Source organism: Nocardiopsis sp. RV163, assembly GCF_001029525.1.
Classification (GTDB): domain Bacteria; phylum Actinomycetota; class Actinomycetes; order Streptosporangiales; family Streptosporangiaceae; genus Nocardiopsis; species Nocardiopsis dassonvillei.
This window is the reverse complement of record NZ_LEKI01000001.1, coordinates 1-57,671: the sequence shown is the minus strand read 5'-3', so window position 1 is coordinate 57,671 and position 57,671 is coordinate 1. Positions and strand designations below refer to the sequence as shown.

The 57,671-nt window shown below is 72.0% G+C and carries 45 protein-coding genes, 1 other RNA gene and 1 pseudogene (1 of these 47 running past the window's edge); 31 read left to right on the top strand and 16 right to left on the bottom strand.

The window, feature by feature from the left end:
• Positions 1-144: the 5' end (the start) of a MerR family transcriptional regulator gene (locus ABD54_RS00225; RefSeq protein WP_047867377.1), read on the bottom strand. The gene continues 267 nt to the left of window position 1, outside the view; 144 of the gene's 411 nt are visible here — the first part of the coding sequence; its start codon is at positions 142-144; the stop codon falls past the left edge of the window.
• Between the two features lie 128 nt (positions 145-272).
• Here ABD54_RS00225 and ahcY (ABD54_RS00220) point away from each other — a divergent pair, with 128 nt between their 5' ends.
• Both ahcY (ABD54_RS00220) and ahcY (ABD54_RS00215) read left to right on the top strand, forming a co-directional pair.
• Positions 273-1,709, top strand: coding sequence for an adenosylhomocysteinase (gene ahcY / locus ABD54_RS00220; protein ID WP_047867376.1), 1,437 nt, complete (start codon positions 273-275; stop codon positions 1,707-1,709).
• A gap of 292 nt (positions 1,710-2,001) precedes the next feature.
• Positions 2,002-3,264: an adenosylhomocysteinase gene (gene ahcY / locus ABD54_RS00215; protein WP_047867375.1), complete on the top strand. Its 1,263-nt coding sequence runs from the start codon at positions 2,002-2,004 to the stop codon at positions 3,262-3,264.
• Between the two features lie 13 nt (positions 3,265-3,277).
• On the opposite strand, the gene ABD54_RS00210 is transcribed toward ahcY (ABD54_RS00215), so the two are convergent.
• On the bottom strand, positions 3,278-4,135 hold the full coding sequence (locus tag ABD54_RS00210; RefSeq protein WP_047867374.1) for an RDD family protein: 858 nt from the start codon (positions 4,133-4,135) through the stop codon (positions 3,278-3,280).
• Between the two features lie 160 nt (positions 4,136-4,295).
• Between ABD54_RS00210 and ABD54_RS00205 the strand changes: the two genes are divergently transcribed.
• Positions 4,296-5,300: a stage II sporulation protein M gene (locus ABD54_RS00205; RefSeq protein ID WP_047867373.1), complete on the top strand. Its 1,005-nt coding sequence runs from the start codon at positions 4,296-4,298 to the stop codon at positions 5,298-5,300.
• Between the two features lie 148 nt (positions 5,301-5,448).
• A complete protein-coding gene (locus ABD54_RS00200) occupies positions 5,449-5,700 on the top strand; it encodes a DUF397 domain-containing protein (RefSeq protein WP_047867372.1) in 252 nt (83 codons plus the stop codon).
• Between the two features lie 14 nt (positions 5,701-5,714).
• On the opposite strand, the gene ABD54_RS00195 is transcribed toward ABD54_RS00200, so the two are convergent.
• From ABD54_RS00195 to ABD54_RS00170, 6 genes are all read right to left on the bottom strand, one after another.
• Positions 5,715-7,733, bottom strand: coding sequence for a tetratricopeptide repeat protein (locus tag ABD54_RS00195; protein WP_047867371.1), 2,019 nt, complete (start codon positions 7,731-7,733; stop codon positions 5,715-5,717).
• 64 nt (positions 7,734-7,797) lie between these two features.
• Complete coding sequence (locus ABD54_RS00190) at positions 7,798-9,102, bottom strand: DUF58 domain-containing protein (protein WP_047867370.1); 1,305 nt, start codon at positions 9,100-9,102, stop codon at positions 7,798-7,800.
• Positions 9,102-10,085 (bottom strand): MoxR family ATPase, encoded by a 984-nt coding sequence (locus ABD54_RS00185; protein WP_047867369.1) that lies wholly within the window; start codon positions 10,083-10,085, stop codon positions 9,102-9,104. Before ABD54_RS00185 ends, ABD54_RS00190 begins: the two co-directional genes overlap by 1 nt.
• Positions 10,086-10,143: 58 nt before the next feature.
• Positions 10,144-11,346 (bottom strand): DUF4350 domain-containing protein, encoded by a 1,203-nt coding sequence (locus tag ABD54_RS00180; protein ID WP_047867368.1) that lies wholly within the window; start codon positions 11,344-11,346, stop codon positions 10,144-10,146.
• Positions 11,343-11,966 carry a DUF4129 domain-containing protein gene (locus tag ABD54_RS00175; RefSeq protein ID WP_047867367.1) on the bottom strand — a complete coding sequence of 208 codons (624 nt, stop codon included), beginning with the start codon at positions 11,964-11,966 and terminating at the stop codon, positions 11,343-11,345. The genes ABD54_RS00180 and ABD54_RS00175 overlap by 4 nt, the downstream gene beginning before the upstream one ends.
• Positions 11,963-13,513, bottom strand: coding sequence for a glycerophosphoryl diester phosphodiesterase membrane domain-containing protein (locus tag ABD54_RS00170; protein WP_047867366.1), 1,551 nt, complete (start codon positions 13,511-13,513; stop codon positions 11,963-11,965). Before ABD54_RS00170 ends, ABD54_RS00175 begins: the two co-directional genes overlap by 4 nt.
• A 422-nt stretch (positions 13,514-13,935) precedes the next feature.
• On the opposite strand from ABD54_RS00170, the gene mtrA reads away from it, so the two are divergent.
• From mtrA to hpf, 6 genes are all read left to right on the top strand, one after another.
• Positions 13,936-14,613, top strand: a complete 678-nt coding sequence (mtrA, locus tag ABD54_RS00165; RefSeq protein ID WP_013154750.1) for an MtrAB system response regulator MtrA — start codon at positions 13,936-13,938, stop codon at positions 14,611-14,613.
• Positions 14,614-14,629: 16 nt separating this feature from the next.
• A complete protein-coding gene (mtrB, locus tag ABD54_RS00160) occupies positions 14,630-16,447 on the top strand; it encodes an MtrAB system histidine kinase MtrB (RefSeq protein WP_047867365.1) in 1,818 nt (605 codons plus the stop codon).
• Positions 16,444-18,318, top strand: coding sequence for an LpqB family beta-propeller domain-containing protein (locus tag ABD54_RS00155; protein ID WP_047867364.1), 1,875 nt, complete (start codon positions 16,444-16,446; stop codon positions 18,316-18,318). Before mtrB ends, ABD54_RS00155 begins: the two co-directional genes overlap by 4 nt.
• A gap of 84 nt (positions 18,319-18,402) precedes the next feature.
• The gene (locus ABD54_RS00150; protein ID WP_047867363.1) at positions 18,403-19,245 is read left to right on the top strand and encodes a maleylpyruvate isomerase family mycothiol-dependent enzyme; all 843 of its coding nucleotides are present in this window, start codon (positions 18,403-18,405) and stop codon (positions 19,243-19,245) included.
• 151 nt (positions 19,246-19,396) lie between these two features.
• Positions 19,397-20,167, top strand: coding sequence for a ComF family protein (locus ABD54_RS00145; RefSeq protein WP_047867362.1), 771 nt, complete (start codon positions 19,397-19,399; stop codon positions 20,165-20,167).
• Positions 20,168-20,916: 749 nt separating this feature from the next.
• The gene (hpf, locus tag ABD54_RS00140; RefSeq protein WP_047867361.1) at positions 20,917-21,594 is read left to right on the top strand and encodes a ribosome hibernation-promoting factor, HPF/YfiA family; all 678 of its coding nucleotides are present in this window, start codon (positions 20,917-20,919) and stop codon (positions 21,592-21,594) included.
• A gap of 314 nt (positions 21,595-21,908) precedes the next feature.
• Here the strand turns inward: hpf and ABD54_RS00135 are convergent, their stop codons facing one another.
• The gene (locus tag ABD54_RS00135) at positions 21,909-22,433 is read right to left on the bottom strand and encodes a hypothetical protein (protein WP_047867360.1); all 525 of its coding nucleotides are present in this window, start codon (positions 22,431-22,433) and stop codon (positions 21,909-21,911) included.
• Positions 22,434-22,887: 454 nt separating this feature from the next.
• On the opposite strand from ABD54_RS00135, the gene secA reads away from it, so the two are divergent.
• Entirely contained in the window at positions 22,888-25,731 is a 2,844-nt protein-coding gene (secA, locus tag ABD54_RS00130; protein WP_047867359.1) for a preprotein translocase subunit SecA, read from the top strand.
• 108 nt (positions 25,732-25,839) lie between these two features.
• Here secA and ABD54_RS00125 read toward each other — a convergent pair whose 3' ends face one another.
• Positions 25,840-26,292: an Lrp/AsnC family transcriptional regulator gene (locus ABD54_RS00125; protein WP_047867358.1), complete on the bottom strand. Its 453-nt coding sequence runs from the start codon at positions 26,290-26,292 to the stop codon at positions 25,840-25,842.
• 112 nt (positions 26,293-26,404) lie between these two features.
• On the opposite strand from ABD54_RS00125, the gene ABD54_RS00120 reads away from it, so the two are divergent.
• Positions 26,405-27,019, top strand: coding sequence for a LysE family translocator (locus tag ABD54_RS00120; RefSeq protein ID WP_235431911.1), 615 nt, complete (start codon positions 26,405-26,407; stop codon positions 27,017-27,019).
• 249 nt (positions 27,020-27,268) lie between these two features.
• Here ABD54_RS00120 and ABD54_RS00115 read toward each other — a convergent pair whose 3' ends face one another.
• Together ABD54_RS00115 and ABD54_RS00110 are read right to left on the bottom strand one after the other, a co-directional pair.
• Complete coding sequence (locus ABD54_RS00115; RefSeq protein WP_047867356.1) at positions 27,269-28,753, bottom strand: PTS transporter subunit EIIC; 1,485 nt, start codon at positions 28,751-28,753, stop codon at positions 27,269-27,271.
• A gap of 42 nt (positions 28,754-28,795) precedes the next feature.
• Positions 28,796-29,533, bottom strand: coding sequence for a GntR family transcriptional regulator (locus ABD54_RS00110; RefSeq protein WP_047867355.1), 738 nt, complete (start codon positions 29,531-29,533; stop codon positions 28,796-28,798).
• Positions 29,534-29,848: 315 nt separating this feature from the next.
• On the opposite strand from ABD54_RS00110, the gene ABD54_RS00105 reads away from it, so the two are divergent.
• The 15 genes and pseudogenes from ABD54_RS00105 (at position 29,849) to ABD54_RS00040 (ending at position 48,822) form a co-directional block, all read left to right on the top strand.
• Complete coding sequence (locus ABD54_RS00105; protein WP_235431910.1) at positions 29,849-30,889, top strand: SIS domain-containing protein; 1,041 nt, start codon at positions 29,849-29,851, stop codon at positions 30,887-30,889.
• 101 nt (positions 30,890-30,990) lie between these two features.
• Positions 30,991-31,236: pseudogene (locus ABD54_RS00100) on the top strand (glucose PTS transporter subunit EIIB); the annotation flags it as partial.
• 50 nt (positions 31,237-31,286) lie between these two features.
• Positions 31,287-31,775 carry a PTS glucose transporter subunit IIA gene (locus ABD54_RS00095; protein ID WP_047867353.1) on the top strand — a complete coding sequence of 163 codons (489 nt, stop codon included), beginning with the start codon at positions 31,287-31,289 and terminating at the stop codon, positions 31,773-31,775.
• A gap of 152 nt (positions 31,776-31,927) precedes the next feature.
• Entirely contained in the window at positions 31,928-33,604 is a 1,677-nt protein-coding gene (locus tag ABD54_RS00090; RefSeq protein WP_047867352.1) for a glycoside hydrolase family 3 protein, read from the top strand.
• 112 nt (positions 33,605-33,716) lie between these two features.
• The gene (locus ABD54_RS00085) at positions 33,717-34,391 is read left to right on the top strand and encodes an HAD family phosphatase (protein ID WP_047867351.1); all 675 of its coding nucleotides are present in this window, start codon (positions 33,717-33,719) and stop codon (positions 34,389-34,391) included.
• 55 nt (positions 34,392-34,446) lie between these two features.
• Entirely contained in the window at positions 34,447-34,914 is a 468-nt protein-coding gene (locus tag ABD54_RS00080) for a DUF6912 family protein (RefSeq protein WP_047867350.1), read from the top strand.
• 161 nt (positions 34,915-35,075) lie between these two features.
• On the top strand, positions 35,076-35,771 hold the full coding sequence (locus ABD54_RS00075; protein ID WP_047867349.1) for an HAD family hydrolase: 696 nt from the start codon (positions 35,076-35,078) through the stop codon (positions 35,769-35,771).
• 328 nt (positions 35,772-36,099) lie between these two features.
• Positions 36,100-40,968, top strand: coding sequence for an NAD-glutamate dehydrogenase (locus tag ABD54_RS00070; protein WP_047867348.1), 4,869 nt, complete (start codon positions 36,100-36,102; stop codon positions 40,966-40,968).
• 101 nt (positions 40,969-41,069) lie between these two features.
• Positions 41,070-42,188, top strand: a complete 1,119-nt coding sequence (prfB, locus tag ABD54_RS00065; RefSeq protein WP_047867347.1) for a peptide chain release factor 2 — start codon at positions 41,070-41,072, stop codon at positions 42,186-42,188.
• 479 nt (positions 42,189-42,667) lie between these two features.
• Positions 42,668-43,357 (top strand): cell division ATP-binding protein FtsE, encoded by a 690-nt coding sequence (gene ftsE / locus ABD54_RS00060; RefSeq protein WP_013154728.1) that lies wholly within the window; start codon positions 42,668-42,670, stop codon positions 43,355-43,357.
• Between the two features lie 57 nt (positions 43,358-43,414).
• Positions 43,415-44,326, top strand: coding sequence for a permease-like cell division protein FtsX (gene ftsX, locus ABD54_RS00055; protein ID WP_235431909.1), 912 nt, complete (start codon positions 43,415-43,417; stop codon positions 44,324-44,326).
• A 74-nt stretch (positions 44,327-44,400) separates the two neighbouring features.
• Positions 44,401-44,865: an SsrA-binding protein SmpB gene (gene smpB, locus ABD54_RS00050; protein ID WP_013154726.1), complete on the top strand. Its 465-nt coding sequence runs from the start codon at positions 44,401-44,403 to the stop codon at positions 44,863-44,865.
• A 23-nt stretch (positions 44,866-44,888) separates the two neighbouring features.
• Positions 44,889-46,907, top strand: coding sequence for a penicillin-binding transpeptidase domain-containing protein (locus ABD54_RS00045; protein ID WP_047867345.1), 2,019 nt, complete (start codon positions 44,889-44,891; stop codon positions 46,905-46,907).
• Between the two features lie 413 nt (positions 46,908-47,320).
• Positions 47,321-47,692, top strand: a transfer-messenger RNA (tmRNA) gene (gene ssrA, locus ABD54_RS26785).
• A 344-nt stretch (positions 47,693-48,036) separates the two neighbouring features.
• Positions 48,037-48,822: a class I SAM-dependent methyltransferase gene (locus tag ABD54_RS00040; RefSeq protein ID WP_047867344.1), complete on the top strand. Its 786-nt coding sequence runs from the start codon at positions 48,037-48,039 to the stop codon at positions 48,820-48,822.
• A gap of 50 nt (positions 48,823-48,872) precedes the next feature.
• Here ABD54_RS00040 and ABD54_RS00035 read toward each other — a convergent pair whose 3' ends face one another.
• The 3 genes from ABD54_RS00035 to nagA form a co-directional block, all read right to left on the bottom strand.
• Positions 48,873-49,841, bottom strand: coding sequence for an aldo/keto reductase (locus ABD54_RS00035; RefSeq protein WP_047867343.1), 969 nt, complete (start codon positions 49,839-49,841; stop codon positions 48,873-48,875).
• Positions 49,842-50,008: 167 nt separating this feature from the next.
• Complete coding sequence (locus ABD54_RS00030) at positions 50,009-50,320, bottom strand: hypothetical protein (protein WP_047867342.1); 312 nt, start codon at positions 50,318-50,320, stop codon at positions 50,009-50,011.
• Between the two features lie 104 nt (positions 50,321-50,424).
• Positions 50,425-51,558 (bottom strand): N-acetylglucosamine-6-phosphate deacetylase, encoded by a 1,134-nt coding sequence (gene nagA / locus ABD54_RS00025; RefSeq protein ID WP_047867341.1) that lies wholly within the window; start codon positions 51,556-51,558, stop codon positions 50,425-50,427.
• 578 nt (positions 51,559-52,136) lie between these two features.
• Between nagA and ABD54_RS00020 the strand changes: the two genes are divergently transcribed.
• Positions 52,137-52,652: an NADPH-dependent FMN reductase gene (locus ABD54_RS00020; protein ID WP_047867340.1), complete on the top strand. Its 516-nt coding sequence runs from the start codon at positions 52,137-52,139 to the stop codon at positions 52,650-52,652.
• 34 nt (positions 52,653-52,686) lie between these two features.
• Here ABD54_RS00020 and ABD54_RS00015 read toward each other — a convergent pair whose 3' ends face one another.
• Positions 52,687-53,580: a hypothetical protein gene (locus tag ABD54_RS00015; protein ID WP_047867339.1), complete on the bottom strand. Its 894-nt coding sequence runs from the start codon at positions 53,578-53,580 to the stop codon at positions 52,687-52,689.
• Positions 53,581-53,758: 178 nt separating this feature from the next.
• On the opposite strand from ABD54_RS00015, the gene ABD54_RS00010 reads away from it, so the two are divergent.
• From ABD54_RS00010 to ABD54_RS28455, 3 genes are read left to right on the top strand one after another with little or no spacing between them, the layout of a single operon-like run.
• Positions 53,759-55,579 (top strand): GDSL family lipase, encoded by a 1,821-nt coding sequence (locus tag ABD54_RS00010; RefSeq protein WP_053063486.1) that lies wholly within the window; start codon positions 53,759-53,761, stop codon positions 55,577-55,579.
• 38 nt (positions 55,580-55,617) lie between these two features.
• On the top strand, positions 55,618-57,453 hold the full coding sequence (locus tag ABD54_RS28460) for a hypothetical protein (RefSeq protein ID WP_235431908.1): 1,836 nt from the start codon (positions 55,618-55,620) through the stop codon (positions 57,451-57,453).
• Complete coding sequence (locus ABD54_RS28455; RefSeq protein ID WP_013154713.1) at positions 57,450-57,590, top strand: hypothetical protein; 141 nt, start codon at positions 57,450-57,452, stop codon at positions 57,588-57,590. The genes ABD54_RS28460 and ABD54_RS28455 overlap by 4 nt, the downstream gene beginning before the upstream one ends.
• Positions 57,591-57,671: the final 81 nt, after the last annotated feature.

Below are 57,671 nucleotides of genomic sequence, written 5' to 3'. Positions count from 1 at the left end.
CTGGGTGCGGGGCAGCAGGCCCAGGCCCTCGCGGTAGCGCAGCATCCGCGCGGTGGTGCCCACGCGCTCGGCGGCCGCGGAGATGGGCACGGGGCCGCGCGGCCGGAGGTCGGAGGCGGTCGGGTCGTCGTCGAGGGCGGCCATGCACGCGACCCTAACCGAACCTCCCCACCGAAGAGCGCGAATCTGACAGTGAAATGTCAATTTCGCACGGTAGTCCCGGTCGCGGCCCTAGAATCGAGTGCGCCACGACCATCACGAGTGAGGAACGCATGGCTTTCGACTTCAAGGTCGCCGATCTCTCCCTGGCCGCCTTCGGACGCGACGAGATCCGGCTCGCCGAGCACGAGATGCCCGGCCTCATGGCCACCCGCGCCGAGTACGGGGAGAGCAAACCCCTCCGGGGCGCGCGCATCATGGGCTCGCTGCACATGACCGTCCAGACCGCGGTCCTCATCGAGACCCTGGTCGCCCTGGGCGCCGAGGTGCGCTGGGTCAGCTGCAACATCTTCTCCACCCAGGACCACGCCGCCGCCGCGGTCGTCGTCGGCCCCGACGGCACCGCCGAGGACCCCAAGGGCGTCCCGGTCTTCGCCTGGAAGGGCGAGACCCTGGAGGAGTACTGGTGGTGCACCGAGCAGGCGCTGACCTGGCCGGGCGCCGAGGGCCCCAACATGATCCTGGACGACGGCGGCGACGCCACCATGCTCGTCCACAAGGGCGCCGAGTACGAGAAGGAGGGCGCGGTCCCCGACCCCGACAGCGCCGACAGCGAGGAGATGGGCGTCGTGCTGCGCCTGCTCAGCGCCAGCCTGGAGCGCGACGCCACCAAGTGGACCCAGATCGCCGAGCGGATCCAGGGCGTCACCGAGGAGACCACCACCGGTGTCCTGCGCCTGTACGAGATGCGCCGCGACGGCACCCTGGCCTTTCCCGCGATCAACGTCAACGACTCCGTCACCAAGAGCAAGTTCGACAACAAGTACGGCATCCGCCACTCGCTGCCGGACGGCATCATGCGCGCCACCGACGTGCTCATCGGCGGCAAGGTCGCCGTGGTGTGCGGTTACGGCGACGTCGGCAAGGGCGCGGCCGAGGCCCTGCGCGGCCAGGGCGCCCGCGTGATCGTCACCGAGATCGACCCCATCAACGCCCTCCAGGCGGCCATGGACGGCTACCAGGTCACGCGCCTGGAGGACGTCCTGGAGACCGGTGACATCTTCATCACCACCACCGGCAACTTCAACGTGATCATGGCCGACCAGATCACCCGTATGAAGCACCAGGCGATCGTCGGCAACGTCGGCCACTTCGACAACGAGATCGACATGGCTGGCCTGGCCAAGGTCCCCGGCGTCGTCAAGAAGGAGATCAAGCCGCAGGTCCACGAGTGGACCTTCCCCGACGGCAAGTCCGTCCTGGTGCTCTCCGAGGGCCGCCTGCTCAACCTGGGCAACGCCACCGGCCACCCCAGCTTCGTGATGTCCAACAGCTTCACCAACCAGGTCATCGCGCAGATCGAGCTGTTCACCAAGCCCGACGAGTACCCGACCGACGTCTACACGCTGCCCAAGATCCTCGACGAGAAGGTCGCCCGGCTGCACCTGGACGCGCTCGGCGTCAAGCTGACCCAGCTCACCAAGGAGCAGGCCGCCTACATCGGCGTGGACGTCTCGGGCCCCTTCAAGCCCGACCACTACCGCTACTAGGCAGCGTTTCCCCGGGGCTCCGCTCCGCTTCGCCCACCCGTCGCCCGCCACCACCCCCAACGGACGGCCTGCGGCCGGAGCCCCCTCCCCGTTCGGGCGCCTCGAACACGGGAACCTTCGGATTCTCCGGTGCGGCGGCTCGTGCCCACACCGTCGCCCGCCACCACCCCCGACGGACGCCTGCGGCGCAGTCGCGCTCGCAGTCCCGCCTACGAATCCTCCAGCACCCCGTGGGCGCCCGAACGCGGCCCCCGGGGCCGCGCCGACCGAGAGAGCAGGAGCCGGGCAGCACATGACACTCCCCTCCCACCAGGTGGCGGACCTCGGCCTCTCCGGGGCCGGGGTCCGCCGCGTGGACTGGGCCGAGCGCTCCATGCCGGTGCTGCGCAGCGTGCGGGAGCGCTTCGCCGCCGAACGACCCCTGGACGGCCTGCGCGTGGCGGCGTGCCTGCACGTGACCGCCGAGACCGCCAACCTGCTGCGGGCCCTGCGCGCGGGCGGCGCGAGCGTGTGGCTGGCGGCGTCCAACCCGCTGTCCACACAGGACGACACCGCCGCCGCCCTGGTCACCGAGTACGGGGTTTCGGTCCACGCCTGGGCCGGAATGGACCCGGCGGCCTATGACCGGAACCTGGTCACGGTCCTGGAGTCGAGGCCGCACCTGCTGCTCGACGACGGGTGCGACCTGGTCAACACGGCCCACCTGGCCCGCCCCGACCTCCTCGACGGCGTACTGGGCGGCTGCGAGCAGACCACCACCGGCGTGATCCGGCTGCGCCGGATGAGCGCTGAGGGAGAGCTGCGGCTGCCCATGGTCGCGGTCAACGACACCGCCACCAAGCGCATGTTCGACAACCGGTACGGCACCGGCCAGTCCACCATCGACGGCATCCTGCGGGCCACCAACGCGCTGCTGGCCGGGCGCACCGTCGTGGTGGCCGGGTTCGGCTACTGCGGGCGCGGCCTCGCCGAACGCGCCCGCGGCATGGGCGCCCGTGTGGTCGTCACCGAGGTCGACCCGGTCAAGGCCCTGGACGCGGTCATGCAGGGCTACACCGTCACCACCATGGAGGAGGCGGCCCCCGCCGGGGACGTGTTCGTCACCGTCACCGGCAACCGCGACGTGGTCCGCGCCGAGCACCTGGACCTGATGAGGGACGGCGCGATCCTGGCCAACTCAGGCCACTTCGACCTGGAGATCGACCTGAACGGCCTGGAGGGCCGGGCCGTGGAGGTCAACCGGGGCGTGCGCGAGCAGGCCGACGAGTACGTGCTGGCCGACGGGCGCCGCCTGCTCCTGCTGTCCGAGGGGCGCCTGGTCAACCTCGGCGCCGCCGAGGGGCACCCGGCCGCCGTGATGGACCTGTCCTTCGCCGTGCAGGCCCTGACCACGGCCTGGCTGGCCCGAAACGCTTCCGGCCTGGAACCGGGCGTGGTGGAGGTGCCCGCCGAGACCGACACCGAGGTGGCCCGGCTCGAACTGGCCGCGCTGGGGGTGCGCATCGACGCGCTCACCCCCGGGCAGGAGGCCTACCTGCGCTCCTGGCACGCCTGACGGACGGCCCGGTTCACCGGGAGGAGTGCGGGCCGTACCACTGCTGCTGGGGGCCGCCCTGCGGGTGCCCGGGCCGGGCGCGCTGGGCGGCGGCCTCGTGGCGGCGCCGGCGCTCGGCGAGCACCGCGGCCAGGAAGTAGGGCGGAGTGGTCCCCGGCGGCGGGGGCGGGCTGATCTGCGCGGCGACCGCGTCGGCCAGCCGGACGCCCATCTCGTGGCGGGTGTGCTCGGCCAGCTCCCCGTACCGGAGCACGTACTGGCGCGCCGCCGCCGCGGTCTCCGGGGACAGCCGCGACAGCTCGGTGCCGGACGCCCACGCCGCCAGGTGCGGGGGCATCGGGACGACCTCCTCGCGCGGCCTGCCGCCGCGCTCCTCCACCACCACCGTCCCGGCCACGAAGTCGCCCACGCGGCGGCCGTCGCGGTTGATCATGGACGTGATCAGCGCGACCACGCCGCTCGTCAGCCAGATCTCCACGAACGCGGCCAGCGCCCGTCCCAGCGCCTGGCGGAACCGCTCGGGTGAACCGTCGGTGCCGACCACGCGCAGGCCCAGGGCCATCTTGCCCAGGGAGCGCCCCCGGGAGACGGTCTCGAAGACGGCCGGGTAGCCGACCAGGATCAGGATGACGCTCGACAGCGACACGGCCGCGGTGATCGCGGGGTCCAGGTCCCTGCCGATCCAGGTGACCAGGACGCCCAGCGCGATCAGGGCGATGACCTGGACCAGGGCGTCGATGGCCAGAGCCGCGGCCCTGGTGGCGAAACCGGCCGGACGCAGGTCCAGCACCACGGCGTCACCCGTGACCAGAGGTGTCACGCCGTACACGTCGGCGCGGGCGTCGCCGTTGCCGGGATAGGACACCAGCACTCGCTCCCTCGGGGCTGTCTGAAACCGTCGTCCCGACATTACCCGGCACTTGGGGCGGCTGTTCGCAGCGGAGTCGGGAGCGCGTACCCGAGGCTCGGGTCCGGGGACCGCGAACCGGCGCCGGAACCGGGCCGCGCGCTAAGCGGATAGGGTTCCTTGCGTGGATATCGACGTGTTCGCCGCGGCACACGCCGCCGAGTGGGAACGGCTGGACCGACTGGTGCGCGGGCGCCGCTCGCTGGACGGTGAGGAGATCGACGAACTCGTCGAGCTCTACCAGCGGGTGTCCACCCACCTGTCGGTGGTGCGCTCCTCCGGGCAGGACCCGGCGCTGGTGGGCAGGCTTTCCGCGCTGGTGGCCCGGGCCCGCTCCGCGGTGACCGGCGCGCACGCCTCCGCCTGGCGCGACGTCGGCGGGTTCTTCACCCGCGTCTTCCCGGCGGTGCTGTACCGGCTGCGGTGGTGGTGGATCGGCACCAGCGCGGGCATGGTCGCGATCGCGGCGGTCACCGCCCTGTGGATCGTGTCCGAGCCCGACGTGCTGCACGCCCTGGGTACGCCGGACTTCATGGCCCAGTACGTCGACCACGACTTCGCGAACTACTACATGGAGAACCCCCGGGGCTCGTTCGCCGCCCAGGTGTGGACCAACAACGCGTGGGTCTCGGCGCAGGCCATCATCTACGGCGTGGCCCTGGGGCTGCCGACCCTGGCGGTGCTGCTGATGAACGCGGTGAACGTGGGCGTCGCCGCGGGGATCATGCTCGCCCACGGCCAGGGCGGCGTGTTCTTCGGTCTGCTGCTTCCGCACGGGCTGCTGGAGCTGACCGCCGTCTTCGTCGCGGGCGGGGTGGGCCTCAAGCTGGGGTGGACGATCATCGCGCCCGGCGACCGCACCCGCATGCGCGCCCTGGGCGAGGAGGGGCGCGCCGCCATCGCGGTGGCCCTGGGACTGGTGGCGGTGCTGTTCGTCTCCGGGATCATCGAGGGCGTGGTGACCGGCAACGCCGCGGCCGGGGTCATCCCGATCCCGGTGGCGCTGGGCGTCGGCGTGCTGGCGGAGGCGCTGTTCCTGGTCTACGTGTTCACGGTGGGAAAGAAGGCCTACCAGGAGGGCGAGACCGGAGACCTGGAGAACGCCCCCGCCGCCGTCCCGGTGGCCTGAGGGCCTGTCCCGGCGCGTGCGGCCCCCGCACCGGCAGTGGCCGCCTGCGGTCACTGGCCGGTGCTTGCGCGGGGGCGGGGTATCCGGTCTCTGGCCGCCTGCGGCCACGGGCTGGCCGGGTGGGCGGTGTCGTGCCATCATCCGGGCCATGGACACCGAATCCCCGCGCTGGTTCAAGAGCAGCCACAGCAGCTTCGCGCACGACTGTCTCGAGGCCGCCTTCACCGGTCCCGCGTGGTTCAAGAGCAGTCACAGCTCCTTCGAGGGCGGTGGATGCGTCGAGGTGGCGTTCACAGACCGCCCCGTGGTGCTGGTGCGGGACACCCGGAACCGTGAGCACGCGATGCTGGGCGTCGGCGCGCGGGAGTGGGCGAGACTACTCCGACTGGTCACGGCCTGACGGGTACGGCGGTGTCATCCCTCGTGGAGTTGCTGGAGGGACGCCTCCCTCTGCTCCAACGCCAGCAGAGTGCTGGGGTGGTCCTCGCCCAGCAGTGACGTTCGCGTTTCGACCACGCGGCCGAACATCTCGACCGCCGCTGCGTGGTCTCCGCGCGTGGCGGCGACCCGCGCCAGGTGGTAGTCGGCCGTGACCGTTTGCGGGTGCCGCTCGCCCAGTGTGCGTGCCCGGGTTCGACGGACCCGCCGAAAACCCTCCTCTGCGGTGTCCAGGTCGCCTCTGGTCATGCGGACGTAGGACAGGTTCTCCAACGCGTACAGGGCACTCTGACGCTCGTCCCTCCCCCCGTAGGCATCCCAGACGGCACGGAATTCCTCCTCGGCGGTGTCCAGGTCACCCCGGAGCCCGGTCATCAGGGCCAACTGGTGCCGTGTGCTCAGGGTTTCGTCGTGCGAGGGCCCGAGCACGGATTCGCGCTCGCGGTACACCGACCGGTAGACCTCCTCGGCCTCCTCGATGCGCCCCTGCTCACGCAGAGCATCGCCCAGCGCGTGTCTGGCCCGGAGGGTGGAGGGGTGGGAGGCTCCCGGCGCCTCCACCGCTTCCGCCACCACTGATTCGAGGACGCCGAGGGCCTCGTCGATGAAGCTGAGCAGCATCAGGCTGCGGGCTCCGGAGGTCATGCTGTCGATGACGGAGGGACCCACGTGGGACCGCGACCGGAGGAGGTCGGTGACGGCCGCGTGGGCGCGGAGTTCGAAGCCCAGATCCCGGTCGCGCTGCCAGGCGAGCAGCCGCTCCGCCTCGTTGACCAGCTCCAAGTCCTCCTCCCCGAACCCGGCGCGCACGGTCTCCGACACCAGCGGGTGCAGCCGCAGCGCGGTCTCCCCCTGGGAGGAGACGACCGAGACCAGACCGTGCACCACCAGCGCGTTCACCGCCCTGGCCAGGTCCGCGTCGGTCGGGGAGCCCAGCATCCCGCCGTCCAGCTCCGACAGCGGCAGCCTGCGCAGCGGAACCTCACTGGCGTCGGGACCCAGCACCGCCAACAGCTTCAACAGCGGCACCGCCCTGGGCTCGCGCTCCTCCACCAGCCGCAGGGACAGCTCCCACACCCCCGACAGCAGTCCGCGCTCGACGTCGCCACCGGTGACGAAGGGCGCCGCCAGCTCGTCCAGGGCGCCCACGCCCTCGTCGAGCCGCGCCAGCAGCGCGTGCGCGTCCGGGAACAGCACCCGGTGCGTGGCCAGGATCCGCCCGGCCAGCGACAGGGCCAGCGGCACCCCGCCCAACCGCCGGGCCAGCTCCTCCGCGCCCGCGAGCACGGCCGCACCGCCCGCCCCCGCGTGGTCGGCAAGCGCCTCGGACGCCGCCGACCCCTCCAGCTCCCCGATCCGGTGCACCCGCGCGGGCGCCCACTGCGCGGGGTCGCCCACCCGGCTGGTCACCAGCACGAACCCGCCCGGACTCGCCCGCATCCACCCCAACTGGTCACCGGGCCGGTTCTCCGGGTCCAGCTCCTCGGTCCGGTCTGCGTTGTCGATCACCAGCAGCCACGGCCGCGCCGCCGCGTCCAGGTGCCGCCACACCCACCGGGCCGCCTGGCGGCGAGACCCCTTCACCCGTTCGGCCTCCTGCCGGGAGCCGCCCGCCTCCACGGCGGCCTCGACCATGCTCGACGCCACGCTCCCGGGCCGGACCCAGAACACCGTCCACCCCTCGCGACGCGCCCGCTCGGCCAGCGCCGCCGCCACCGTGGTCTTGCCGAACCCGCCCGGCCCGGTCAGCACGTGCGGAACCGGCGCACCGGCCTCCATCTCCCCGCCGAGGACCTCCAGGAGCTCCTCACGTCCCCGTACGGCCGTCGCCGGGCGCGGCGGGTCCAGGGACACGTCGGCGAGCGGTGGCGCCGCGGGAGCGGGCGCGTGGAGGGTCACGCCGCCGTGGATGTCGCGCACCTGGATCAGTTGGCCGTGGACAGCGCCGGTGGAGGCGTTGCCATGGGAGTCGGGGGGAGGGACCATGCCCTCCATACTGCACGTCCGGGTGTCGCCCCGACGGGGCGGCACCCGGACGGTGAAAGCGGGAGGCCCGGGCCTACAGCCTGCCCTGCGCCTTGAGGTTGATGTAGGCGTCCGCCAACGCGGGCGCGATGTGCTCGGGGTCGGCGTCGACCACCTCCACGCCCATCCGGCGCAGCTCGGCGGTCACCCGACGCCGCTCGCCCAGCGTCCGCTCCGCGGCGGCCGCCCGGTACAGCGCGTCCGCGCTGCCCCGCTCGGCGGCCATCAGCTCCACCGCCGGATCGTTGACCGCGGCGACCAGCAGCAGGTGCCGGGAGGTGAGCACGGGCAGCCTCGGCAGCAGCCCCTCCTCCAGCGACGCCGCGTTCAGGTCGGTCAGCAGCACCACCAGCCGCCGGGCCCGCCCCTGAGTGCCCAGGACCGTCCCCACCAGGCCCGCCGGGTCGGACTCCACCAGCTCCGCCTCCAGCGGCGCCATGGCCTCCACGATCCGGCCCACCTGCTGGCCGCCCTTGCCCGACGAGCGCACCTGCGCGCGCGTGCGCCGGTCGTAGGCCAGGAAGTCCACCCGGTCGCCCGCCCTGCCCGCCAGCGCGGCCAGCAGCAGCGCGGCGTCCATGGCGTGGTCCAGGCGCGGGGTGTCGCCCACCCGCCCGGCCGACGTGCGCCCGGTGTCCAGCACGATGAGGATGCGCCGGTCCCTCTCGGGCCGCCACGTGCGCACCACCACCCCGTCGCCGCGGGCCGTGGCCCGCCAGTCGATCGAGCGCACGTCGTCGCCGGGCACGTAGTCGCGCAGGGAGTCGAACTCGCTGCCCTGCCCGCGCACCATCGCCGTGTGCTGCCCCTCCAGCTCGCGCAGCCGGGACAGCTTGCCCGGCAGGTGGCGCCTGCTGTGGAAGGGCGGCAGCGTGCGCACGGTCCACGGCGCGGGCAGCGTCCGCTGCCTGCCCGCCAGCCCCAGCGGCCCCAGACTGCGCACGGTCACGCCCGCGGCCCGGGCGTCGCCGCGCCGCGTCGTGGTCAGGACGGTCCTCACCCGGCGCCGCTCCCCGGCCGGTACCCGCAGCGGCCGGCTGCGCGGCGCGGCGTGCGAGCTCGGCGGCCAGGCGTCGCGCACCGACCCCCGCAGCGCCCGCCGCGTGGGGTTGGCGACGGTCACGTACACCGTCGCCGAGTCGCCCAGGCGCAGCGACGTGTCGCCCTCCCGGGACAGCAGCACCGCCTCGGGGCTCGCCGCCAGCACGACGTCCAGGGCGAGCAGCGCCGCCAGCACACCCAGGGCCGCGGCCGCGGCCGCCGCTCCGATCAGGCCGGACAGCGCCACCGCGACCGTGGCCGCCAGCGCCAGCAGCACCGCCCGGCCGGTGACCACCATCAGCGCGGCACCGGGACGGAGGAGAGCACACCGTCCAGGATTCCGTCGGTGGTCGCCCCCTCCAGCTCGGCCTCGGGGCGCAACGAGATCCGGTGCCGCAGCGTGCCCTTGGCCAGCGCCTTCACGTCGTCGGGGGTGACGTAATCGCGGCCCGACAGCCACGACCACGCCCTGCTTGTGCGCAGCAGCGCGGTGGCGCCGCGCGGGGACGCGCCCAGCTGGAGGGACGGCGACTGCCGGGTGGCCCGGCACAGGTCCACGATGTAGCCCAGGACCTCGGGCGCCACCCGCACGCGCTCCACGGCCAGCCGGGCCGCGCGCAGCTCCGCTGCGCCCGCCACCGCCGTGACCCCGGCCGCGGCCAGGTCGCCCGGGTCGAAACCGGCCGCGTGGCGGCCCAGCATCTCCACCTCGGCCGCCTGCTCGGGCAGCGGGACGGTCACCTTGAGCAGGAACCGGTCCAGTTGGGCCTCGGGCAGCGGGTAGGTGCCCTCGTACTCCACCGGGTTCTGGGTGGCTGCCACCATGAACGGGTCGGGCAGCGCGGACGGCCTGCCCTCCACGGTCACCTGGCGCTCCTCCATCGCCTCCAGCAGCGAAGCCTGGGTCTTGGGCGGGGTCCGGTTGATCTCGTCCGCGAGCAGCAGGTTGGTGAAGACCGGCCCCTCCATGAACTCGAACTTCGCGGTGTGCTGGTCGTAGACCAGCGAGCCCGTCACGTCGCCCGGCATCAGGTCCGGGGTGAACTGCACCCGCTTGTGGTCCAGGGACAGCGCCGCCGCGAGGGTGCGCACCAGCAGCGTCTTGGCGACGCCGGGCACGCCCTCCATCAGCACGTGGCCGCGGCACAGCAGCGCCACGACCATCGCGGTCACCGTCTCGTCCTGGCCCACGACCGCCTTGGCGACCTCGCGGCGCAGGGCGACCAGGGCCGCGCGCGCCTCGTCGGCTGATGGCAGTGCCTCGGGTGTGAAGGCGCTCACGTGCCGTCTACCTCTCTCGATACCTCAGTGGTCGGTCGCTGGTCCCCGCGGCTCGGGGTCACCGGAGCCTCCGGGCGCGCTCGTCGAGTTCGTCGGCGAGCCTGACCAGCGTGTCGTCGTCGCCCGCGTACGGGTCGGGGTGCCCGGGGTGGAGCAGGGACCGCAGGTGGGCGGGGTCGTCACCGGTCCGCGAGGCGACCGCCGCCACGACCGCGTCGGGCGCGGCGTCCGCGCCCAGGCCGAGCTTGGGCGCGACCCGGTCCAGGAACCCCGACCGCAGCGCGGCCGCGGCCCGGTCCCGGGCCCTGCGCGACTGGTACAGCCCCGCACGCCCCTCGGTGGTCTCCGAGGCGCGCACCACCACGGGCAGCGACTCGGGCACCAGGGCGCCCATCCGGCGCCCCCTCCAGAGGGCGAGCAGCGCCAGCGCGGCCACCAGCGGAACCAGGGACCAGCGCAGGCCCAGCGGCAGCAGCTCCCACAGCCCCGAGCCGCCCTCCTGCTGGGGCGGGTCGGGGCGCAGCCACACCACGTCCTCGGCGGCCAGGAGGTTCATCGCCAGTGCGGCGTTGCCCCCGGCGGAGAGCTCGGTGTTGGTCAGCGGCCCGCCGGTGCCCAGCACGGTCGTCGCGGAACCCTCCCGCTCCACCCGGACCAGGGCGTCGCCGCTCCCGCCGGGGTAGCAGCCCACGGCCCGCGCATCGGACCCGGCCGTGTACAGCTCACCGGCGAGGTAGGCCTCGCCCGCGGCCTCGGCGGCCGACAGCCCGCACTCGGGGGCGTAGGGGGTCTCCGGGTCGGGGAACCTCTCCGGTTCCTCCCGGCCGGTCATGGTCACCCCGGGGGCGAACGCCTCCAGGGACTGCGTGGACGGCCGCACCAGGACGGTGTCCACGTCGAGCGCGGCCAGGGTCTCCAGCTCCTCGGGGAGCAGGCGGTGGTCCAGGAAGACGGCGAGCACGGCGTCGCCCCCGGCGTCGGCCACGGCCTCCTCGGCGGCGGCGGAGGAGCGCACCACGTGCACGTCGCGGTCCTCCTCCAGCACGTTCACCAGCGCCCGGGTGCCGTCCGGGTCGATGGAACCGGGCTCCAGGTGGCCGGTGGGGAACTGCTCGCTGCCCAGCGACAGCAGTACCGAGACCGTGACGAGCGCGGCCACCACGGCTGCCGGGACCCGGACCGAGCGCCACACACGCAGGGCGCGCGGCTCCTCCCGGGACGGCGCGCGGCCGGGGGAGTGCGGGGGCGCGGTGGCCGTCATCGGCTCACCTCCCCGACGGGCCGGGCGGCCCTGAGCCGCGTGTCCAGCTCGCGCAGGAGGCGCGCGGACTCGGCGGTGGCCGGGCGGTCGCCGTAGGCCACTTCGTTGAAGATCCGCGCGCCCTCGCTCAGCCCCTCGGCTTCGGCGGTCAGCACGGCGGAGGCCTCCGCGGCCAGCTCGGTCGCGGTGCGCCCCGCGCGCGGGGTGATGATCGCCCGCTCCTCCAGGTCCACGCTGACGGCCCTCAGCCTCTCCGTGACGGCGGCGGCGAACTCACCCGCCTCCTCGTGCCGGTCGGCGGCGGCCCGGTGGTCGGCCGCGTCCAGCGGCGCGCCCTCGTGCACCGGCGCGCCCGCGCGACGGCCGCGGGTCGGGCGCAGCCAGAACACCAGCCAGACCAGCAGGACCGCGACGACCACCAGCAGCGGTCCGAGGACCGTCCAGCCGCCGAGGGCGTCCGGCGCCCGGGAGACCAGTTCCCCGAGCAGCTCGTCGAGCCAGGAGAGGAAGCGGTCCCACAGCGAGGGCTCCTGTTCCCCGTACAGGGGATCGCTCAGCTCCTCGACGGCGCGCCGCTGTCCCTCCTCGCGGGTCACCTCCCCGACGGCGGGCGCACTCACGTCCGCGGCTCCGGCAGGTAGATCTCCGGGCCCGCCTCGTAGCCCGCCTGGGCCACCTGGTGCAGCTTCAGGTCCAGGCCCTCGCTGCGCATCCGGGCGTCCACGTAGAGCAGGGTGGTCACGCCCACGGTGAAGGGCGTGGTGATCGCGGAGGCGATGACCGTCCCCACGTAGACGACCGCGCCCGAGGCGACCGCGGCCCAGGTCGCGCCGGGCGCGACGAAGACGAAGACGGCGGAGACGACGCCGAAGGGCGTGCTCAGCAGGCTGCTGACAAGGACCATCAGGAGGAAGGCCAGCAGAGCGATGCCGAAGGTCCGCCACCACCTGCCCTGCGTCAGCCGCCAGGAGCGGGCGAGGGCCGCGCCCACGCCGACGCGTTCGAGCACCACGACCGGCATGGCGAAGTAGATGCGGATGTAGATCCACGCCATCAGGGCGATGCCGCCGATGATGCCCAGCACCACCGAGGCGATGACGATGGCGATCCCCAGCCCCTGACTGCTGGAGACGGCCACGAAGACGCCCAGGAACAGGCCGACGAACCCCACCACGACGATGACCATGGAGAGCGCGAAGAAGATCAGCAGTTGCAGCAGCGCCAGCCCGACGACGGCCCCGATACGGTCCTTGACGGCGGCCCACGCCTCGGACGGGCTGAGCTTGCGGCCGAGGACCGCCATGCCGACCACGGCCGTTAGCAGGCCGGTGACCAGGATGATCCCGGCCTGGGTCAGCAGAGTCCCGGCGTAGTTGGCGACTACTGACCAGCCGCTGAACGGGAGCGGGTCGTTGGGGTCGAGCGACGCGGGGTCGGCCATCATCTGGTCGAGGAAGGCCCCGTAGTCGGACAGGTACGCGCCGGCGCCGACCGAGCTGACGATGCTCGCGACCGCCATGACCACCAGCGTGAGGCCGACGGTGGTCTTGGGGTTGTTGCGGATGAGGCTGAACGCCCCGTTGTAGATGTCCCCGAGCGTCATGGGCCGGAGCGCGACCACGCCCGGCTTCGGCGCGCGCGGCTGCCCGTAGGGGGGCTGTTGGCCGTATCCGGCCGGTGCTCCGTATCCGGGCTGTCCGTAACCGGGTTGCTGGCCGTACTGTCCGTAGCCCGGCTGCTGACCGTATCCGGACTGCTGCCACTGCGCCTGCTGGCCGTGGCCGTACTGGCCGTGACCCGGCGGGTGCCCGTAGGCGGGCTGCTGTCCGTAACCGCCGCCGTGGGACGGCTGCCGGCCGGAGGAGTGCTGCCCGTACTGTCCGTAGCCGGGCTGCTGCCCCGAGGGCTCCTGCCCGTAGTGCTGCTGCCCGTACCCGGGAGCCTGTTCGGGAGGGGCGAAGCCCGGCTGCCCCTGGGGCGCCTGACCGGCGGGCCCGGAGCCCGGCCCTGCACCGGAGGGCGCGGAGGAGGCGGAGGAATGACCCTCCTGGCCGGGGGCGGCCCATCCGCCGGGCGCGGGCGGGGGAGCGGCCTCGGGAGCCCCGCCGCCGCCCGGTCCGCCCGGGGGGTTGCCCGACGTGTCCCGGTGGTCGTCCTCCTGGGTCATCTGCCCCGCCCTCCATGGGGTTCGGTCACGCTGCGCGAGCACGCTTCCGCGGTTTTCGGCCTCTGGTCAACCAACCTACCCGCCGGTTCCACCGGTGCCCGCGTTGTTCGGGCGTATGCAGGCGCAACCGACCCACTTCATTCCTTTTGTATGCTTTCTGTTACCAACCGGCCGAGTCGCGAAGGTTCGCGTGCCAGGTCACCAGGGTCGACGCGCCGCAGGCCGAAACGGTTCCCACGGACCGAAAAACACCGACCACTCTTCCGATCCCGCCCGAAGATGGCAAGGTGGGGGGAGGACGAAGCAGTTCCCCGCGTCTGGGGGCGCACCGAACGTTCATGCCGCTTGAGTGTTTTCAGAGAGAGGAGTAGGCGCCGCCGTACCCGCCCGCGCGGGTCCGACGCCCGGCGCCGGACGCACCGATGAAGGGACGTGTACTGGTTGTCGACGACGACCTCGCCCTCGCTGAGATGCTGGGCATCGTTCTGCGCGGAGAGGGGTTCGAGCCCTCGTTCGTGCACGACGGGGACAAGGCCCTGGAGGCCTTCCGTGAGACCAAGCCCGACCTGGTCCTCCTCGACCTGATGCTCCCCGGCGCCGACGGGATCGACGTCTGCCGTCAGATCCGCGCCGAGTCCGGCGTGCCCATCGTGATGCTCACCGCCAAGAGCGACACCATCGACATCGTCCTCGGGCTGGAGTCGGGCGCCGACGACTACATCGTCAAGCCCTTCAAGCCCAAGGAGCTCGTCGCCCGCGTCCGCGTGCGCCTGCGCCGCACCGAGGAGCCCGCGCCCGAGGTGCTCCAGATCGGGGACATCACCATCGACGTCGCCGGGCACGCCGTGCGCCGCGACGGGGAGCAGATCAGCCTCACCCCGCTGGAGTTCGACCTCCTGGTCGCCCTGGCCCGCAAACCGCGCCAGGTCTTCACCCGCGAGGTGCTCCTGGAGCAGGTCTGGGGCTACCGGCACGCCGCCGACACCCGCCTGGTCAACGTCCACGTCCAGCGCCTGCGCGCCAAGATCGAGAAGGACCCGGAGCACCCCGAGGTCGTCGTGACCGTCCGCGGCGTCGGCTACAAGGCCGGAACCGCCTGATCCTCCCGAGCCGCACATGACCGCAGCCACACCAGAGGAGGAGCGGGGGACCGCCTCCGACACGCAGATCCCGCCCTCCGGGCCGCCCGCGGCCCGAGGTCGCTGGCGCGACGGCGGCACCGGGCTCACCCGCTCCTACGCGCTCGCCCAGCGCGCCGCCCGCGCCCTGGTGCGCGGCGTCCACAGCAACTGGCGCCGCTCGCTGCACCTGCGGGTCATCTCCACCACCCTGGTGCTCTCCCTGGTGGTCATGGTGGGCCTGGGATACGTACTCGTCTCCCAGGTGCGCGGCGGCCTGCTCGACGCCAAGATCTCCACGGCCGTCACCGACCACCGCGCCGGGCTCAACTACGCGTCGGCCGAACTCCAGGAGAACGAGTCGGGCGACCGCAACCGGCTCATGTACAACCTGGCCAACGAGCTCACCAGCCGCAGCGGCGACACCGGGCTGTACAGCGTGGTCATCCTGCCCTCGGTGGGCGGCGAGGTCGGCTGGGCCACCGGCGAGGGCAGCGTCCCGCAGCGGCTCATCAACCAGGTCCACGAGTCCGAGGTGGACGAGCAGCAGTACCACACGTACACGCGCATCACCACCGACCGGGGGGAGGAGCCCGCGCTGGTGGTCGGCGCGCAGCTCACGCGCGCCTACGAGCTGTACTACATCTTCCCGCTCCAGCACGAGCAGCAGATCCTCGACCTGGTCCAGGGCACGGTCGGTCTGGTGGGCGTGCTGCTGGTCATCCTCCTGGGCCTGATCGCCTTCGTCATCACCCGGCAGGTGGTCAGCCCGGTCCGCTCGGCCGCCCAGTCCGCCGAACGCCTCTCCTCGGGCGACCTCACCGAACGCATGGCCGTGCACGGCGAGGACGACCTCGCCCGGCTGGCCCTGTCCTTCAACGACATGGCTGGCAACCTCCAGGAGAAGATCCAGGAGCTGGAGGAGCTGTCCAAGCTCCAGCGCCAGTTCGTCTCCGACGTCTCCCACGAGCTGCGCACCCCCCTGACCACCATCAAGATGGCCGGGGACGTGCTCTTCGACGAGCGCGAGGAGCTCGACCCCACCATGCGCCGCTCGGTCGAGCTCCTGCAGAGCCAGGTGGAGCGGTTCGAGGAACTCCTCTCCGACCTGCTGGAGATCAGCCGCCACGACGCCGGGGCCGCCACCCTCGGCACCGAGTCGCTCGACATCCGCGACGCCGTCATGAAGGCCGTCGGCGACGCCGAGCAGATCGCCGAGCGGCGCGGCATCAAGGTCGTGCTGCGCCTGCCCACCGAGCCCTGCACCGCCGAGTACGACGGCCGCCGCATCAACCGCATCCTGCGCAACCTGGTGGTCAACGCGATCGAGCACAGCGAGGGCCGCGACGTGGTGGTCACCGCCGCCTGCGACCGCGACTCGGTCGCCGTGGCCGTGCGCGACTACGGGGTGGGCCTCAAGGAGGGGGAGGAGCACCTGTGCTTCGACCGCTTCTGGCGCGCCGACCCGGCCCGGGTGCGCACCACCGGCGGCACCGGCCTCGGACTCTCCATCGCCAAGGAGGACGCCACCCTGCACGGCGGCTGGCTCCAGGCGTGGGGGCAGCCCGGCCAGGGCTCCCAGTTCCGGCTGTCCCTGCCGCGCCGCTCCGGCAGCGAGCTGCGCGGCTCCCCACTGCCGCTGGTGCCGCCGGAGTTCGCGCTGGGCCGCACCTACACCGCCTTCGCCGACAAGGCCGAGAACGGCAACGGCGCCGTACGCGCGGAGAAGGTGCCGGCCAGGAACGGCGCGGACACCACGGAGGAGGGCGCGGCCGCCGTACGCGCCGAGCAGCGCGAGGACGAGGAGAAGCTGTGAGGACACCGCACCGGTTCGGCCGCGCCGCGCGCGCCTGCCTGGCCGCGGCCGTGGCGGCCGTGTCCATGGCGGCCTGCGCGACCGTCCCCACCACCGGCCCTGTGGTGGCCAGCGACGGCAACGAGTCCGAGGGCGACCCCTACAGCGGCTACGTGCGCCTGCTGCCCGCCGGACCCCAGGAGGGCGTGGCGCCGGAGGGCCTGGTCAGCGACTTCCTCAAGGACATGGGCAGCTTCGAGCAGGACTACGAGGCCGCCCGCAGCTACATGCTGTCGAGCACGGACCAGTCGTGGAGCCCGGACGGGACGGTCAAGGTCTTCCCCGGCCACGACACCGTCGACCTCGACACCACGATCAGCGGAGACGGGCTCACCGCCACTGTGCGGATGCGCAGCTCGCTGGTGGCCACGATCGACGAGGACGGCAGGTACGTCTCCGGCGACTCCGGCCGCCTGCTCGACGAGGCCTTCGTCCTGGCCCGGGAGGACGGGGACCCCGAGGGCGAGTGGCGCATCCAGAGCCTGCCGGACGAGCTCGTCCTCAGCCAGCTCGACCTGGAGCGCACCCACCGCCCGTTCAACCTGTACTACTTCAACCCCGACGAGAACGCCCTGGTCCCGGACCCGGTCTACCTGCCCGTCAGCAACGACGAGCTCACCGAGCGCCTGCTGCGCAGGCTCGTCCGCGGCCCAAGCGCCTGGCTGGACCCCTCCGTGCACTCCTCCTTCTCCGAGGACTCCGATCCCGAGGTGGAGGTGGACGAGGACCGGGTCGCCGTCAGCGTGACCGCCCCCGGCCAGGCCGACGAGTTCGGCATGGGCGCCCAGATCGCCTGGACCCTGCGCCAGTTGCCGGAGATCCAGGAGTTCACGCTGCGGGTGAACGGCAACGAGGTGGACTTCCCCGGGGCCGAGGGCGAGAGCGCCGACCGGCCGCGCCCGGGCAGCACCTACTGGTCGGAGGTCAGTCCCGGCGCGACCTCGCCCGGCGTCCACGTCTACTACTCCCACGAGGGCCAGCTGTGGGCGGCCTCGGACTGGGACACCGACACCTTCGGCAGCGGCGAGCCGGTGCCCGGCCCACTGGGATCGGGCGAGGTGCCCGTGGGCAGGTTCGCGGTGTCGCTGGACGAGCAGACCGTCGCCGGGGTCACCACGGGCGGCCGCCGGGTCGTCACGAGCGAGGCCTCCCCCGGCGCCGCCGTCCGGGAGGTCCTGGCCGACGGGGTCTTCACAGAGCTGTCCTGGGACGTCAACGGCGACCTGTGGGTGGTCGAGGAGGTCGACGAGGAGGACGGTGGGGAAGCCGAGGAGGCGCGGGAGGACTCCGACGCCGAGAGCCCCAACCTCAACGGGCCGCCGCCCTCCCCGGGCCCGACACAGCTGTGGCTGCTGCGCGACGGCCACGAAGTGGTCCGCGTGGACGTGTCCGACCTGCGCGACAGGCCGCTGGTGCAGTTCCAGATCTCCCGGGACGGCACCCGCGCCGCGGTGGTGACCGAGGTGGACGGGCGCCGCTCGCTCCAGGTGGGGCGCGTGGTGGAGGACGCCGACGGCCAGGTCTCCGTCGAGTCGTTCGTGACCCTGGCCCGCGAGCTGGAGGACGTCACCGACATCTCCTGGCGCTCGGGCGACCAACTGGTCGTGCTCGGCACCCGCGAGGGCGGTACCAGCCAGGCCCTCCTGGTGTCGCTGGACGGCGGTACGCCGCCCGCCAGCGCAGGAACCCCCGTCGCCAGCATGGTGACCGTCTCCGGAGCCCCTGGCCAGCCCCTGGTGGCCGGTTCGGACGACGGCAACATCTGGGTGTCCAGCGACCCGCTGAACTGGCAGAGCGTCGTGGAGGGCGGCTCACCGGCCTTCCCGGGCTGAGGCGTCGCGGGCGCGGCCGGACCCCGGCCGCGCCCCCGGCGAAACAGGGGTGCGCCCGGCGGGCAGGCCTGGAATGGTGGCGCCATGGACGACCTGACCCGGCTGGGTACACCGATCGACGCGCGCCCCCACTTCTCGGGGGAGCGGGAGGACCTCCTCGCGCTCCTGCGCGGCCTCACCCCCGACGAGTGGCAGACCGAGGCCGTGACCGGGTGGAGCGCGCGCGATGTGGCCGCCCACCTGCTCGGCGACGACTACTGGCGCATCGCTGGGATGCGCGACCGCTACCGGGCCGCCCCGGCTCCGGCGCCCGGGGAGCCGCTGGCGGCGTTCATCCACCGCAACAACCAGGAGTGGGTGCGGGCCACCGCCAGGATCAGCCCGCAGGCGCTGGTCCAGACACTGGAGATGACCGGACGCGAGCTCGTGCGGCTCTGGCGCTCCGCCGACCCGCACGCCCCGGGCGTCGCCGTCTCCTGGGCGGGCGCCGACCCGGCGCCGGTCTGGCTGGACTGCGCCCGTGAACTCACCGAGAACTGGGCCCACCGGCAGCAGATCCGGCACGCCGCCGGGCGGGCCACCGACCCCGGGCCCGCGGGCTCCATCGTGCTCGACACGTTCATGCGCGCGCTGCCTCACACCCTGCGCGACGCCCCGGCGCGGACCGGAACGCGGGTGGGCGTGGCCGTGGACGGCCCGGACGGCGGCGAGTGGACCGTCACCCGGACCGGGACCGGGTGGTCGCTGTCCCCCGACGCCGCGGGGGACTCCGGCCCGCCCGCGGCGGCCGTGCGCTGGGACTTCGAGACCGCCTGGCGGCTGTGCGTGCGGGGAATCGAACCCGAGGAGGCCGAGGCCAGGGGCGTCATCTCGGGCGACCCCGGCCTGGCCCGGGCCTGCTGCCGCATCGTGTCGATCATCCGCTGACCGCGCGGCCCGGGCGGCTCCCGGTGACGGAACCGCGGTACCGGGACCGGAGCGGGAGCCGGTGAGGGGCGCGGAGGAGGTCTTCGGGGGCGTTGTCCACAGGTCCGAGAAGGGGCTGGCGGGGGCCGTCTCGGACGCCCAGCCTTGAGGTATGGAAGAACGGACACACCCCACCGGCGTGCTGCGGTGGATACTCGGCGCGCTGCTCGACCTGCTCCTGCCCCAGCCGTGCGCGGCGTGCTCGGGACCCTCGGGGCCGCTGTGCGCGCACTGCCTCACCGCGCTGCGGCGCCGCCCCCACCGCTGCGCGCCCAGGCCGGGCTGCCCGCCCGTCTGGGCGGTCGGGCCCTACGCCGGACGCCACCGAGGGGTGCTGCTCACCTACAAGGAGGGCGGTGCCGACGCCCTGGCCGCGCCCCTGGGCGGGTGGCTGGCCGCCGCCCACACCGCGTCCGGCCTGGCCCGTCCGGACACCCTGCTCGTCCCCGTGCCCGGGCGGGGCCCGCCGGGAGACCCCCGGGCACCGGTCACCCGGCTGACGCGCTCCTGCCTGGCGCAGGCGGGCGGAGCGGGCGCCGGGCGGCTGGCGCCGCTGCTGCGCTATCGGGGCCGTCCCCGGCGCCAGGCAGGCCTGGGGCGGGACGAGCGCCTGGCCAACCGGGCGGGCACCCTGGTCGCGGACCGTCCGCTTCCCCGGGCCCTCGGCGCTGGCCCCGGCGCGGAAGCCGGGGGAGCCGCGGTCGTGGTGGACGACGTCCTCACCACGGGCGCCACGGTGGCCGAGGCGACCCGTGCCCTGCGGGCCCGCGGGATTCCCGTGGCGGGCGCGGTGGTTCTCCTCGAACGCCTGCCCGGCTCTGGCGGAGGTCCTTCCCGGGAGGAGGAGGCGGGTGGTGCAAGAAGGTTTTACGAACCCTCGTGAACAGGTGAAAAGTCCATGTACGAAGGGGTTTGAGTCAGTTACCGATGAGTTGGGAGGGTGGCTGCTACCTGACATCCTCGCCAGGACAGGTTACGGTCACGGTATGGCACCCGTCCGGGTCCGTGGTTGCGTCGGAGTCTGCGAGCTCCCGGGAACACCGGGGAGCCGCTCCGGCAAGCCGATGCCAGGCGCAGGCGAAACGGCCCACGTAAGGCGACTTTTCGTCGACCGATCACGGTGCGCCTTAGAGGTAAGCCCTGCCCCGCGGAGGGTCCAGATGTCCCTCATGACAGGGAGAAGAGCAGTAGTCGCGTACAAGAGCGGCGACACTCTCAGCAGGCGGATGTGGGGACGAAGACCAGGTCGGCCGGACGGGTGGCATCCCATCGTCCGGGGGTTCGCCAACGGCGAACCCCCGGAGACGATCCCCCGCGTCCCCGCCGCGTGCCTTCCCGCCGCGGCCCCGGGACGCCTGCGGTTCATCGGGGGGCGACCCGCCCCGTCTGTCCCGTCTGTCCCGGCTGTCCTTTCCTCCACCGCGGCGGTCTTCGCCAATCACGCCCCTGGTACGCGTGATGACACCCCCTCCGGTGGGTATACGCATCTCCAACCGAGCCGTGCCCCCTACAGGACGGGGGCACAAGCGGAAGGGGGCTAGCGCGACACCCCTCCCGCCCCCCTGACGGCGGAAGGGACGCAGAGCCAGCCTGGCCGTCGTCTTCCGACGGCCACGCGATGAAGGGGGTCCTATGGACATCATCGTCAAGGGTCGACGCACCGGTGTGAGTGAGAAGTTCCGTCAGCACGTCGACAACAAGCTCGACAGGCTCTCCAAGTGGGAGAAGAAGGGCATGACCGTCGACGTGGAGGTGTCCAAAGAGCGCAACCCCAAGCTCGCCGACGTCTGCGAGCGGGTTGAGCTGACCATCCGGACCAACGGTCCGGTCATTCGCAGCGAGGCCGCCGCCTCGGACCGGTACGGCGCCCTCGACCTCGCCCTCGACAAGATCGAGGCCCGCCTGCGCAAGTCCGCGGACCGGCGCAAGGTCCATCGGGGCAACCACGCCCCCGTCTCCGTCGCGTCGGCCACCGCCGGCCTCCCCGGAGACCTGCCCTCGTCCGCCACCGCCACCGCGACGCAGGCTCCCCCCGCGCAGCGGCGCAGCGGAGAGGAGGACGTCAACGGCGTTGAGGTGGACGGGAGGTTCTCCGACGAGTTCGTCGAACTCGACACCCAGGGAGACGTCCCCGTCGTCGTCCGGGAGAAGTTCCACCGGGCCAAGCCCATGAGCATCGACCAGGCGCTCATGGAGATGGAACTCGTGGGCCACGACTTCTACCTCTTCCACGACGAGGTCAAGGACGCCCCGAGCGTCGTCTACCGGCGCAAGGGCTTCAACTACGGCGTCCTCCGACTGGTCGACTAGGAAGTGTTTTCTCGGACCTGCGCTCCGCTTCGGTCCGTGTTCGGGCGCCCGGAGAACGGGAACCTTCGGCGCCTGCGGCGGGTTCGCTCGTTCCCCGCGAACCCGTCTCCGGCACCTCCAGAACCCCGTGGGCGCCCGAACCGACCCCCACGAGCTGGGACCGGTCCAAAAAACAGACCCTAGACGTCCGCGACCGCCCTCGACGGATCCCCCGCACGAAGCCGCGGCGGGTCCATCCGGACCCGCCGCGGCGGTGTGCGCTCCGCTCCCCGCGCCGGTCCTCCGTCTCCGCCGGTCGGACCGTCCACCCGCCCCTACTCGGGCCGGTGCTCGGCGTCCTCCTGCTTGATCCGGTGCAGCGGGGTGTCGTGCGGCTCCTCGGACTCGGCCCGGGGCGTGTCGAGGACGACGTCGCTCATCAGGTCGAAGACCAGGGCCACCACGGCCGCCGCCACCAGTACGACCGCCGCGACCACCAGCAGGACCACGGACATCCCCACGGCGACGCCGACCCCGCCCACGACGAACCCGGCACACGCCAGCAGGACCGCCGTCCACGACGACACGCGCCCGCGATGGCTGCTGCTCGGCGCGAGACTGCCGCCCTGGTGCTGGAACCCCCGGATGCGCCCGAAACGGCTGTCGCTGGCGGGGTGCTCCTTCTCCCAGGCCAGCACGGGGTCGTCGGCCACCGGTTCGCGCCGCAGGACGGGCGACTCCCCGACGGCCTCCCCGGCCACGTCGTCTGGAGAACGCGGGGAGGGCGCCGACAGGTCCCTCGCCTCGCGGCCTCCGCCGTCCCGTGTCCCGCGACCCTTCTTGTCCCGGTTCGTTCGCATGGTGATCCCCCCTGGGAGCACGTTCGCGTCCGGTCCGTCCGCGGCCGTTCGGCCGCAGTGCGACCCATTACCACGTGCCTACCCACGAAAGCCGGGACCCACCGGTGACCGCGCCGAAGGCGTGGGGAGGCGGTCGGCTTACGCGACCGGCACCCCGGCCGCGCCGGTATCCGATCCCCTGGTTCCGGGGCGTCGCGAAAACCCTCCGAGCCCGCTGTCAGGTCTGTGACATGAGGGAACATATCGGTTGGTTTTCTTCGTTGCGCACAGGGAAACGTGCGGTCGGGCCGCTCCACCTGAGAGGGTGGGCGTAGGGTTCGTGTCCTCTAGGATGTAGGGCCGAGGGCCCAGGAACCCCCGCCGTCCTCCGCGGCCACGGGAAAGCGGTCAGCGGGCCTAGATCTGAACTCCACGTGGGTGGAGCCAACCGCGATCTGCGAGGAGCGCATAGGAAGTGCCAGGGATACTCGACAAGCTCCTGCGCGCGGGTGAGGGAAAGATCCTGCGCCGACTCAACAAACTGAAGGACCAGGTCAACTCGCTCGAGGAAGACTACGTCGACCTCACCGACGAGGAGCTGCGCGACCTCACCGGGGAGTACAAGGAGCGCTACGAGGACGGGGAGTCCCTGGACGACCTGCTCCCCGAGGCCTTCGCCACCGTCCGTGAGGCGGCCAAGCGCACCCTGGGCCAGCGCCACTTCGACGTCCAGATCATGGGCGGGGCCGCGCTGCACCTCGGCAACATCGCCGAGATGAAGACCGGTGAGGGCAAGACCCTGACCGGCACCCTCGCGGTCTACCTCAACGCGCTCGCGGGCAAGGGCGTCCACGTCATCACGACCAACGACTACCTGGCCAGGCGCGACGCCCAGAACATGGGCCGCATCTACCACTTCCTCGGCCTCGAGGTCGGCGTCGTGGGACCGCAGATGACCGCGGCCGACCGCCGCAGCGCCTACCAGGCCGACATCACCTACGGCACGAACAACGAGTTCGGCTTCGACTACCTGCGCGACAACATGGCGCTCTCGCTCAAGGACACCGTCCAGCGCGAGCACTACTTCGCCCTGGTCGACGAGGTCGACTCCATCCTCATCGACGAGGCCCGCACCCCGCTGATCATCAGCGGCCCCTCGGAGCAGAACTCCCGGTGGTACGCCGAGTTCGCCAAGATCGCCCCTCGCCTCAAGCGCGAGGAGGACTACGAGGTCGACGAGAAGAAGCGCACCGTCGGCATCACGGAGTCCGGCGTGGCCAAGGTCGAGGACTGGCTGGGCATCGACAACCTCTACGAGGCCGTCAACACCCCGCTCATCAGCTTCCTCAACAACTCGCTCAAGGCCAAGGAGCTGTACAAGCGGGACAAGGAGTACATCGTCAAGGACGGTGAGGTCCTCATCGTCGACGAGTTCACCGGCCGCGTCCTGGCGGGCCGCCGCTACAACGAGGGCATGCACCAGGCCATCGAGGCCAAGGAGCGCGTCAAGATCAAGGACGAGAACCAGACTCTCGCCAAGGTCACCCTCCAGAACTACTTCCGCCTCTACGAGAAGCTCGCCGGCATGACCGGTACCGCCCAGACCGAGGCGGCGGAGTTCACCCAGACCTACAGCGTCGGCGTGGTGCCCATCCCCACCAACAAGCCGATGGTCCGCCAGGACGTCAAGGACGTCGTCTACAAGCACGAGGACGCCAAGTTCCAGGCGCTCGCCGAGGACATCGCCGAGCGCCACGAGGCCGGGCAGCCCGTCCTGGTCGGCACCACCAGCGTCGAGAAGTCCGAGCTGCTGTCCCGTATGCTCAAGCGCGAGGGCGTGCCCCACGAGGTCCTCAACGCCAAGAACCACGCCCGTGAGGCCGCGATCATCGCCCGCGCCGGCAAGCTCGGCGCGGTCACCGTCGCCACCAACATGGCCGGTCGCGGTACCGACATCATGCTGGGCGGCAACCCCGACTTCCTCGCCGACGAGGAGCTCCAGGGCCGCGGTCTGAGCCCGCTGGAGACCCCCGAGGAGTACGAGGCCGCCTGGCCCGAGGCGCTGGAGAAGGCCAAGGCCGACTACGAGGAGGAGCACGGGAAGGTCGTCGAGGCCGGCGGCCTGTACGTGCTCGGCACCGAGCGCCACGAGTCGCGGCGCATCGACAACCAGCTCCGCGGCCGCTCCGGCCGCCAGGGCGACCCCGGCATCTCCCGCTTCTACCTCTCCCTCCAGGACGATCTGCTGCGCCTGTTCAACAGCAGCCGTCTGGAGGCGTTCATGAACCAGCTGAACATCCCGGACGACCAGCCCATCGAGTCCGGCATGGTCAGCAAGGCGATCGCCTCCGCGCAGGGCCAGGTCGAGACGCAGAACTTCGAGATCCGCAAGAACGTCCTCAAGTACGACGAGGTCCTCAACCGCCAGCGCAAGGTCATCTACGCCGAGCGCCGCAAGGTCCTGGAGGGCCAGGACCTGCGCGACCAGGTCATGAGCATGCTGGAGGAGGTCCTGCGCGGCTACGTCGTGGAGGAGACCGCCAACGGCGACCCCAGCGACTGGGACCTCGACAAGCTCTGGCGGGCGTTCAAGCAGGTCTACCCGATCAGCTTCACCGTCGACGAGTTCATCGAGGAGAACGGCGACCTGCACACGCTGACCACCGAGGTGATCTCGGAGCGCGTGGTGGAGGACGCCAACACCGCCTACGGGGCCCGCGAGGCCGAACTGGGCGAGGAGGCCATGCGCGAGGTCGAGCGCCGGGTCATCCTCCAGGTCATGGACCGCAAGTGGCGTGAGCACCTCTACGAGATGGACTACCTCCAGGAGGGCATCGGGCTGCGCGCCATGGCGCAGCGCAACCCGCTGATCGAGTTCCAGCGCGAGGGATTCGACATGTTCCAGCAGATGCTGGAGGCCATCAAGGAGGAGTCCGTCGGCTACCTCTTCAACGTCGAGGTCCAGGTCCGCAAGAAGGAGGAGCCCGCCCTCACCGCGGCCGCCGCGGCCAGCACCGCCGCAGCCGTCGGCGGCTCCGCCAGCGCGACCGCGGTCGCGACCGCGGTGGAGGAGGGCGAGGAGGTCGAGGACGCCGCCTCCCCGGTGGAGGAGGCCGAGCCCGCCGAGGACGTGGTCGTCCCCGGCTTCGGCGAGGGCCAGCCCAACCGGCTCCAGTACTCCGCGCCGAGTGAGGACGGCACCGTCGAGCGCCACAGCGAGACGGCCGACGAGTACTCCGGTACGGCGCGCAACGCGCCCTGCCCGTGCGGGTCCGGCAAGAAGTACAAGAAGTGCCACGGCGACCCGGCCGCCAAGTAGGCGGGCGGTAGGCCCCGGCGGCTGCCGGAACACGACGCGCTCGGGCGCGGCTCCCACGGGAGCCGTGCCCGAGCGCGTTCGCCGTCCGCTCGGCGGGCGCGCCCGGGCTCAGGCGGGCAGGGGCCGCTCCCGCACGACGTGCTTCATCACCAGCGTCGAACTCAGGTGCTGGACGCCGGGCAGGGTCGCCAGGGAATCGTCGTAGAGCACGCGGAAGGCGGCCAGGTCGGCGCTGACCACGCGCAGCAGGTAGTCGGGGTCGCCGAACAGTCGCTCGGCCTGGACGACCTGGGGGATGTCCTCGACCGCCCGTTCGAAGGCCGCGACGGTGTCCCGGTCCTCCTGGCGCATGGTGACGAAGACCAGCGCCTGGAAGCCCAGTCCCACCGCCTCGGCGTCCACGACCGCGCGGTACCCGCTGACCACCCCGGCGCGTTCGAGCTCGCGCAGTCTGCGGTGGCACGGGGAGACGCTGAGCCCCACGCGGTGGGCCAGTTCGGTGACGCTCAGACGGCCGTCCTCCTGGAGCTCGGCAAGAATCTTCCGGTCGACGTTGTCCATGGAGGAGATTCTTTCATCAACGGCGGTTTCGGCCGCAAAAAGTGGAACTATTTTCGGGTCTTTTATGGCTATTCTTCCCCTCTGAGCAGGAGTTTCGAGGAGAGGAGTGGCCGTGGAACCGGCTTCGGTCGCGGCGTTCTGGACGGTGTCGGTCCTGCTGATCCTGGTGCCGGGGGCGGATTGGGCCTACACCATCTCCGCCGGGCTGAGGGACCGCTCGGTGCTCCCGGCGGTGTCCGGGCTGCTGCTGGGCTACGTCGCCCTCACCGGGGTCGTCGCGGGCGGGGTCGCGGCGCTGGTGGCCAGCACACCGGCCGTGCTCACAGGCCTGACCCTGGCGGGCGCCGCCTACCTGGTGTGGCTCGGAGCGGTCACTCTGGCCCGTCCGGCGGTGCCCGGCGCGGGCGGAGCGGCGGTGCCCTCCTCCTGGGGCTCGCGCGTGCTGACCGGCACCGGCGTCAGCGGTCTCAACCCCAAGGCGCTGCTGCTGTTCCTGGCCCTGCTGCCGCAGTTCACCGACCCCGCGGGCGGGTGGCCCATGGCCGCGCAGATCGGCACCCTGGGCCTGGTGCACACGGCCAGTTGCGGGGCGGTCTACCTGTGCGTGGGCGTGCTCGCCCGCACCGTGCTGGGAACCCGCCCCGCCGCCGCGCGCGCCGTCAGCCGCTTCTCGGGGGCGGCCATGATCGTGATAGGCGTGGGCCTGATGGCCGAAGGCCTCCTCTGAGCACGGTCACCAACCGCCCCGGGACGGGCGCGGGCCGAGGCGTTCGCTCCGGGAAGAGCCAGGGCCGGAGCAGCGCGCCCGCTCCGGCCGCTGGCCCGGAGCACCCCGTGAGCCGGGGCGGTCGGACCGGGGGCGGGGCACCCCGAGGGAGGGGGCGCGAGGCCCCCTGCCCAGCCTTTTTCCTTCAGCGTCCCAAGGGGAACCCCGCACCGCCAGAGCGGGCTCCGGCCTGTGGACGACCCCGGCGGATCAGCCGGAGGAACCCGTGCCGCCCTTCGACGGGCCTCCGGACTCCGGCGAGTCCCCGCCCGTGTCGGTCCCGGTGCGCGCCCGCACGGTATCGCCCGGCTCGCCCGGCTCGTCCGAGTCGCGCTCGCGGCCCGGCGTGGGCAGGTTCAAGCGGGTGATGAGCAGGTAGAAGATCCCGAAGTAGGCCGCGAAGTACAGCAGGCCCAGCAACAGGATCAACCCCAGTCCCTGGGTGTTGTCCTTCGTGGCGTTCAACAGCATGTCGATCAGGCCCGCCGAGAACCCGAAGCCCAACTGGGCGTCCACCGCGTTGAGCACGGCCATCGAGACGCCGGTCAGCACCACGTGCACCGCGAACAGCGCCGGTGCCACGAAGATGAACGCGAACTCCACCGGCTCGGTGATGCCCGTCGCGAACGCCGTCAGCGCCGCGGGGATCATGATCGACCCGATCTGCGTCCGCCGGGCCTTGGGCGTAGCCAGCCACATCGCCAGCGCCGCGCCGGGCAGGCCGAACATCAGCACCGGGAAGAACCCGGACAGCAGACCGCCCGCGTCCGGGTCTCCGGCGAAGTAGCGGGTGATCTCGCCGTGCGTCACGGTGCCGTCGGGAGCGGTGTGGGTGCCCGACACGAACCAGATGAACGAGTTCACCACGTGGTGCAGGCCCAGCGGCAGCAGCAGGCGGTTGATCACCCCGTAGGCTCCGGCTCCCACCGCGCCCGCGCCGATGATGCCCTCGCCCAGATCCTGGATCCATCCGCCCACGACCGGCCAGACGAGGCCGAGCGCCACGCCCATCAGGAGACCGGCCAGCGCCGTCACGATCGGCACGAACCTGCGGCCGCCGAAGAAGCCCAGCCAGGTCGGCAGCTTGATCCGGTGGTAGCGCTGCCACAGCACGGCCGCCACCAGACCCACCGCGATGCCGCCGAGCACGTCGGTCGGGTTCTTCACCGCGTGGTTGATCACCGGCATGACCGCGTTGACGGCCTCGGGATCGGTGACGGGCTGGCGGGTCACCGGGTCCACCGCCAGCGGGTACGTGGTCAGCCGCGACCCCAGGTCGCCCGTGGCGCCGTCGAAGGTCACCATCGTCCACGTGGCCACCCGGTCGAACACCAGATAGCCCACGACCGCGGCCAGAGCCGTCGAACCGTCGGCGCGCTTGGCGAATCCGATCGCCACACCGATGGCGAACAGCAGCGGCAGGGCCTGGAAGACAGCGTCACCCGCCATGCCGACGGCGCCCGCGACCGGCTCCATCCAGCCCATCCCGGAAAGCCCGGCCAGGCCGTCGGCGCCGAGCAGGTCGGGCTGGCCCAGGCGGAGCAGGATCGCGGCGGCGGGCAGGACCGCGATGGGCATCATCAGGCTGCGGCCGAGCCTTTGCAGGACGGCGAGCGTGGACGAGCCGCGCTTGGGCCGGTCCGCGCCGTCCGGGGGCTGCGACGCGGTCGGTGTCGGGGTCTGGTCCGAACTCATGGGGGGTCCTTCCTCGGGCACGCACCTCGTGGGCGCGGGACTTCAGTCGCCGTGCCGCCGGGGGTCCAGCCGGGAGTGCAGCTGGTAGCGGTCGGCTCGGTAGGTTGACAGCGCCAGTTCCACGCACTGTCCGTTGGCGAAGCTCCGGCGCTGCATCACCAGCACCGGGCTCCCAGCCGGCAGGCCGAGGAGCCGGGAGTCGGCCGAGTCGCAGATCCCGGCCTCGATGGTCTGTTCCCCGGAATCCAACAGGATGTCGAACTCGTTCTCCAGTACCTCGTAGAGGGACCGTTCGGCGAGGTCGTAGTCCTCCAGGCCCGGGACCGCGGCGGCGGGGATGTTGGATCGCTCCACGGCCATCGGCTCGTCGTCGGCGGTGCGCATGCGCTCGATGTGGTGCACCAGCGTGCCCGGTGCGATGTCGAGCATGCGCGCGGTGTGCCCGCTCGCCGGGATGACCTGGCGGATCAGCTCGCGGGCTCCCGGTTCGAAGCCGCGTGCGCGCATGTCCTCGCTGAAGGAGGCCAGCACCAGGGACATCTCGATCTTGGGACGGGCGATGAAGGTCCCCTTGCCGGGGACCCGGTACAGCCGTCCCTCGGCCACCAGCAGGTCGATGGTCTGGCGGACGGTCATCCGCGAGAGCCCGTAGGTGGCGCTGAGTTCGCGCTCGGAGGGGATCATGTCGTCCACGCCCAGTCCCGCCGCGGTGATCCAGTCCAGGAGCAGGTCGCGCAGTTGGCTGTACTTGGGCAGCGGGTTGCTGGGGTCGATCGACATGGAGCGGGCGGCCTTCTCGGTCGGCGGGTGTGTTGGCGTCAGACCTTAGCGCGGACGGACCCTGCGTGTCCGGCGCACCCGGTCCGGGTACCTCCGGGAGGATTCGGACATGACTGGTATAGTCCGGACTAGACCACAGCTCCGACCGCGTGTCAATCCACCCAAGGGCAGGCGGTTCGCACCTGTTACCGGGGCGGACCGGGGGCCCGTCCGGGAGTCCGGTCCACCCGCGCCGCGACCCCGCCCGCCGTCCGCCGCCCCCGACGCGCGCTCCGCCGCGTCCACCGCCCGAGCCACCCACAGGAAAGGCCCTCCATGACCACCACGAGCGTGATGCGTTCCGAGATCGTCGAGCAGCCCGAGGCGCTGCGCCGCACCTTCGCCGAACTCCTGCCGCTGCGCCCCCAGATCGAGGCCCTGGGCCGCCGCACCAGGCACGTGCTGTTCATCGCCCGCGGCTCCTCCGACAACGCCGCCGTCTACGGCAGCTACCTCCTGCAGGCGCACACCGGCCGCCTGGCCACCCTGGGCTCGCCGTCCATCGCCACCACCTACGGGGCGCGGATCGACCTGTCCGACGTCCTGGCCGTCGCGATCTCCCAGTCGGGCAGGACCGAGGAGATCGTGGAGACCATGCGCTGGGCCTCCGACTGCGGAGCGCGCACCGTCGGCGTCACCAACGGCGCTGACTCCCCGCTGGCCCGCGAGGCCGACGTCGCCCTGGTGACCCGGGCCGGGAGCGAGGTCGCGGTGCCCGCCACCAAGACCTACAGCACCCAGCTCGCCGCACTCGCCGTCCTGGCCCTGGGTCTGGGCGCCGACCTGGACCCCGGCGACCTCACCCGCGTCTGCGAGGGCATCGAGGAGACCCTCGCTGCGCCCTCGGACGCCCTGGAGGAGATCGTCGAGCGCATGGTCGCCGTGCAGGGAGCGGTCATCTCCGGCCGCGGCCTGGCCTTCTCCACCGCACTGGAGGCCGCCCTCAAGCTCAAGGAGGCCTGCTACCTCCACGCCATGGGCCTGTCCTACGCCGACCTGCTGCACGGGCCCATCGCCGTGGTGGACCCGCGCACCCCCGCCCTGCTGGTGGCCGCTCCCACCGGCCCGACCCTCCAGGGCACGGTCTCCCTCGCCGAGCGCGTCCGCTCCGCCGGGGCGCCGGTCTTCGGCTTCGGCGGCGGCGACGCCCTGGCCGCCGCCAGCGACGTGTCCGTGCCGGTCCCCGACGTGCCCGAGTGGGTCTCCCCGATGAACCTCATCGTCCCCGCCCAGCTGCTCACCGAGCGCCTGGCCCGCCGCCTCGGCTACAACCCCGACGTCCCGCGCGGCCTGAACAAGGTCACGCAGACCTCCTGAGCCGAGGACAACACCCCGTCCGGCCCCCGACTCTGGTGCCCGCGGTGCACCGCCCCTAAGCTCGCCCTCAGGTTTCGGGTACACCCCGTTCCACGGCAGAACACGGAGGACACATGGCGGACAAGGCAGCGGCGATCATCGCCGGTCTGGGCGGCGCGGACAACATCGAGGACATCGAGGCCTGCATCACCCGGCTGCGCACCGAGGTGGCCGACCCCGGTCTCGTGGACGAGAAGGCCCTCCAGGCCTCCGGAGCCCACGGTGTGCTGGTCTCGGGCAACGTCGTCCAGGTGGTGGTCGGCCCCGAGGCCGACGCCCTCACCGACGACATTCGGGACCTGCTCTAACAGGCCCCGCCAGGAAGGATCAAACCCTCCAGGGAGGGAAGACACCCCCCATGCCAGATGTGATCGGTACGCTGCGCGTACTCTCCCCCGTGCCCGGAACGGCCCTGCCCCTCGAAACGGTGCCCGACCCCGTCTTCTCCCAGTCGATGGTCGGCCCCGGGGTCGCCGTCCACCCCGAGCCCGGTCAGGAGGGCGGTCAGGAGGGCGTCCAGGACGCCGTGTCCCCGATCGCGGGGACCCTGGTCAAACTGCATCACCACGCGTTCGTGGTTATGGCGCCCGACCACCGCCGGGGCGTGCTCGTCCACCTGGGCATCGACACCGTCCAGATGGCGGGGGAGGGGTTCACCCTCCTGGCCGCCGAGGGCGACCGGGTCGAGCCGGGCACACCGGTGGTGCGTTGGTCGCCGGGTTCGGTCGCCGCGCAGGGGAGGCCGTCGGTGGTCCCGGTGGTCGCCCTGGACGCCTCGCCCGACGCGCTGGGCGAGGTGGTCAGCGGGTCGGTCGACCGGGGGGACACCCTCTTCACCTGGGCCTGAGGGGCGCGCGGACCCGGACCCGCGCACACCGCTCGACGGAGCACCGAACCGCCGCCACGCGCGCCCGCGCTGCGGCGGTTCCGCCTCCGGGCCTGACGCAACGGGTATTCTCCGGCGGCGAACCCACGATTTCGCCGGAGATGAAGCCCGCTATGAAACTGTCCGTTCCGCACGCCCTGGCCCCGGCCTGCGTGGGACTCGCACTGATCGCCACCGCATGCACCACAGAGGAGGTGGGTTCCTCGCAGGAGGACCGCGAAACCCAGCCGTCGGCCGAGGCCGAACCCTTCGAGCCCGTGCTCGCACCCCGGCTGCTCTCCGAGATGGACCTGGACGACAAGATCGGCCAGCTCCTCGTCCTGACCGCCCAGGGCACCTCGGCCGCCGAGAACGCCGCCCAGATCGAGGCCTACCGGCCCGGCGGCCTCATCTACTTCGACGCCAACCTCACCGACGCCGAGCAGATCGCCACCATGTCGGCGGGAGTGCAGGACCTGGCCGCCGAACAGGGGCAGGGCGTTCCGCTCTTCGTCGGCATCGACCAGGAACAGGGCCTGGTGGCCCGGCTGCCCGTGGGCACCCGCTTCCCCGACGCCATGGCCGTCGGCGCCACCCGCGACACCGAACTGGCCGAGCTGCGCGCCTCCACCACCGCCGAGGAGCTCACCGCCCTGGGCATCAACCTCAACTACGCACCCGACGCCGACGTCAACACCGACCCCGACAACCCGGTCATCGGCATCCGCTCCTTCGGCTCCGACCCCGACCTGGTCGCGCAGATGGCCGTCGCCGAGTCGGGCGCCTACTCCGGCGCCGGTGTGGTGTCGACGGTCAAGCACTTCCCCGGGCACGGCGACACCGACGTGGACAGCCACAGCGGCCTGCCCGTCATCGACATGCCGCGCGAGCGGTGGGAGGCCGACCACCTGCCGCCGTTCCGGGCGGCCATCGACGCGGACGTGGACGCCGTCATGACCGCCCACGTGCTCATGCCGCGACTGGACGGGAGTGAGGACCCCGAGCCCGCCACCATCTCCCCGGAGCTGATCGACGGCGTCCTCCGCGGCGAACTGGGCTACGACGGCGTGGTGACGACCGACGCCCTCAACATGGAGGGCGTGCGCCAGCGCCACTCCGACGGCGAGATCGCCGTGCGCGTGCTGGAGGCGGGCGTGGACCAGCTCCTCATGCCGCCGGACCCCGCCGCCGCGGTGTCCGCGATCCGGGAGGCGGTCGAGCAGGGCCGCCTGAGCGAGGAGCGCATCGACGAGTCCGCGCTGCGCGTCCTGGCGCTCAAGGAGAAGCGCGGGATCCTGGAGGCCGAACCGGTGGACCCGCGGGGCGCCGCGGCGATCCTGGAGGCCCCCGGGCACGCCGAGGCCGCCCAGCGCGTGGCCGACGCCTCCGCGACGCTGCTGCGCAACGAGGGCGACCTGCTGCCCCTGGCCGAGGGCAGCGGTGTCCGCGTCCAGGGCGTGGGCGCTGAGCAGATCTCGGACGCGCTCACCGAGGCCGGTGTCGACGTGGTGGAGAGCGGCGCCGACGCCGTGGTCGTGGGCACCGGGGGCGGCAGCGGGGCCTCGGAGCAGAGCGGCCTGGTCCGGGCCGCGCGCGCCGAGGGGCTGCCGGTGGTCGTGGTGTCCCAGGGCACGCCCTACGACCTGGCGGCCTTCCCGGAGGCGGAGGCGTTCGTGGCGGTGTACTCGTCCGTGGACGTGTCCCGGGCCGCCGCCGCGCGGGTCATCGCCGGACAGGTGAAGCCCTCCGGGAAGCTGCCGGTGGACATTCCCGCGGCCGATGTGGAGATCGGTGCCGGGCTGACCACCTGACCGGCCGGGTTTCGCCGGGGGTTGAAACGGGCGGGGAGCGGGAAGAACGCTTCCCCGCCCGACCCGCGGGCGTCTGGGGGAGAGGTCACCGACGACCGGAGGAGGGGATCGGATGGACGGCACCCGGCGAGGGGTCATCTGCGACTGGGGCGGTGTCCTCACACCGCCGCTGCCCGTGGGTATCCGGGCGTGGCTGCACGCAGACCGCATCGACGTCGAGCACTACCACGAGGTCATGCGCCCCTACTTCGACGGCAGCGTCGAGGGGGAGAACCTCGTGCACGCCCTGGAGCGGGGCGAGATCGACACCTGCGCCTTCGAGCGCGAGCTGGCGGCCCTGCTGCGCTGCACCCACGGCGGTCCGGTGGTCGCCGAGGGGCTGATCGAGCGCATGTTCTGCGAGTTCGACCCCGTGCACGGCATGTACGAGGCCCTGCGCGAGGCCAGGACCGCCGGGGCCGCGACCGCCCTGCTGTCGAACTCCTGGGGCAACTGCTATCCCCGTGAGCACTTCGACACCACCTTCGACGCGGTGGTCATCTCGGGCGAGGTGGGGATGCGCAAACCCGAGCACCGCATCTACCTGCACACCTGCGAGCGTATCGGCCTGCGTCCCGAGGACTGCGTGTTCATCGACGACCTGGAGCACAACGTCCGCACGGCCGAGGAGCTCGGGATGACCGGCATCCTGCACACCGCCGTGGACACCACGCGGCTGGAGCTGGAGCGCTTCCTGACGCCGGACGGCGACGGCGCGCCCCCGGCACCCGGGGAGCGGGTGGCCTGAGCCCGGGGTTTGGCACACTTGGTGTGTTCAGCCCACATCCTGGAGAGCCGCTCGCATGTACGTCTTCCTGCCCAGCACCATCCCCGCCCTGGCCCGCCTGCTGGAGGAGGGACGGCTGGAGGGGGTGCCGCTGACCGCGTTCGCGGCCGATCCCGGCCCGGACGAGGACGTGGAGGAGGCGGAGTACGAGGCGATGTACGCCGCCGCGGGGGAGTCGCTGGCGCTGCTGGCGGCCGACCCCGGGGCTCCCCGGCGACGGGTGGTGCTGGCCGCGGACATGCCCGACAAGGTCGTCGAGCGCGCCGGTCGCGCGGGGCGGGGCGTGGTCCGGGTGAGGGTCACCGGGACCGTTCCGCTCAAGAAGCTGGCGTCGGCGCACGTGGACGACGCCGACGCCGCCGCGGACGTGGCGGCGTCGGCGCAGGAGCCGGGCTCGGGCGCGGTGGAGGACCACGAACTGATGTGGTTCGCGGTCCAGGAGTTGCGCTACCTGGTCGAGGAGGCCGCGACCACGCAGCCGTAGGTCGGCGGCTCGCCGCCGGGGGGGCGGGCGCGAACGCCCACCCCCCCGGTCCCCGCCTCCCGGCCGCACCCGGACGGAGGTTTCCGCCCTCGTGCGCGCATACGGCAAGATGGAGGGGCCCACCCCCGTCGCGTCCCGAGGAGTTCGCCATCAGCCGCCTGGTGCTATGGAACATCGACCTCACCCTCCTCGACGTGGGACGGGTGACGAGGGCGGCCTACGCCGAGGCCTTCGAGAAGGTAACCGGTGAGCCCCTCGTCTACCTGACCTCGTCGGCGGGCCGGACCGACTCGGAGATGTTCTTCGAGTTCTGCGCCCGCAACTACGTCGACGTCGAACCCGACACCGGCTCCCTGGGCGAGTTCCTCGACGCCCTGGAGGAGTCCTTCGGCAACCGCTCGGACGAGCTGCTCTCCAAGGGCCGCGTCATGCCCGGCGCCGCGGCCTCGCTCGCGGCGGTGGCCTCCATGCCCGACACCGTCCAGACCGTGGTCAGCGGCAGCACCCGCGCCAACGCCACGGCCAAGCTGGTCGCCTTCGGACTGGACACCTACCTCAACCTGGCCATCGGCGGCTACGGCTCGGTCAACTACCCCAAGTCCAGCCTCATCCAGTCCATCCGCCTGCACGCCGCGGGCGAGGGCGGCCGTGCCTACCCCGAGGAGGAGACGGTCTTCATCACCGACTCCGCCCCGGACGTGCGCGCCGCCGTTATCGGCGGCGCGACCCCGGTCGCGGTGCTCAACGGCTCGACCACGGAGAGCCAGTTGCGCGAGGCCGGAGCGGTCGTCGTCCTGCCGGACCTGACCGACCCCCGGGCCGTGATGACCGCGGTGCACCAGGCAACGGCCCGGTAACGACATGTCCCCCCGCCCGGGGGGTAGGTGGTGGTCCGTGTACGCAGTAACCGATCACCGCAATCTGTTCCTAACACTCCGCAACCGCCCTGTAACGGTGTCGGGCCTGTCCTCGGGCCCGAAAGCCAGTAGCCTTGGCACCGGGCGGGGCGGGGACAACGAGGTCCGGCGCCCCGCGACCCCAACCCGAACCACCGCGGTCGTGGGCTCCTTGCGGCCCAGGGAGTTCACACCGAAGCACACGGTCGCCCAGAAGTTCACAGGTCGTATGACCGGTTGTTCTGCCGGCACTCGTGCGACGTTGCTCACAAAGGAGTGAGAGATCCCTATGTCCGGGCAATCCGACGTCCAACTCCAGAAGCTGCTCAGCGAGGCGGCCGCCAAGTGGTCCCCCGGGGCGCGCATCAGCCCCGAGGAGGCCGACGCCGTCCGCCGCTTCCTCCCCGTGTACTACCGCCACACGGACCCCGAGGAGGTCAGCGGCCGCTCCGCCGAGCAGATCTGCGGCGCGGCCGAGGCCCACCGCTCCTTCGGCGCCCGGCGCGCCGCCGGACGGGCCAAGGTCCGCGTCTACACCCCCGACGCCGAGCGCGACGGCTGGGACCAGCAGACCGGCGTCGTGGAGGTCGTCACCGACAACGCCCCCTTCCTCGTCTCCTCCGTCACCATGGCCCTCAGCGACCTCGGCGCGGGGGTCCGGCTGATCATCCACCCCCAGATGACCGTCAGCCGCGACCTGGAGGGCCGCCTGGTCGGGGTGGAGCCGGAGTCCGTCGGCGAGGGACTGCTGCCGATCGACGAGTCCTGGATGCACATCGAGATCGATCCGCAGCCCGACCCCGAGCGCCTGCGCGAGATCACCGCCCGTGTCGAGTCCGTCCTGGCCGACGTGCGCTACGTGGACGAGGACGCCGGCAAGATGAGCGACCGGGCCATCCGGATCGCCGACGAGCTGGCGGCCTACCCGGACCGGCTCGTGGCCGGGGGAGTGGACCCGCGCGAGATCGGCGAGAGCGTCGACTTCCTGCGCTGGACCGCGGGCCGGCACTTCACCTTCATGGGCTACCGCGAGTACACCCTGGTCACCGACGAGAACGGCGACGACTCCCTGCGTCCCGAGGCCGGCTCCGGCCTGGGCGTCCTGCGCATGGACTCGCCCGCCTCGACCAGCTTCGCCGCCCTGCCCCCCGAGATCCGGGGCAAGGCCCGCGAGCCCTACATCCTGGTCCTGACCAAGGCCAACTCGCGCGCCACGGTCCACCGCCCCAAGTACCTGGACTACATCGGCGTCAAGAAGTTCGACGCCCAGGGCAACATCGTCGGCGAGCGCCGGTTCCTGGGCCTGTTCACCTCCCAGGCCAGCACCACCAGCATCGCCCAGATCCCCATCATGCGCCGCAAGCAGGCCGAGGTGCTGGCCCTGGCCGGGTTCGAGGCCGACAGCTACGACGGCAAGGACCTCATCGAACTGCTGGAGACCTTCCCCCGCGAGGAACTCCTCCAGATCCCCGTGGGGGAGCTGTACAACATCGTCCGCGGCGTCCTGCGCCTGCGCGACCGGCGCGGCACCAAGCTGTTCATGCGCCGCGACCCCTACGGCGGCCGGTACATGTCCTGCTTCGTGTACATGCCGCGCGACCAGTACAGCACCCGGGTGCGCCTGGACATCCAGAACGTCCTCGCCGATGCCTTCCACGGCGCCACGATGGACCACAACGTGCTCATCGGCTCCGCCCCGCTGGCCCGCCTGTACCTGGTGGCCCGAGCCCAGCACGGGCGCACCCTCGCCGACATCGACCAGGTCGCCCTGGAGGAGAAGGTCCGCGAGGCGGCCCGCTCCTGGGACCTGGACCTGGACGACGCCCTCGCCGCGGCCTTCGGCCCCGTGCGGGCCACCGAGTTCAAGGAGCGCTACTCGGGCGGCCTCACCGAGGCCTACAAGGTCGACAACAGCCCCGCCGCCGCGGCGGGCGACATCCGCGAGCTGGAGAAGCTCCTGGGCCGCACCGACCCCGAGCGGCGCCACGGCGAGTTCTCCGCGGTCCTGTACCAGCGCGAGGACGCCGACCCCGGCTGCTGGCGGTTCCGCCTCTACCGGATCGGCGAGCCCATCTCGCTCTCGCGCGTCCTGCCCGTCCTGGAGAACCTGGGCGTGGAGGTCGTCGACGAGTGGCCCTACGACGTCACCGTCCGGGACGTGGGCCGGGTGTGGATCTACGACTTCGGCCTCGGCCCCATCCCCGAGTCCGACCTGGCTCCCGAACGGCTCAAGTGCCTGTTCGAGGAGGCCTTCGACGCCTCCTGGCGCGACCTGGGCGAAAGCGACCGCTTCAACGCCCTGGTGGTGCGGGCCGGCCTCGACTGGCGCCAGCTCACCGTGCTGCGCGCCTACGCCAAGTACCTGCGCCAGACCGGGTCCACGTTCACACCCGAGTACCTGGCCGACGTGCTGGTGGCCAACGTCGGGATCGCCAACCTGCTGGTCGAGCTGTTCGAGACCCGCTTCGACCCCGACCAGCCCGGCGAGGGCCGCGACGAGCGCGCCGACGTCCTCGTCGGCAAGGTCGAGAGCGAACTGGAGGCCGTGGCCAGCCTGGACCACGACCGCATCCTGCGCTCGTTCCTGGCGGCCATCCGCGCCACCCTGCGCACCAACCACTACCAGGGCCACCCCTACCTGGTGCTCAAGCTCGACCCGCAGGAGATCCCGGACCTGCCGCACCCGCGGCCCCGGTTCGAGATGTACGTCTACTCCCCGCGGGTGGAGGGCGTGCACCTGCGCTTCGGCGCGGTCGCGCGCGGCGGACTGCGCTGGTCGGACCGCTTCGAGGACTTCCGCACCGAGATCCTGGGCCTGGTCAAGGCCCAGATGGTCAAGAACTCCGTCATCGTCCCCAGCGGCGCCAAGGGCGGCTTCGTGTGCAAGCGGCTGCCCCACAACGGCACCCGCGACGAGGTGATGGCGGAGGTCGTGGCCTGCTACAAGCAGTTCATCAGCGGCCTGCTCGACGTCACCGACAACCTCGTGGACGGCGAGACCGTGCACCCCGAGCGCACCGTCCTGCACGACGGCGACGACTCCTACCTCGTGGTCGCCGCCGACAAGGGCACCGCCACTTTCTCCGACACCGCCAACACCATCTCCACCGAGCGCGGCTTCTGGCTCGGCGACGCCTTCGCCTCCGGCGGCTCGGTCGGCTACGACCACAAGGCCATGGGCATCACCGCGCGCGGCGCCTGGGAGTCGGTCCGGTTCCACTTCCGCGAGATGGGCGTGAACGTGCAGGAGGAGCCGTTCACCGTCGTCGGTATCGGCGACATGTCCGGCGACGTGTTCGGCAACGGCATGCTGCTCTCCCGGCAGATCCGGCTGGTCGCGGCCTTCGACCACCGCCACGTCTTCCTGGACCCCGACCCCGACCCGCACACCTCCTGGGTGGAGCGCAAGAGAGTCTTCGACCTGCCCCGCAGCACGTGGGAGGACTACGACCCCGAGCTCATCTCCGAGGGCGGCGGCGTGCACCCGCGCACGGCCAAGTCCGTGCCGATCACGCCGCAGGTGCGCGAGGCCCTGGGCATCGACGAGGGGGTGCACAGCCTCACGCCGGACGAGCTGATCCGGTGCGTGCTCACCTCGCCCGTCGACCTGCTGTGGAACGGCGGCATCGGCACCTACGTCAAGGCCGGTACCGAGACGCACGCAGACGCGGGCGACAAGGCCAACGACCAGCTGCGCGTGGACGCCACCGAGCTGCGCGCCAAGGTGGTCGGCGAGGGCGGCAACCTGGGCCTGACCCAGGACGCGCGGATCGAGTTCGCCCGCGCGGGCGGTCGGATCAACACCGACTTCATCGACAACTCCGCCGGTGTGGACACCTCCGACCACGAGGTCAACATCAAGATCATGCTGGACCGCGAGGTGCGGTCGGGCAAGCTGGACAGGGCCGACCGCGACCAGCTGTTCATCGACATGACCGACGAGGTCGCGGAGCTGGTCCTGGACAACAACGACGCGCAGAACACCGTGCTGGCCGCCGCGCGCAAGCAGGACGGCCAGATGCTGCACGTCCACGGCCGGTACATGCGCCACCTGGAGCGCACCCGGGTGCTCAAGCGCAAGCAGGAGGACCTGCCCTCCGACAAGACGCTCGCGGAGCGGCGCGCGGCGGGCAGGGGCCTGACCAGCCCGGAGTTCGCCACGCTGCTGTCGTACACCAAGATCAGCCTCAAGGACCAGCTCGACCTGTCCGACCTGGCCGAGGACCCCTACCTGAACGACACCCTGACGGCGTACTTCCCGACGCCCCTGCGCTCGGAGCGCTTCGCCGAGGGCGTGCACTCCCACCCGCTGCGCCGGGAGATCATCGTCAACCAGGTCGTCAACCAGATGGTCAACCGCTCCGGTCTGACCTTCGCGTTCCGGCTCAACGAGGAGCTGGGCTCCAGCTCGGCCGACATCGCCCGCGCCTACCTGGTGGTGCAGGACGTGCTGGGGCTGCGCCGGTTCTGGAGCGGGCTGGAGGAGCTGGACCACGAGATCTCGATGGACAGCCAGCTCGTCCTGCTGCTGGAGGCGCGCAAGCTCGCCGAGCGCTCCGCCCGCTGGCTGCTGCGCAACCGCACCTTCCCCTTCGACATCAGCAGCGAGATCGGCTACTTCGCCGACGGCGTGGGCGAGCTGCTGCCGAAGCTGGTCGAGCTGCTGCGCGGCCGCGACCGCGAGGCCTTCGTCGAGCGCCGCGACCGCTACACGTCGATGGGCGTGCCGACCGAGCTGGCCGAGCGGGTGGCCGTGATGGTGCCCGCCTACTCCACCCTGGACCTGGTGGAGATCGCCCAGCGCACCGGCCGCCCGGTGGAGAAGGTCGCCGAGCTCTACTTCGAGCTGGCCGACCGGCTCAACATCAGCTGGTGGCGCGAGCGCGTCATCGACCTGCCGCGCGACGACCGGTGGGTGACGACGGCGCGCTCCTCGCTGCGCGACGACCTGTACGCGGCGCACGCCGACCTGACCGCGCGGGTGCTGGAGAGCGGTCCGGAGCAGGAGCCCTCCGAGCTGATCGCCGCGTGGGTCGAACAGAACGGCGACCGGGTGCAGCGCGCCGGGATCACTCTGTCGGAGATCCAGGAGAACGAGCGCTTCGACCTGGCCACGCTGTCCGTGGCGCTGCGGTCCTTCCGCGGCCTGGTGGGCTAGCACCCGGGGGGCGAGCCCGCCCCCCGGTCCGGTCCCGACGGGCTCCCCGCGCCGGTGCGCGCGGGGAGCCCGTCCCCTGTTTGGGGCCTACACTGGGGTCCGTGGCAGAACTGGACCCAGCAGAGAAGATCAAGGACCTCGCGGCGACCCTGGCGAGCGTCAGCGCCGTGTTGGACCTGGAGGCCATGCACACGCAGATCGCCGAGCTGCGCGAGCAGTCCGCGGACCCCGAGCTGTGGGCCGACCAGGACAACGCGCAGAAGGTGACGCGCCAGCTCTCCAGCTTGGAGTCCATGGTCAACAAGGTCAACGGCATCGGCCAGCGGCTCGACGACCTCGGCGTGCTCTACGAGCTGGCCGAGGCCGAGGACGACGCCGATACCAGGGCCGAGGCCGACCGCGAGCTCGACCAGCTACGCAAGGAGATCGGCGAGCTGGAGGTGCGCACCCTCCTCAACGGGCCGCACGACGAGCGCGAGGCCATCGTCACGATCAACTCCCAGGCGGGCGGCGTGGACGCCGCGGACTGGGCGCAGATGCTCCAGCGCATGTACCTGCGCTGGGCCGAGCGGCACGGCTACCCCACCGACGTCTACGAGACCTCCTACGCCGAGGAGGCGGGTATCAAGTCCACCTCCTTCGCCGTCAAGACCCCGTTCGCCTACGGCACCCTGCGCGGGGAGCACGGCACGCACCGCCTGGTGCGCATCTCGCCGTTCGACAACCAGAACCGGCGCCAGACCTCGTTCGCGGGCGTGGACGTGGTCCCGGTGGTGGAGCAGAGCGACCACATCGAGATCGACGACGGCGACCTGCGGGTGGACGTGTACCGCTCCAGCGGCCCCGGCGGCCAGGGCGTCAACACCACCGACTCGGCGGTGCGCATCACCCACCTGCCGACCGGCATCGTGGTGTCCTGCCAGAACGAGCGGTCGCAGCTGCAGAACAAGGCCACGGCCATGTCGATGCTCCAGGCCAAGCTGCTCGCGCGCAAGCGCCAGGAGGAGCAGGCGGCGCTGGACGAGATCCGCGGCGACTCGGTGAGCAGTTGGGGCACCCAGATGCGCAACTACGTCCTGCACCCCTACCAGAGCGTCAAGGACGTGCGCACCGGTGCCGAGACCGGCAACACCTCGGGTGTGCTGGACGGGGACATCGACGAGTTCATCGACGCCGAGATCCGCTGGATGCGCAGCCGGGAGCGCTCCGAGGACGCCTAGCGGCGCCCTCCCCGGCGGCCCCGCGAAGCAGTCCTCCCGCACGCGCGCCGCGGGGCGGCCACAGCGCGGCCCCGGGGGCGCCCCACCCGGCCGACGGAGCGCGAGCCCCGGAGTCCTCGGGCACCGGGGCCTTCCGCCGCCGGACCCGTTCCGGCGAGGAGCGCGGACACGCCCGGTCGCAGCGGCGGCACCCCGGGTCAGCAGGTGGGACGGATGTGGTTGTTGTGTCCCAATGGTGATGATCACGTCTCCGCAGTTTTACCGAAACTGCTATATGTGAACGTTATCATCGGTTGACGCCTCCGATATGCTCGAGGCTGTTGTCCGATGGTGCACTGATCTATCGGGTGCGAGGCGACCGGGACAATCCGGGCCGCTCCCCCCTCTACACTGTCGGTTGGCCATGTGGCCGGTACGATCCCGCGCGGAGTGCCCTCCACTGCGGGTGCCCATACCTTCGAGAACCTTGTGATGCGCCTGTGATCCACTTCGATAACGTCACCAAGGTCTACCCGACCCAGAAGCGCCCCGCGCTCGACGGCGTTTCCATTGACGTAGACAAGGGCGAGTTCGTCTTCCTGGTCGGCCCGTCCGGCTCCGGCAAGTCGACCTTCCTCCGCTTGGTCCTCAAGGAGGAGAAGCCCGACAAGGGGCGTGTGCACGTCGCCGGCAAGGACCTGGCGCGCCTGTCCAACTGGAAGGTCCCCCACCTGCGCCGCCGTATCGGCTGCGTCTTCCAGGACTTCCGCCTGCTGCCGAACAAGAACGTCTTCGAGAACGTCGCCTTCGCGCTGGAGGTCATCGGCAAGCCCCGCCGCTTCATCCGCAAGGTCGTCCCCGAGGTCGTGGAACTCGTCGGCCTGGAGGGCAAGGCCGGCCGGATGCCCAACGAACTCTCCGGCGGCGAGCAGCAGCGCGTGGCCATCGCCCGCGCGTTCGTCAACCGTCCCCAGATCCTGCTGGCCGACGAGCCCACGGGCAACATCGACCCCGCGACCTCCATCGGCATCATGAAGGTGCTGGACCGAATCAACCGCACGGGCACCACCGTCGTCATGGCGACCCACGACGCCGCCATCGTCGACTCGATGCGCAAGCGCGTGATCGAGCTTGAAGAGGGCTTGGTAGTGCGCGACCAGACGCGCGGCGTCTACGGCCAGGCGTACTGACCTCCCGCTGCGAGGACCGGCGCGGCGAAGCCCCGAAGGATGGACCTTTAACAGATCATGCGAGCACAATTCGTTCTCTCCGAGACGTGGATCGGCCTTCGCCGAAACCTGACGATGACCATCGCGGTCATCACGACGGTAGCCATCTCACTGACTCTTTTCGGCGCCGGTCTACTGGTCAACCAGCAGGTCTCCGAGATGCGCAGTTACTGGGACGAGCGGATCACGCTCACCATCTACATGTGCACCGAGATCTCGCCCACCACGGCCTGTCAGGAGAACGGTCCGGCCACCGACGAGGACCGCCAGGCACTGGAGCAGACCCTCGACGGCCTTGCCCAGGTCCAGGAGTACACCTACCTCACCTCCGCCGAGGCCTGGCAGGACTTCCAGGAGCGGCTCGGCTCCTCCAACGAGGCGCTGGCCAACGCCGCGCAGGAGGGTGACATCCCGGACAACTACCGGGTGCAGCTCACCGACCCCTCCCAGTACCAGACCGTGCGCTCCGCGGTGGAGGGCGCCCCGGGCATCGACAGCGTCTCCGACGACCAGCTCGTGCTGGAGCAGTTCTTCGGGCTGCTGGACGGCCTGCGCGCTGCCGCCCTCGTGCTCGCGGGGGTCCAGTTGGCCGCCGCCGCGCTGCTGATCGGCAACACCATCCGGCTGTCGGCCTACAGCCGCCGCCGGGAGACCGGCATCATGCGGCTGGTCGGCGCGTCGAACTTCTACATCCAGCTGCCGTTCCTGCTGGAGGGCGCGGTCGCCGGCCTCATCGGCGGTCTGATCGCCTCCGGCTTCATCGTGGCCACCCGCTACACCCTGCTCACGCAGATCGAGGACTGGTTCCAGTTCGACGTGGCCCTGGGCGCGGGTTCGCTGATGTACGTCATCGGCGTCTCGATGATCCTCGGCATCCTGCTGTGCACCATCACCTCGTTCCTCACCCTGCGCCGCTACCTCAAGATCTGACGCGGCCGCCTGGGGCGGGGAGGATTCGACACCGGGGGGCCTCGTGCCCCCCGGACGTATGAAGGGACACACCTGTGGCACGGGAGACCGGGCGCAAGCTCATCGCGCAGAACCGCCGGGCCCGGCACGACTACCACATCGACGAGACCTACGAGGCGGGCCTCGTCCTCACCGGTACCGAGGTCAAGTCGCTGCGGCAGGGCCGCGCCTCCCTGGTGGACGGCTTCGCGCACATCAACGACGGCGAGGTGTGGCTGGAGAACGTCCACATCCCCGAGTACTCCCAGGGAACGTGGACAAACCACGCCGCCCGACGATCGCGTAAGCTACTCCTGCACCGCGAGCAGATCTCCCGGCTGATCGGCAAGACCCGGGAACCCGGCTTCACGCTCGTCCCGCTGTCCCTGTACTTCAGCGACGGGCGCGCCAAGGTGGAGATCGCTCTGGCCCGCGGTAAGCGTGAGTACGACAAGCGCCACGACATCGCCGAGCGCGAGGCCAAGCGCGACATGGAACGCGCCCTGCGCCGCCGTCGATGAGGCAGCCGAAAGGAACACACACGGTGTCCCCCCGTCCCCTCGGCCGGTTCACGGCCGCCGGCAGCGGCCTGCTCCTCGCCGCAGCCCTGGTCGCGTGCACACCGCACCCCAGTCCCGAGGTGGCGGTCAGGTCCTTCCTGCTCGCCTGGCAGGACGGTGACCACGAGACCGCCGCCGCCTACACCGACGGAGACCCCGCACAGGTGTCCGCGGCACTCACGGACATGCGCGAGCAGCTCGACCTGGCCTCCCTGCGGTTCCAGCTCGGCCGCATCTCCCGCGAGGGCGATTCGGCCGAGGCCGAGTTCGGTGTCAACGCCGACCTCGGCATCGGCGACCCGACCTGGAACTACACCGGCCGCATGCCCCTGGAGTGGGGCCCCGACGGCTGGCGCATCTCCTGGTCCACGAGCGTGCTGCACCCCGATCTGAGCGAGCAGGAGCGCCTCGCGGTCAGCTACGAGAGCCAGGAGCGCGGCCAGATCCTCGACCGCGAGGGGCAGCCGCTGGTCACCGCGGACAGCGTGACGGCCTTCGGCGTCTACCCCGCGGACATGGAGGACAAGGAGGCCGGGGTCACCCAGCTCGCCGAAATCCTCGACGAGGACCCCGACCCGCTCCTGAACCGGGTGCGCTCCGCGCCGCCCGAGCAGTTCCAGCCGCTGGTGCTCATGCGCGGCTCCAGCGTGGACGGGACGCTGCTGAGCGAGGCCTCGCGGATCTCCGGGGTGGACACCCAGGAGGTCCAGGTCAACCTGACGCCCTCGGTGTCGCCGTTCCTGCTCGGCGAGGTCGCCGGGACCGCCGAACACCGGGTCTCCTCCCGTGTGCCCGGCTCCTACCAGGCGGGCGACACCGTCGGTCTGAACGGCCTCCAGAACATCTTCCAGCACGAGCTGGCCGGTTCGGGCACCACCCAGGTGGTCTCCCTGGACCAGGACGGACAGGTCACCGACGTCCTGGAGGCGTGGGAGGGCTCGCTCAGCGGGGCCATCGACACCACCCTGGACCTGGACGTGCAGCGGGCCGCCGAGAACGCGCTGACGACGGTGCCGGGCAACGGTTACCTGGTGGCGGTCGACACCGGCAGCGGCGAGGTCCTGGCCGCGGCCAGCGCTTCGGGCAGCACCGCGGACGACAACGCCTTCACCGGCTCCTACCTGCCGGGCAGCACCTTCGGCATGGTCACCGCCCTGGCCGCCCTGGAATCGGGCGCGGTTACCCCCGAGAGCGAGGTGCCCTGCGGCTACTCCGCGGAGATCGGCGGGCGCACCTTCGTCAACCCGGGCGGCGGGGCACTGCTCGACCAGGCCACCCTGGCCCGCAACATCACCTTCAGCTGCGACGTCGGCTTCGCGGGCCTGGGCGCGCAGGTGGGGCCGGAGGCCATCGCCGAGACCGCCGGGCGGATGGGCGTCGGCGCCGACTGGCAGCTGCCCGTCTCGGCCTCCTCCGGTTCGGTCGCCGTGGAGGAGGGCGAGGAGAACGTGGCCGCGGCCATGATCGGCGAGCACGGAGTGCGGGTCAGCCCGCTGTCCATGGCCCTGATCGCCGCCGCGGTCGCGGACGGCACGTGGAACGCGCCGACCCTGGTGCCGGAGGAGGGCCCCGACCCGATCGGCGACAGCACCCTGGACGACGCCCACCTGGAGGTGGTCCGCACCGGGCTGCGCGACGCGGTGGTCAACCGCATGCCCGAGCTGCTCGCCACCGGGGGAGAGGTCCACGGGCAGGCGGCCCGCGTGGAGCAGGGCGACACCTCGCTGCACTGGTTCGTCGGCTACAAGGACGACGTGGCCTTCGCCGTCATGGCCGAGGCGGACCCGGCGACGACCCTCGTGTCGCAGCACGCGGTGAACGCCGCGGGCTCCTTCCTCGACGGTATGGCCAACGGGGTGCCCGAGGAGGCCCCCGCCGGAACGGCCGCCGGCGAGCAGGTGACCGGCGGTCCCGCGACCACCGAGGGCGTGGGCCTGCCCTCGGAGCAGACGGGGCCGACCGACCAGGCCGACCTGACGGGCGCGGAGGAGACCGGCTGGTAGGGCCGGCCTGACGGCGGCTACGGTCACCGTTCCCTCCGGACAGGACAGAACCAGGCAAAGAGCGGACCCCCGGGCAACCCCCCGGGGGTCCGCCCGCGTCTTCCCCTATGACTGGGCCGCGACAGGGGGTAGCGGACCAGTGAGGGGCAGGACCTCATCTCGGGGGAGATCCTGTCGTTTCCCAAGGTCGGCCCGACCCTGCCGACCGCCCCCGCGGGCCGCGTCGACCACCTCTTGCGTCCGCGCCCGCGGGGGTTTCTCCCCGTCCGGGCCCCGTCGTCGCGGATTCCCCTCCGCGACCGGGAATCAGCTTGGCCCCCGCACTGTTCAACAGGTAGAGTGACGGACGCGCGAGCGTTCGCCGCTCGCATGTCGGCCGCCCCGCCCAGCGGGGAGGCCGTGACAATTCCACAGGGGGTGATCGGTTTCGACTTCGGTAGTCGTTCCAGGGGAAGCGGGTCGAGGGTTGCGTTTGTGACCTCGTTAATCCTGCATTCGCGTAAACACAAGTGCCAATTCTAAGCGCACTGAGTTCGCTCTCGCTGCTTAAGCGATAGCGTCTCTGTCGGCCTGGGCTCGTCATCGGCCCAGATCCCGGCATCAGCTAGATGACTCACCGCTCAGATCAGGCCACGGGGCCTGAGCGGGACATCTTCGTGGCTGGGCCTGTCAGCGATGTGTCCGTGCAAGCGCTGAGGCCGAGTAGAACGACAGCGCGGACTGCACCCGGAGAAGCCCTGGCTCGGTGCTGAAGGACGCGGGTTCGATTCCCGCCACCTCCACATGTCGCGCGGGCTGCTGCTCGCCGGTCTTCGACCGGCTCGCCGCAGCCCGCGATGCTTTCCGGGGGGAGGCCCCCGAACCCCCCCCGAAGCGCCCCCCTGCGGTTTGGGCCGTGCCGGCCGGCGGGGTTGGCGGGGCGGTCCCTGACGACGCGGGGCCCGGCCTCGTGACCCGGAGTCGCGGCGACCGGGCGCCTCGGGCGGGCGGCGGTACCGTACTCCCGGTGACTTTCCGGGTACGGTCGGACCCGAGGCGGTGAACCGGGGCCGCGACGAAAGCGTTATCCTCTTTGCCCCCCGACCCCGTGTCCGCGGGTGAGCGAGAGCCTTCGACCGAAAGCCTTCCGATGCCGAAGAAGACAACCGCCTCCCTCAACGCCGACCGATCCTCCCTCGCCCACAAGGTGCGCTACGCGCTGCGCAACCCCGGCAAGGTGGTGCCGTACGTGCGCCGCTCCGTCCGCGACCTGAGGCTGCGCCTGGCCCACCGCGACCACGTGGACTACTACCGGGCGGTGATGGCCTCCGACGCCGCCCGCGACCCCAGGTCGGCGGTGGGCAGCCGGAGTCAGGAGCGCTGGCTGGCACTGGGGCAGATGCAGTTCGACTACCTCGTCGAACACGGTCTCAGACCGGAGCACCGGATGCTCGACATCGGCTGCGGGAACCTGCGCGCCGGGTGGCGGCTGATCGACTACCTCGACCCGGGCGGCTACTACGGTATCGACATCTCCCCGGACATCCTCATCGCCGCCAAGGGCGTGCTGGCCGAGCGCGGGTTGCAGGAGAAGCTGCCGCACCTGACCATCACCCGGGACCTGACCTTCTCCTTCCTGCCGGAGGGCTACTTCGACGTCGTCCACGCGCACAGCGTGTTCTCGCACTCGCCCATCGAGGTGATCGACGAGTGCCTGGCCAACGTCGAGCGGGTCCTGGCACCGGGCGGGTTCTTCGACTTCACCTACGACCGGACCGAAGGGGCCGAACACCAGGTGCTGCGGGAGGACTTCTACTACCGGACCGAAACGCTGATCACCCTGGCGGAGAAGCACGGGCTGTCGGCCCGGTTCATGCGGGACTGGGAGGAGCGCCCGCACGGCCAGTCCAAGATCCGCGTCACCGCGCGCGGCTGACAGGGCGCCCGCGCCCGCGCGGGGCCCGGACGGCCCCGCGCGGGGCGGTGTCAGAAACCGGAGACCGGGCGCGGCGTGTAGTGGCGCTCCAGTTCCTCCACCTCGTCGTCGGTCAACTCCAGGGACAGCGACGCGATCGCGTCGTCCAGGTGGTGCGGTCTGGTGGCGCCGACGATCGGAGAGGTCACCGCGGGGTTGCGCGACACCCAGGCCAGGGCGATCCGTGCGCGGGGGACACCTCGCCTTCGGGCGATCGCGCCGACGGCGTCCGCGATCGCCCGGTCCGCCTCCGCGTACAGCCGCGCGCCGAACGCGTCACCGCGGCTGCGCGCCGTCTCCTCCTCCCAAGCGCGGGTGAGCCGACCGCGGGCCAGGGGACTCCACGGGATGACCCCGATGCCCTCGTCCGCGCACAGGGGCAGCATCTCCCGCTCCTCCTCGCGGTAGAGCAGGTTGTAGTGGTTCTGCATGGTGGCGAACCTGGTCCAGCCGTTGACGTCGGCTACCCGCAGCGCCTTGGCGAACTGCCAGGCGTGCATCGAGGAGGCGCCCACGTAGCGCGCCTTGCCCGCCCTGACCACGTCGTGCAGGGCCTCGACGGTCTCCTCGATCGGCGTGGTGGGGTCCCAGCGGTGGATCTGGTACAGGTCCACGTAGTCGGTGCCCAGGCGCCTCAGACTGTGGTCGATCTCGGTGAGGATCGCCTTGCGCGAGAGCCCGCCGCCGTTGGGGCCCGGCCTGGCACGGCCGAACACCTTGGTGGCCAGCACGATCTCGTCGCGGTCTGCGTACTCGGCCAGTGCGCGGCCCACGATCTCCTCGCTGCTGCCGTCCGAGTAGGTGTTGGCGGTATCGAAGAAGTTGACGCCCGCCTCGACCGCCTGGCGGATGAAGGGCCTGCTGGCCTCCTCGTCCAGGGTCCAGTCGTGGGTGCCCCTGGCGGGGTCTCCGTAACTCATGCAGCCGAGGGTGACGCGGGAGACGTCCAGTCCGGTACGGCCCAGCTTGACGTAGTCCACGGGCTCGCCTTCCGTAGAGGGGTGGGGACGGCACGACTCTAGGGTGCCTGGTCGCGGGCTCCCCGCACGGCCTCCAGGAATCTACGTCGTAAAGCTCCGTGGAGGTGGCAGGAGGACGCGCGGGACGGGTGCGGTGCCATCGGCACCGCACCCGTCCCGCGCGGCCGTCACGCCTCGGTGGCTCCCACGAGCCAGGCCACCTTGTGGGCCGTGACGCCGAGGCTCCCACTGCTGCCGAGGTAGACCCCGAACGAGGCGATGAACGCGTAGTCGTGCTCCCGGCGCTCACAGATGACGTCCTCGACCGCGCACGCGGATGACGGGTTGCGCACGCGCAGGCACGGCGACGACTGTTCGTCGACCACGTCCGCCCGTACGTCGTACCGGGACAGTTCCGCGGCTAGTTTGCCGAGGTGCTCGTGCTCCTCGGAGGGCACACGGGTCGGCTGCTCGCCCCTCGTCTGTCTCGACTTGGCCATGGCGCAGATCCTTTCGTGTCGAGCGTGGTGGCTCTCCTCGGGGCCCTGCCGCCATTGTCACCCAGGGTTATATTACTAGTCCGTAACGCGGTTACGACACGCCGTTACTCCACCCAAGCGCCCTCGAACACCACATCGCGGACCCCGAGGTCCTCGTCGAGCACGACGAGGTCGGCGCGCCCTCCGACCTCGATCCGGCCCACCCCGTCCAACCCCAGCGCCGCGGCCGGTACCGACGACGCCGACCGCACCGCCTCGGGCACGCCGACGCCCAGACCCCGCACGGCGTTGCGCACCGCCTGGGGCAGGACGATCGTGCTGGAGGCGATCGTGCCGCTCTCCGCCAGGCGCGCCTCGCCGCCGCTCACCCGCACCCGCAGGTCGCCCAGCGTGTACTCGCCGTCGCCCAGGCCCGTCGCCGACATCGCGTCGGTCACCAGCGAAACCCTGTTCGCGCCCGCGGCGTCGAAGACCAGCCCGGCCGCGCCCGGGTGGACGTGCACGTTGTCCACGATCAGCTCGACCGTCACGCGCTCGTCGCCCAGTGCGGCGGCGATCGGCCCCGGGTCGCGGTGGCCCAGCGGGCGCATCGCGTTGTACAGGTGGGTGGCCACCGACGCCCCCGCCTCGAAGGCCGCCAGCGTCTGCTCGTAGGTGGCCTCGGTGTGCCCCACCGCCGCCACCACGCCGGAGGAGGCCGCCGCGCCGATCAGGTCCAGTGCCCCGGGCAGCTCCGGGGCCACCGTGACCATGCGCACGTGCCCCCGCCCGGCCTTGAGCCAGCGGTCGAACTCGGCGGTGTCGGGGTCGCGGAGCAGCCCGGGGTCGTGCGCCCCGCACCTGGCCCGGGAGATGAAGGGGCCCTCCAGGTAGATGCCCGCGAGTTCCCCCGCGTCGCACAGTTCGGCCAGCGCCGCCACCTGGCGCAGGGTGTCCTCCGGGGTGGCCGCCACGAGGCCGCCCACCAGCGCGGTCACGCCCCGGGATCGGTTGAACGCGATCGTCTTGCGGACGCCCTCGGGGTCGGTCTCGGTGAACGCGTGCCCCGCGCCGCCGTGGATGTGGGTGTCCACCATGCCGGGGACGACCCAGGCGCCGCCGAGGTCGCGGCCGCCGGGGGCGGGCCCGTCCGATCCGAGCGCGGCCACGCGGCCGTTCTCGATCCTCAGCCATCCTTCGTGGACCCCGTCGGGGGTCACGACGCGCGCGTTGGTGAGTGTGACGGGGGTGTGGGCCATGTGAGGGGTTCCTCGTGTCGTCTCGTCGGTGTGTGTCGCACATTACACACGCCTTCGGGGCCGTCACCGCGGGCTTGCGTATTGCCTGCGGAGCTGGGTGATCCCGCTTCCTGGGACGGCTGTCCGAGGCGTGGACCGCCCACCGTGGCGCGCGCACGCATTGACGATAACGGCCGGGGCGCTTCATGATGGAGACATGTCCGCCGGTGAGCTGCTTGTCCAGCGCCTGCATGTCGATCTGAGACAGCAGGCGAGCGCGCTCTGTCGTAGCTAGCGCCCTGCGGGGTTTCGCCCCGCGCCCCTCGTGCCCCGTCGCACGTGCCCTGTCGCAGACACCGGACGCTCATCCCTTCCCCTGGTTCTGTGGCGACCGCCCCGCGGTCGCCGAAGCAGACCTGCCAGGCCCGACACAGGCGGTTCTCGGACAGCGTGGTCCGCCCCCGTGTCGGACGCGGGGAACCGCGGGAGTCCCAGGACGTTCGTCACCCCTCCTTCCGGTGTCAAACCACCCCGCCGTCCTCTCCGGCTGGTGTCTCCTCCGATCCCGGCTCGCTCTGTTCGAACCCAGGAGTTCTCGCATGACCCGCTTCACCGTGCTCGTCGCCGCCCCCCAGGTCCGCTCCTCCGTCCGCGACGCCGCCCTGCGCGCGGCCTCCGAGGTCGCCGCCCGCGCGGGTGTCGACTCCCGTCCCGATGTCATCGACGTCGCCGAACTGGGCGCCGAGCTGCTCTCGGAGTCCTCCGCCGCCGTCGACGCGGCGCTGGCGAAGGTGCGCGAGAGCGACGTGCTGCTCGTGGCCTCCCCGCAGGCGCACGGCACCTACACCGGGCTGTTGAAGGTCTTCCTCGACCGCCTGCCCGAGCTGGGGCTGGGCCACACGGTCGCGGTTCCGCTGGCGGTCGTGGAGGACCTGCGCAACAGCCGGGGCATCGAGGAGGACCTGCGTATCCTGCTGGCCGACCTGGGCGCCTGGGTGGCCGAGCCCGGCCTGATCCTGGCTGAGGGGGAGACCGGCCAGCCCGACAGCGTGGTGCGGGCGTGGGCCGACGTCGCAGCCCCGGGCCTGCGCGAGGCCGTGTCGGTGGCCGTCTGACCGGGTCCGCCGGGGCGGTCCCGCCGCGTTCGCCCTACGCGTGGGCGCGTTTGCGGCTCGTGTCCGCCTCGGCGGCGGCCACGTTGCCGCGGACCAGGACGACCACGACGAGGGTGAGCGCGAACCCGCCCACGCGCAGGGCCAGCATGACCGGGTCGTCGGGCAGGCGCTCGCCGAACAGGATCGTGCCCATGACGACCACGAACACGTTGCCCACGACGTTGGACACCGGGGCGGTGATGGAGGCCCGCGAGCGCTGGAGCGAGGTCTGGAAGAGGACGATGCCCACCGCCCAGCCCACCGCGTACAGGTAGGGGTAGGGCGAGAGCAGCGCGGGGGCGAGCGCGTCCCACAGGCCGTGGTCGGCCAGCAGACCGCCCAGCCCCTTGCCCTGGAGGCCCGCGCTGCCCTGGGCGAAGCCCGCAGCGGCGCCCAGGGCGGCGGCGGACATGTAGCGGCCGCGGCCGCCGACCAGGCCCACGACGGCCAGGCACGCCGCCACGGTGAGCAGGCTGACGGTGATGAGCAGCGGTGTGTCGGCGGTCGTTCCGGTCTCGGCGCCCTCGGCGGTGGACAGGCCGAGCAGGCCGAGCGCGACCGGCATGACGCCGAGGGCCGCGTACTCTCCCCGCGTGACGCGCTCGCCCAGGACGAGGGTGATGACGAGGATGCCGCACGCGACCCCGGCGGCGAAGGCGGGCTGGGCCACGGACACGGGTGCGAGGCCGAGGGAGACGATCAGGCCGACGCTGCCCAGGGCGGCGAAGAGGCAGCCGAGCACCCAGCGGGGGTTGGTGAGCAGGACCCGGGCCAGGTGGAGGGGGCGGTTGATCGAGATCGACTCCGCGCCGTGCAGTGCGCGCTGTTCCACGGTCAGGCCGACGGTGTAGGCCACCGCTGACAGCAGGGCTACCAGGAGTCCGGTCACGGGGGTCCTGCTTTCCGTCGGGGGTGCGGAGTCGAGAGGGCGGGGGCGGCCGCTAACGTCGGTGTAGGCGGTTCCGCTCGGCCGCAACGAGTTGACGAATTATATATAACCAGTTCTAGTCTTGTCTGACGAACCCTCTGTGGGGGGTAGAACCTGTTCTGGGAATGCAGGGGGCGCGGTGCGCGGATCCGACGAACGCTCCGTGTGGTGGTCGCGCGTGGCCGACCGCTTCGGCAGGCTTCGGTTCCGCTGGCCCAGCCCGCGCGGTGACCGGCCCGGCGAACCGGGTCGGGAGCGCCCGCGACCGCCGCGTCGGTCGTCGCTCCTGGACCGGTGGCCCCGACGGCTCCGCCTCCCGCTGCTCCGCCCCCGCTGGGACAGCCATTCCCGCTTCGAACCCGGGCCCCTGGGGCTGCTCGGCGTCATGCTCTCGGCGATGGCGGTCACCCTGCTGCTGGTTCAGAGCGGCTCAGGGGGAGGGGCCGCACAGGAGGGGCGCACCGAGGAGCCCGTCACCGTGCCGGGGCCGCCGGACGGCGAACTGCGCGTCATGGTCGTCGGCGACTCGCTCTCCCAGGGCAGCAGCGGCGACTACACCTGGCGTTACCGCCTGTGGTCCCACCTGCGCGGGGCCGGGGTGGAGGTGGACTTCGTCGGCCCCCACGACGGCGTGTACGGGCTGGCGGACCGGGAGTTCGGCAACCAGGACTACGCCGACCCCGAATTCGACACCGACCACGCCGCCCGCTGGGGCGCCACCGCGCGGGACCTTGCCACCGGGGCCGCGCTGGTGGCCGCCGAGTACCGGCCGCACTACCTGCTCCTCCTTGCCGGTACCGAGGACATCCTGGCGGGCGGGGACGCCGACAGCGCGCTGGAGGGGGTGGGCGAGACGGTGTCCACGGTGCGCGTCGTACGGGGACAGACCCGGTTCGTCCTCGGGGAGCTCCCCCCGGTGGAGGAGCCCAGGGCCGACGCCGAGATCGACCGGTTCAACATGGGTCTGGTCGACCTCGCAGCGCAGCTCACCTCCAGCGACTCGCCCGTGGTGGTCGCACGGGTCGCAGACGGGTACGCCCCGGCCAGCGACAACTGGGACGAGGCGCACCCCAACGCGCGCGGCGAGCTGAAGATCGCGGCGGCCTTCGCCGACGCGCTCGCCGAACCCCTGGGAGTCGGCACGGCCTACCGGCGGCCGCTGCCGGAGGCGGCGGTTGGGCCGACGACCGCGCCCGAACCCGTGGCGGAGGAGTCCGAGGACGGTCTCGTGCTCAGTTGGGACTCGGTGCCCGGCGCGACCGGCTACCGGGTGGTGCAGCGGCGCGCGGGACCGGACCCGGACGAGGCCGCCGTGCTCCCGGTGGACGTGCGCGCCGACGGAAACAGCCGTTCCGTGCTGGTGGAGGCGCTCTTCAGCGGAGCCCGCTACGAGTTCGTGGTGCGCTCGTTCAAGGGCCGGGACGAGGGGGCGGAGTCCGAGCCCCTCCAGTGGGTGTGGGACGACGATCCGCCTCCCGGGCCGTCCTGGCTGCGCGTGGTCGACGGCGGGGCGACAGTGGAGTGGGAGGACGTCGAGGAGGCCTCCCACTACGAGGTGTGGGTGCGCGCTCTGGACTGCGGGGCCGCCGACGACCGGCGCGCGCCCGCGTCCCCGGACGGGGGGCGCCCCTCGGAGGCCCCCGTCGAGCCGCCCGTGCCCAGCGCCGGGCCGTCCGGCCCCGAGCCCGACGCGGACCCCGGTCCGCGGCCCACTCCTACGCCGCCCCCCGCTCCCGTCCCGTCCGTGCCCGAACCCGGGCCCCTCGCGCCCGGTCCGGACTGCGAGCGCCGCGACGGGCTCGGCCCCGGGGACGGGCGGGAATGGCGCACGCTGGGCCCGGCGGGGGAGGAACCGCGCTGGTCGGTGACGGTGTCGGGTCCCTACGAACTCGTGGTCCGCTCCTACCGCGACTACGTGGAGGGCGGCTACTCCGACAGCGTTCTGCTCGCGCGGGACTGACGCAGGGCCGAGGGACTGCTTTCCAGGGGCGGAGGTCGATGGTGTCGGTCACGGGGCTGATGACGCGGGGAGGAGGGGGCGCCCGGGGAGTCCGGCTGCTGCCGTGGGTTGTGGGGCTGCTCGCCGGTGTGCTGGCGCTCGGTCCCGCTCTGGGGCCCGGGTACGTGCTGCGCTACGACATGGTGTTCGTGCCCGGCCTGTCGCTGGCCGCGGTGCTGAGGGGCGCGGACGGGTTTCCCCGAGCGATCCCCAGCGACGCCGTGGTGGCGGCGCTGTCCGCGGTCCTGCCCGGGGACGCGGTGCAGTCGCTGGCGCTGCTGGCGGTGTTCGCCGTGGGCGGCGCCGGTGCCGCGCGCCTGGTGCTGGGAGTGCTGCCCCGCGGCGGCGCCGGGGCCCTGGCGGCGTCGGCCGCCGGGGCGTCCTACGTGTGGAACCCGTTCGTGGCCGAGCGGCTGCTGTTGGGCCAATGGGCGGTGCTGCTGGGTTACGCGGGACTGCCGTGGGTGGTGGGGGCCGCCGTCCGCCTGGCGCGGGTGCGGCCGGGCGCGGGGTTCGCCGGGCTGGTGCGGGCGCTGGTGCCCGCGGCGGTCGGTGGGTTCTCGTCGGTTGTGCTGACGGCCCTCACCGCTGGTCCCGTCGCCCTCACCGCCCGCTCGCGCGCGCCGCGCTGGTGGGTGCGGGCGGCGCTCTTCGCGCTGGCGCTGGCGGTGGTCTCCCTGCCCTGGCTGCTTCCGTCCCTGGCCAGCGGGGCGGGCACGGACCCGGCCGGGGCGGCGGCGTTCGCGGCCCGTTCGGACACCCCGTTCGGGGTCCTCGGCTCCCTGCTGCTCCTGGGCGGGGTGTGGAACTCCGGTGCGGTTCCGGCGGGCTACGGCGAGCCTGTGACGGCCGCGGCACGCCTGCTGCTGTGCCTGCTGGCGTTGGCGGGCTGGGTGTGGTTGCTGCGCCGGGAGCGGCCGGTGTTCGGCCCCGGCCTGTCGGCGGCCGCCGCCCTGGGGCTGCTGATCGCACTGCTGGGCGCCACCGGGCCGGGACGCGCGCTGCTGGTCTGGCTGATCTCCGCCTGGCCGGGGTTCGGGCCGCTGCGCGACGGCCAGCTCTACGTGGCCCCGCTGTCCCTGGTCCAGGCGCTCGGCCTCGGTGCGTGCGTGTGGTGGCTGGCCGGGCGGCGGGGCGCCGCGCTGCGGACGGGGCTCGCTGTGTTCGTGGCGCTGCTGCCAGTGGTGGTGCTGCCGGGACTGCTGTGGGGCGCGAGCGGTCGGCTGGCCCCGGCGCACTACCCCGGGGAGTGGTTGGCGGCGCAGGAGGCGGTGGCCGCCGACGATCGGCCCGGGGCGGTGCTGGTGCTGCCCTGGAGCGCCTACCGCGGCCCCGACTGGTCGGGGCGGGCCACGGTCGTCCTTGACCCGGCGACCAAGCTCTTCGACCGGCGCACCCTGTGGAACGACGACCTGGTGGTGGGCACCCCGGGCGGGGGAGAGGTGGTCGTGACCGGTGAGGACGCGCGGGCGCGGCGGGTCGCCGGGGCGCTCGGTCCGGATCCGGCGACGGGCCTGCCCGAGCGGTTGGACGCTGCGGCGCTGGGTGGGCTGGGGGTGCGGTACGTGGCGGTGTCCGCGCCGGTCGATAACCAGTTCTGGTCAGGTGTGGAGGGTCTGTCCGTGGTGGTGGAGGGCTCCGACATGGTGCTTCTGCGGGTGCAGGACCAGCATGTAAAGGCCGACAAAGCTGGCATTCCGGGGTTGGAAGTTACCGGCGGGTTAGTTACAGTTGGGGCAATCATCTGGTCTATAGCTAGATCAGGTTCTAGTCTCGTTTTCCAGCGCTCCGGACCCAGCGCGGGATCGGGCGCGCGGAAGGAGATCCCCAAGTGATCAAGGTAATCGCCGCCTGCGTCATCGGCGCGGCCCTGGCGGGAGGCGCCACCTTCGTGGCCACCAGCCTCGCCACGGACTCGACCGCCACCGCGGAACCGGTGAACGAAACCCTCTACAACTACGGCGACCGCTAGGGCGGCCGTACGGCGGAGGTTCACGGGCGCTCCGCACCCGGCGGGGCGCCCCACTCCCCCGACTCCCGCGGCCCCGGGTAC

Bases quoted from the DNA above. Each gene is read 5' to 3' on its own strand.
- ahcY (WP_047867376.1), top strand. From the start codon at position 273: ATGGCTTTCGACTTCAAGGTCGCCGATCTCTCCCTGGCCGCCTTCGGA.
- ahcY (WP_047867375.1), top strand. From the start codon at position 2,002: ATGACACTCCCCTCCCACCAGGTGGCGGACCTCGGCCTCTCCGGGGCC.
- ABD54_RS00200 (WP_047867372.1), top strand. From the start codon at position 5,449: ATGGACACCGAATCCCCGCGCTGGTTCAAGAGCAGCCACAGCAGCTTC.
- ABD54_RS00195 (WP_047867371.1), bottom strand. From the start codon at position 7,733: ATGGAGGGCATGGTCCCTCCCCCCGACTCCCATGGCAACGCCTCCACC.
- ABD54_RS00190 (WP_047867370.1), bottom strand. From the start codon at position 9,102: ATGGTGGTCACCGGCCGGGCGGTGCTGCTGGCGCTGGCGGCCACGGTC.
- ABD54_RS00180 (WP_047867368.1), bottom strand. From the start codon at position 11,346: ATGACGGCCACCGCGCCCCCGCACTCCCCCGGCCGCGCGCCGTCCCGG.
- ABD54_RS00170 (WP_047867366.1), bottom strand. From the start codon at position 13,513: ATGACCCAGGAGGACGACCACCGGGACACGTCGGGCAACCCCCCGGGC.
- mtrA (WP_013154750.1), top strand. From the start codon at position 13,936: ATGAAGGGACGTGTACTGGTTGTCGACGACGACCTCGCCCTCGCTGAG.
- mtrB (WP_047867365.1), top strand. From the start codon at position 14,630: ATGACCGCAGCCACACCAGAGGAGGAGCGGGGGACCGCCTCCGACACG.
- ABD54_RS00150 (WP_047867363.1), top strand. From the start codon at position 18,403: ATGGACGACCTGACCCGGCTGGGTACACCGATCGACGCGCGCCCCCAC.
- ABD54_RS00145 (WP_047867362.1), top strand. From the start codon at position 19,397: ATGGAAGAACGGACACACCCCACCGGCGTGCTGCGGTGGATACTCGGC.
- hpf (WP_047867361.1), top strand. From the start codon at position 20,917: ATGGACATCATCGTCAAGGGTCGACGCACCGGTGTGAGTGAGAAGTTC.
- ABD54_RS00135 (WP_047867360.1), bottom strand. From the start codon at position 22,433: ATGCGAACGAACCGGGACAAGAAGGGTCGCGGGACACGGGACGGCGGA.
- ABD54_RS00125 (WP_047867358.1), bottom strand. From the start codon at position 26,292: ATGGACAACGTCGACCGGAAGATTCTTGCCGAGCTCCAGGAGGACGGC.
- ABD54_RS00115 (WP_047867356.1), bottom strand. From the start codon at position 28,753: ATGAGTTCGGACCAGACCCCGACACCGACCGCGTCGCAGCCCCCGGAC.
- ABD54_RS00110 (WP_047867355.1), bottom strand. From the start codon at position 29,533: ATGTCGATCGACCCCAGCAACCCGCTGCCCAAGTACAGCCAACTGCGC.
- ABD54_RS00105 (WP_235431910.1), top strand. From the start codon at position 29,849: ATGACCACCACGAGCGTGATGCGTTCCGAGATCGTCGAGCAGCCCGAG.
- ABD54_RS00095 (WP_047867353.1), top strand. From the start codon at position 31,287: ATGCCAGATGTGATCGGTACGCTGCGCGTACTCTCCCCCGTGCCCGGA.
- ABD54_RS00090 (WP_047867352.1), top strand. From the start codon at position 31,928: ATGAAACTGTCCGTTCCGCACGCCCTGGCCCCGGCCTGCGTGGGACTC.
- ABD54_RS00085 (WP_047867351.1), top strand. From the start codon at position 33,717: ATGGACGGCACCCGGCGAGGGGTCATCTGCGACTGGGGCGGTGTCCTC.
- ABD54_RS00080 (WP_047867350.1), top strand. From the start codon at position 34,447: ATGTACGTCTTCCTGCCCAGCACCATCCCCGCCCTGGCCCGCCTGCTG.
- ABD54_RS00070 (WP_047867348.1), top strand. From the start codon at position 36,100: ATGTCCGGGCAATCCGACGTCCAACTCCAGAAGCTGCTCAGCGAGGCG.
- ftsX (WP_235431909.1), top strand. From the start codon at position 43,415: ATGCGAGCACAATTCGTTCTCTCCGAGACGTGGATCGGCCTTCGCCGA.
- ABD54_RS00040 (WP_047867344.1), top strand. From the start codon at position 48,037: ATGCCGAAGAAGACAACCGCCTCCCTCAACGCCGACCGATCCTCCCTC.
- ABD54_RS00030 (WP_047867342.1), bottom strand. From the start codon at position 50,320: ATGGCCAAGTCGAGACAGACGAGGGGCGAGCAGCCGACCCGTGTGCCC.
- nagA (WP_047867341.1), bottom strand. From the start codon at position 51,558: ATGGCCCACACCCCCGTCACACTCACCAACGCGCGCGTCGTGACCCCC.
- ABD54_RS00020 (WP_047867340.1), top strand. From the start codon at position 52,137: ATGACCCGCTTCACCGTGCTCGTCGCCGCCCCCCAGGTCCGCTCCTCC.
- ABD54_RS28460 (WP_235431908.1), top strand. From the start codon at position 55,618: ATGGTGTCGGTCACGGGGCTGATGACGCGGGGAGGAGGGGGCGCCCGG.